Origin of the sequence: Paenibacillus sp. FSL k6-2145, from assembly GCF_037976585.1 — a bacterium.
In the GTDB taxonomy this organism is placed as follows: Bacteria; Bacillota; Bacilli; order Paenibacillales; family Paenibacillaceae; genus Paenibacillus.
This window is the reverse complement of record NZ_CP150267.1, coordinates 4,786,506-4,844,176: the sequence shown is the minus strand read 5'-3', so window position 1 is coordinate 4,844,176 and position 57,671 is coordinate 4,786,506. Positions and strand designations below refer to the sequence as shown.

Genomic DNA, 57,671 nt, shown 5'->3' with positions numbered 1-57,671 from the left:
ATTCATCCTCCTCTTTCTCTTTTGTATCTCATATGAATTCTATCTTGAGATGGATTATACACCTCTATTGTTAATAGGTTAAATATATAATTAATATAATCTTAATAGTTTCTGACTATAGTAGACAAATAAAAAACTGCCCTCAGCAGACGAATTCTGCATCTAGGACAGTTATCAAAATCATGATGCGCCATCACGTTCAACACACCGTTAACCCATAATTAAACCATATACAATGCCTGGTCCGTGTACCCCAATGGTTAAATCATTTTCAATATCGGAAGATCGGCTTGGCCCTGAAATAAAGTGGATGCCTGCTGGAAGGTTTTCTCTTCCCGCTTCGTCAAATCGATCCAGCGTCTCACCCAGTCTGGTGTACAGTCGATCTACTGGAATAATGATGATGAGTACCGTAGGCAACAGACTCACTGAACGACCTTTTTCCGGTGAAGAAAGTACAGTGACCGAGCCTGTGTATGCTGTCGCATAATCTGCCATGACCACACCGATATCCGCCTCAGCTGCCCGAGCCTTCCAGTTCTCATCCGCCTGACTATTCCACACTGAGATCTGCACATCCGGAAGCTGCTCTTCCAATCCGAGATCTTGTAACGCCTGTTCATTCTGGCGAATGATATATTTGGCACTCAGCTCATGAGATTTGGTGGCAATAAATCGGGACACTTCTTCCATGTTTTGAACCCGGGCAATGTGTGCGCCTACACTAACAAAGTTATCTGTAAATGCTTGAATACGCTTCTCTTCATCCCATTCCAGCCCAGTCCAAAAGTCGGGTGCTCCCCGAAAGGGTTGGGTTGGCGCATGTCGTTGCCTTGGTCTTCTCAATTTCGAAGCAATGTCATTCATGAACTGCTCCTGTTTCTCCATGGACTTCTTCTCCAATTGCGCGAGCCATTGCTGATGTTCAGTTACCATGCTTAGTACCCTCCCCTTCTTCTCGTTCACGAATAATCTGCTCCATACGGCTGCGAACGGAAGAATCCATGGCGGGTTGCTCCTGGTTCAGTTCCTGATCCAGCTTGTTCCATTGTTGCCGGAAGGATTTCTTGGCGAGACTTGGGGCAACCCGATAATTGTTCCAACCTTTGAGAGGACCCAACTTGAGAGAAATGCCGTTGTTGCGTACAACTGCCTTCTGCCCGATCTGTCCCAGGCGTATGGCCGCACTGAAACGTTTGGAATTGGATACAACAGCGGCAAATCCCTTCATGCCCATGCTTTCCATTTTGTTACCATGGCCGTCTTCCACTTTACGCCTGCGTAAATAAACGAGCATATCATGCAATGGAATTTTGACCGGACATGCTTCATAACAGGCTCCACACAGACTTGAAGCACCCGCAATATCGTTCCATTCATCAATGTTGCCATTGAGTGCAGGTGTCAGTACCGCGCCAATGGGACCACTGTATGTCCCACCGTAGGCATGACCTCCAATATGACGATATACCGGGCAAGCATTCAGACAAGCACCACAGCGAATACAATTCAGCAACTCCTGGAATTCAGGATCACCGAGCTGAAGAGATCGACCGTTATCCACGATAATAATGTGCATTTCATCGGGTCCATCTCCATCCGCTGTACGACGCGGACCTGTGATGCCTGACATGTACATCGTCAGTTTCTGACCTGTTGCGGAGCGTGGCAACAAGGTTGCCATGACCTCCAGATCCGTCCACGACGGGATGATCCGCTCCATGCCCATCAGTGTAATCTGCGTTTTCGGAACAGTGGATACCATACGGGCATTGCCTTCATTTTCGAACAAAACCATGGAACCCGTCTCTGCAATCGCAAAATTGCAGCCGGTCATGCCAATATCCGCTTCCAGGAATTTCTCGCGTAACTTTTTACGTACAAATCCAGCGAGCACCGTTGTGTCCGGCTCCAAAATTTCACCTGCTTCCTTGGATAACAACTCTGCAATCTGATAGCGGTTCTTATGGATGGCTGGAATGACAATATGAGAAGGGGCTTCGCCTGCCAACTGAATGATATATTCACCCAGGTCAGTCTCGATGGCTTCAATCCCCGCCGACTCCAACACATGATTTAGATGTACTTCCTCCGACACCATCGATTTGGACTTCACCACCGTAGAAGCCTGCTTGTGCGCCGCAATATCCAGCGCAATCGCCGCTGCTTCCACCGATGTATCTGCAAAATGAATATGAACCCCGTTCGCACGGGCGTTATTCACAAATTCATTCAGATAATAATCCAGATGCGCAATCGTATGCAGACGAATCTGACGGCCACGCTCTCGCCATTCATCCCAGTTTCCATGTTCTTCTGAGGCAGACTTCTTCCCGTTACGCAATCGTTCTGTCGTGAATTTGACCGCTTTACGCAGAAAATCATCATTCAAGGCCAGTCCGGCACGTTCTTTGACCGTAGTATCCATAACTCCCGGTTGGCTCATCCTGTTTGCACCCCCTCATACAGTAGCTCCGCCAAATGCATCACACGCACCGGTTCATTCCGATAACGCAGATTACCTGCGATATTCATCAGACAGGCCATGTCCAGACCAACCAGCACTTCAGCTTGTGTCTCTTTGACATGATCAACTTTCTCCGTCACCATCGCTCCCGAAATATCGGACATTTTAATGGCAAACGTACCCCCGAACCCGCAACAATCCTCAGCGAATGGAAGTGGAACCAATTCCAGACCTTTTACTTGAGAGAGCAGCGCCATCGGCTCATCCTTTACACCAAGCAGACGGCTGCCGTGGCAGGATGGATGATAGGTTACTTTGTGCGGAAAATGTGCGCCCAGATCGGTTATCCCGAGTACCTGAACAAGGAATTGAGTAAACTCATAGGCTTTGGCTTCCAATCGTTTTGCCTTTTCCAGCCACACCGGTTCATCCGCGAACAGTTCCGGATAATGATGAATCATATACGTACACGATCCGGATGGACAGACTACAAAATCACTGTCGTCAAACGCTTCAAGAATCGTCTTGGCCGCTACCCGAGTCTCATCCCAGTACCCGCTATTGTAGGAAGGCTGACCGCAGCAGGTCTGAATCGGCGGAAAATCCAGCCGAACGCCATGAGCGGCGAGCAATCTGACCATGGCTTCCCCCACTCGGGGATAGATGGCATCGCTGAGGCAGGTAATGAATAAGGAGACCTTCATAATTACACGCTCCTATTAACTGATTAGTAGATAAATTGACTAAGAATATTTACACTGGACACTCCGATGACAGAATAACCTTCCGATCGCTGTTATCCCCAGATTTTTTAATTTACTTTTTAAAGGGTAAAATCCGGGGATAAAGGCGCAGTATATGCTTCCGATGCAGCTTTCTTTCAGAAAGCTTTTAGCTTCGCTTCTTCAAGTTATTTCTGTCCTCTCCGTTACGTGTAAATGTTTAGTTCAATTTATATAGATTAAATCTGAAAGATTAAACCGTGATGATACCAATATCGTATCCGCTCAAACGTTCTGTCTGTTCAGCCTCCAATGGCTGATTGGTAATGATCGTATGGACTGCATTTAACCCGGATACTCGGGCAAAAGCACGGACACCAAATTTACTGGCATCTGCAAGTAAGATGACTTGATCGGATATGCCAACCATCTTCTGCTTCAGCCTTGCCTGGAGTTCATTGGATTCACTGATTCCGCCACCTTCGAGATGTACACCTTTGCACGACATGAACATTTTATCCACGTGATACGTTTCCAGAGAACGCTCCGCGAGCGGCCCAACAAAAGACAACGAGCGAGCTGCCAGCTGGCCCCCTGTTGAGATGACTTCAACCTTGTCACGGCTGCTGAGTTCAGTGGCGATTTGGATCGAGTTGGTTAAAACCGTCAGCGGGAAATCCGGCATATTCGCTGCCATATAACCTGCCGTTGTGCTCGCATCCAACAGAATACGATCACCCGGATGAATCATCGCCAGAGCCGCTTGTGCAATCCGCTTTTTCTCTTCCGCATGGGTTGTCTCCCTGATCCGGTAAGGGATCTCCGGTTGATCTTCCTTCACACTCACTGCACCACCGTGAGATCGGCGCAGTCGTCCTGCCTGTTCCAGCCGATCCAGGTCCCGCCGGATGGTTTCCTCTGTCACCCGGCAGCGCTCACTAAGCTCGGATACACGCATACTGCCCTTTTCATTCACCATCTCCACAATCCGGTCATACCGCTCGGCTGCCAGCATGTTACACCTCACTCCCCGCTTGTGAATTAGATGAAGCCGTCACACGCAGAAATCTGCCGTAAGCATCTTCCCAGATTGACCTGTCATGCGGCTCATACGCAGTTACCGGAAATGAATCACCAATGGCCTTACGCGCTTCCCAGATATCTTTAAAAGCTCCGCTCGCCATCCATTGCACAGCCATATTCCCGATGGCACTTCCCTCTGCCGGACCTGCCCATACCGGCTTGCCAATGGAATTTGCAGTCCACTGACATAGCAGGCGGTTCTGGATACCTCCACCGACCATATGCAATCCGTTGAACGTCTGTCCCGATAATTGTTCCGTCCATTCCAGGACTCTCCTATACTTCAATGCCAGGCTCTCCAGAATTGCCCGGGCAATAGCCCCCTGATCCTCTGGTACCACTTGCCCTGTATAACGGCAATACTGACGTATTCGGGTCGTCATATCTCCTGCTGGCATGAACAGTTCATCATCCGGATCAAACAAACTGGCAAATGGAGGTGCCTGTTCCGCCTTTGCTAATAACGCATCATAGCTAATTCCCTGCCCTTGGCGGTCCCACTCCCGCATACTTTCCTGCAAAATCCATAAGCCCATAATGTTCTTCAGCAGACGGAATGTTCCACCCGCCCCGCCTTCATTCGTGAAGTTCAAGGCCAGACTCTCGGTACTAATCGCAGGATGATCTATCTCCGTACCCATCAGGGACCAGGTTCCACAGCTCAGATAAGCAAAAGAACGTTCCGTTGCAGGAACAGCCACAACGGCTGAACCCGTATCATGCTCCGCAACAGCGATCACGGGAATCGGGGACAATCCCAGATCGTTACAGATACTGCTTCGCAATTGTCCAACACGGGTACCTGGCAGCACGGCTTCACCAAACAGTTTCTCCGAAATACGAATATGCGCCAGCAACTCACTATCCCACTGCCCCGCTGATGGATTGTATAATTGTGTTGTGGTTGCATTGGTGAACTCATTCACCGCTTCCCCTGTCAGAAAATAACGTAGCAAATCCGGAATCATGAGAAAACGCTCTGCTTCATGAAGTAATGGGGAACCGCTACGTTGAAGCGTTGCCAATTGATACAAGGTATTAAAGCTAAGAAACTGAATCCCTGTACGTTCGAAGATTCGCTGAGAGCTCAGCTCTTGACGTACCTGATCCATCATGCCGTTAAACTGTGTATCACGGTAATGATACGGGTTACCAAGCAACTCACCATTACTGCCAAGCAAACCAAAATCAACGCCCCAGGAATCGATCCCCAAGCTCTCCGGCTTTTCTCCCTGCTGTTTCACAAGTGTAAGCCCTTGCAACAATTCATGATGCAATCGCAGAATATCCCAGTGCATCCGCTCGCCAACCTTCACCGGTTCATTCTTGAACCGATGAATTTCGCTTGTTTCGATCCCACGATCATTTAGATGTCCCAGTAACGCTCTCCCGCTCCCAGCGCCCAAATCATAAGCCAGCACACTCACCGCGCTTCACCAACCTTTCGAACCCATCCTATTTTCCAAACGGCATCTCTTGAATTCAGTCCGTCCGTAACCCTGTACTTTATTCTGTATTTATTGTTTGTTTGTTTTTGTTTAATACTGTTTTACTTTATTTTACGAGTATATCACCATTGTAAGCGTTTGAATACCCTTCGGTTTTTCTTTCTTTTGGGCATAGCAAAAACGACTCTCTCCCAGCTGGGAGGAGCCGCAGTTCTTTTTTTACGTATAAAATTGACCTTTGCTTTCCCCCGACTGGGGCTGTACATCTCTCTCAAAATGCTTGAAGCGTGTCCCCTGATACGTCAGCATCCCTCGATCATTTTCCACCATCATGCCATAATGGTTTCCGCCAACAATCAGTTCAGTGCGCTCCCCATTGTCGAATTCAAATGTAACATAATACCGGGTAGTCGCACTGCTATTGCCGCTTCCACCTGAGACTTCCGTTCGTTTGGCCACCACCGTTGAGTGCAGGGTTAATAAGGACGCTGCGTTATTCGATGACCACGTGCGTACCCCTGAAATAATTACAAAAACAATAACTCCCGCAATGATGAGAAATATGCCGCCAATGAAAATCGAAGCAAATGCATTCATTGTAGCAAACTCATTGAATCCCGAAAAAAAACCACCCTGATTACCTTCAAAACCTGGTACTCCATTCATGTCGTCAAACACACCAAAGCCGTCTACGCTTAATCGGCCCATCGATGAGGACACGCTCGTTAACGCCATTCATCATCGTTCCTTTCCCCTTGCAAAAATAAGATGCACCGCCCCCACGCAAGGAAGGCGGTGCATGCAGACAACCCGTTCTGCCTTGTCCGTATACTATATGAACCAGATCAGGAATACAGACGTTCAAGTTCGTCGACCAGACTGCCGACATAAGCAACCGCAGAGCGAATCGGCTCAGGTCCGGACATATCCACACCCGCAAGCTTCATTAACTCCTGTGGTGTGAGACTTCCACCAGCTTTGAGTGCATCAAGCCAGCGATCTACCGCAGGCTGTCCTTCTTCCCGAATCTGCTGTGCTGCCGCTGTGGAAGCCGTCAAGCCTGCCGCATAGGTATATGGATAAAGTCCCATATAATAATGAGGTTGTCTCATCCATGTGAGCTTGGCCCCTTCATCAATTACCAGATCAGGTCCCCAGAATTCGGAAAGGATGTCTCCTTTGAGCTGACTTAACGTCTTCGCCGTAATGGGCTCATCTTTGGTTGCGCGTGCATAGACCCTGCGCTGTAATTCACCTTCCAGCAGATGTGTAACAAAGTTATGGTAATACGTGTTCAACAGTTGCAAAATGACCCAGCGACGCATTCTCGGATTATCGGAACGTTTCAATAGATGATCTGCCAGCAGCATTTCATTCATGGTCGATGGTGCCTCAATGAAATAAAGAGATGGCCGTGTATTCGTGAGCCGTTGGTAACGTCCCGCAAGCATGAAGTGGCCTGCATGCCCCACTTCATGGGCAAGTGTAAATGCTCCACGCATATTGTTTGCCCATGAAATTAAGATATAGGAGTGTGAACCATATATAGAGGAGCAAAATGCCCCTGTGGATTTGCCTGCATTATCTGCGTAATCCACCCAGCGATCACTGAATGCGCGCTCTACGATCTCGCCGTACTCCGGCCCAAGCACATCAAGTGCTTCTCGAATGAGTGTGCACGCCTCATCATATGTAATGGCAGGGCTAAATTCAGGATCAAGCGGCGCCTTCAGATCACAAAACATCAGTTTGTCCAGACCCAGCTCACGTTTCTTGAGAGCCGCCAGTCTGCGCATATGAGGTGCGAGTTCCCGCTGGATAATATCCAGAATATTATTGTACATCTCTTTGCTCACTTGCTGTGGGCTGAGAAGCATATCTGTAACATCGTCGTAACCACGCAGCCTGGATAATACAACCTGTTTCTTCACTTCGGTTGCATAACCTTCTGCGAACGTATTTTTGTAATCATTTAATTTCGAGCTGAATGCAGCATAAGCAGAACGGCGCAGCTTGGTATCAGATGACATCTCATAATTATTTTCATAGAATGACCAGGACAGTGGACGATTATTGTCCTCTCCATCAAGAGCATCGTCAAACGTCATGTCTGCCAGTTTACCGCGCAGATAGATACGGTATGGCGAATCCAGCACCTCTCCAAGTGAAGCGAGTACCTTCTCGGTCTCGGGCGTAAGCCGATGTTCTTTTTCTCGAATCAAACGCTCCAAACTGCGCGCATACGGTTCCAATCCCGGAAGTTCTTCAAGGTAACGTTCAACGGTTCCCTCCGGCAGATCAACGATCTCCGAATTGACAAAAGACAAGGACGACGACAGATTTGATAGGATATCTCCTGCTTTAGCTGAATTCTCAATATTGACCGGATTGGTGCTGTCCTCTGACTGCTTCAAGCGGGCATAAGAAGCCGTCTTGCCGATCCGCTCCTGCAAAGCTTCACGCGCATCCAGACAAGCCAGCAATTGTTCAGCGCCTTCGCCAAGACGTCCTTTGAACGTTGCGATCTGGGCAGCAGCCTGAGGAAGTGATCGAAGCTCCTGCTCCCACTCTACATCGTTTACAAACAAGTCTCTCAGATCCCAAGTGGTTTCTGGGTTTACCTCAGCACGTGTACGTATTTTTTCCATCTGTATATGTCATCCTCCTTGCATTTCCAATATCTCTCATCGTATCATATTCCGCTCATATATACATGACATCTCCTAAAATGAGACCTATGGTCCAGATGACAAATTAGTTTATCCGTATCACTCCAATGACAGAATAGCCTTCTGATCGCCGTTATCCCCAGATTTTTTTGATCCCTTTTCCAAAGGGAAAATCCGGGGATAAATGCGAACGCTTCGCTTCTTCAAGCTGTTTCTGTCCTCTCCGTTTCGTATAAACTTTTGCTCATGTGACCATGGTTTGAAAGCAACTAAAAAACCGCTGGTTTATGGAAGAATCCATTTACCTAGCGGTCATTCTGAATATAAATTATTTAGCTTTCTTTCCAGATTACATTTTCACCGTAATTTTTACCCCAGTTATACATCGCGTGCAGGACGGGCATCAGGCTTTGACCGTGATCTGTCAACGTATACTCCACCCGAGGAGGTACCTCTGCATACACCTTGCGCTCAATCAACTTGTCTTCCTCCAGCTCACGTAACTGGTTGGTCAGCATCTTCTGGGTAATATGAGGGATTAGGCGTTTCAGCTCACTGAAACGTTTGGTACCTTCCAGACCCAAATGCCACAAAATAATCAGTTTCCATTTGCCACCGATCACCGCAAGGGTCAATTCCTTCTCACAGTTGATTTCTTTCAGATTAATCCGTTCCTTGACTTCGGCTGCCATGGCTCCGAGCCCCCTCATCTTCAATCTTATATCGCGTATATTACACATATCACGGGGACACTTCACACGAGGTAAGCTTTCCGCTCCATGCATGATGTAATAAGTACATTCATTCGATACAGCTATCTATTAATTCTACTACAGCCTGGTCGGGATGCAAAGTTTAACTGTAAATCACGGATAAAACCTAACAGATGAATGACTATGTATCGCAGAAAAGACCAGAACCCTTCATAATCAAAGGATTCCGGTCTTTCATCTATTCACTATTCCAGGTTCGCGTGGCGGCCAAACATATCCGCTCCGGTCATCCCCTTCATTTCCATCATCGTAAGGATGAGAGCATCCATACCGATTAACAGTCCTTGTTCAAACAACGAGCCCATCGGCTGAATGGTTACTGCCGCTCCGGAAGTTGCTGTGTCCTCTTTGGCTGAAGCCGGGAGACGCACTACCGTAGTCGCCAATTTCCCAATCGTGGACTCTGGCTTAATCGTAATGAGACCTACAGGTGCACCAGCTTGACTAGCCTTTTGAGCCATGGCTACCAGACTGCCTGTCTCTCCTGAGCCAGAGCACAGCAAGAGGAAATCCTTCGAGCTGATCCCAGGTGTTACGGTCTCGCCCACCACATATACACGAAGCCCCATCTGCATCAGTCTCATGGCAAAAGCCTTTCCCATAAGTCCTGACCGGCCTGCTCCTGCTACAAAAATCTGTTCCGCAGCCAAAATGTGTTCAGCCATCGCTTGCATCTCTGCATCATCGATCTGGCTTAACGTACGTTCCAGCTCCTTCAAGATGTCAGCTGCGTACTGTGTTTTGCTCATCTGCTTACCCTTGTTTAACAAGACGTTGCATTTCAGCTGCAACTGCCGCTTTGTCTGCTTGTCCTGTGATACCGCCGCCTACAATAACCAGATCCGGTTGTGCTTTGATTACTTCTGGCAATGTTTCCAGCTTGATTCCACCAGCAACAGCAGTTTTAGCATTTTTCACAGCAGCTTTGATCGTTTGCAGATCTTCGAACGGGCTTTGTCCTTCAGCTTGCAGGTCATAACCTGTGTGTACACAGATGTAATCTACGCCAAGCGCATCAATCTCACGAGCACGTTGTTCAAGGTTAGGCACGTTGATCATGTCCACAAGAACTTGTTTGTTTTGTTTTTTCGCTTCTGCTACTGCACCTTTGATCGTACTGTCATTGGTTGCCCCAAGCACAGTGATCAGATCCGCACCAGCTTCAGCTGCTTTCATGATTTCATAACCACCAGCGTCCATGATTTTAAGGTCTGCAAGAACTTGCAGATTAGGGAATGCTTCTTTCATCGCTTTTACCGCGTGCAAACCTTCATTAATAACGATTGGAGTACCAATCTCAACGATATCAATATATTGTTCAACCTCTTTAACCAGTGCGATACCTTCAGGGATGTTTACCAAGTCAAGTGCCAATTGCAATTTCATCATTTATTTCTCCTTTGTTGTTCAAGTATGATTCGTTCCTGTAAAAATAATAATCAGATATTTAGCCTGCACCAATTTGTCTGTTCAGATGCATGCAGTGTTTGTTTTGGCTACTCACTCATTGTAGACCCTGACTATCCATTCAGGAAGTACGCACTTTGAAGTGGGGTAGTTACTTGGGCGATACTATTGATAATTGTTGGTTGTTAGGTGAATCAAATATAGAATTAATCCTCTATTCCAATCCGCCCGCTTACAGCCGAGCAGCAGCCTAATCATCCAATTAGATATTCAATATAAAAAGACCCCGCCACATGGCAGGGTCGTTATCGTTATCATTTTCAATCCAGCCAGGGCTGGTTTAGAAATTTATCATTTTACACGAATCATTTTCATAACTCACTAAAAGGTATTATGAAATTGATTTACAGATATACAGGTTTCACGCATACCGGCTTGGATACACCTGTGCTGTGACCTGTGTATTTCAAACGTCCGCTCTCCTGATCTACCGTGAATGTCACGAGGTTGTTTGTATCGCGGTTAGCTGCGATCAGCAATTTGCCGTTAGGTGTCAGAGCAAAGTGACGCGGGTGCTCACCTTCAGCAGATACATGCTCAACCAGTGTCAGGTGACCTTTGTCTGCATCTACTGCAAATACAACGATGCTGTCATGTCCACGGTTAGAACCATATACATAACGTCCATCATTGGAAACAGTGATTTCAGCTGTTGTATTCTCTTTGCCATCATATCCATCAGGCAGTGTAGATACTGTAGACAATTCAGTCAACGTGCCCGCTGCTGCATCATATTTGAACGAAGTAATGGAAGAATCCACTTCATTGATGACATATGCGAATTGACCATTCGGGTGGAACGCCAAGTGACGTGGGCCAGCTCCCGGATGTGTTTTGGTTTCACTGTGCAGCACAAGTTCATTTTTGTCTGCATCAATGGAATAGATCGCGATGTTATCTGCGCCCAGATCCTGTACCATCATGTATTTACCATCCGGGCTGAAGAATGCGGAGTGAACATGTGGCTTGTCCTGACGCTCAGGATGCGCACCTTGTCCTTCATGTTTTTTCTCGTCCAGAAGCGCTCCAACTTCACCGTTATCCGTCAAGGCTTGCAGACCTACCAGACCACCGTGGTAGCTGGAGAGAATCAAGTATTTGCCGGAAGGATCACGCTGGATATGACATGGTGGTGCTGAAATGGAGTCATTCCGGTTCAGCAACGTTAATTTTCCTGTAGAAGGATCAATGCTCAGAGCTACAGCTTCAGACATTTTGTTGCCTTCAGCTGACGCTGTTTCACCAATCGCATACAGTTTGTTTCCTTCAGCATCCACGTTGACAAACGTTGGGTTTTTCACGCCCGCGATGCCGTCAAGCTTGGACAAGCTGCCTGTATCCTCATTCAATTCATATGCATAAATGCCCTCATTTTCCGCTTCGGCGTAAGAGCCAGCAAGTACGAGCAAGCGTTTTGATTCACTCATTACAGTTTCCTCCTCTATGTGTATGTAATCTTGTTGCACCTCTTCTATAATAAATCTGCCATATCAAAATAGCAATCCGCTGTCGCTGCACATCAGGGAAATCCTTAGTTAAGCAAGGCGATTACTACACATGATCATACTGAAATCCATTCATATGAGGTGCATCTTCTGCTATGATAAGATAGGTTTTTCATCCAGAAGGGACTGAATTGCATTGCTTCACTCATTTTTACTCACCTTATACCATGTGTTCCTGCCGATATCACTTCCCGTGATTGGAGGTATTCTGTTAAAACGCTTCAAAAATTGGGATACCCGGTCGCTCTCGACCTTTTCTCTTTATATTTTGAGCCCTGCACTCATCTTCAATACATTGCTGCATGCAGAGATTACCTGGACGGACGTCACCAGCACGTTCTGGTTCTCTATTATTAATCTGATTGCTCTGTGGGCACTCGCCGAGCTGTTAAGCCGGGTTTTCCGTCTGGGTGCAAGCGAAAAAGCGGGCCTAACCCTCGTCTCCACGTTTACGAACTGCGTGAATTACGGGCTCCCGCTTGTACTGCTTGCCTTTGGTCAGCTTGGACTGGACAAGGCTTCCGTCTACGTCATTGGACAGATGATCATTGTTAATACGGTAGGTATCTTTTTTGCCGCACGATCCGAATTCACGGTGAAAGATGCGATTCTGTCCGTTTTCCGCATGCCATCCATCTATGCTGCTGGCATCGCCATTGCGCTGCGTGCGTCCAATCTGAGCCTGCCTGAAGCGCTGGATGGAGGGATTTCCATGCTGGCTGCGGGCTACTCTCCTGTCGTTCTCGCCATTCTGGGAGCACAGATGCTCAGACCAAAAGGTGCAACGGCACCTTGGCTGCCCAATGTACGCCGAGCTTTCTGGACCGGGCTTGTAGTCCGTCTCGCAGCTGCGCCGATCCTGTCCTGGCTGATACTGACCGCGCTTCAGGTCGAAGGTACGTTGTTCAGTGTGCTGCTGATCCTCGCATCGATGCCGACCGCAGTGAACGCCGTTATTTTGGCTGAACAGTTCAATGCTTCTCCGCAGTTTGTATCCCGCTGCATTCTGTGGACCACAGCTGCATCCATGTTGATGCTGCCCATTATGATTGTGATGGCTTCCTGATTAATACCGGAGGTGATACCGAAGCGCTATCCGCTTGTCGGCGTTTCTCCAGCCGGCGTTCATAACGCCGGTTGAGCGCTCTGACGTAGAAGAATTTTACGACAAAGTACGAAATCACACCCAGAATGACACCAAATACGGACATGCCTGCCAGAATATCCAATCCACCAAGCAACAATTCACTCACGGCCGACCAGTTTCCGCGAAACAGCTCCATGAATGCACTCTCATGTACCAGTCCCTGTCCCATGCTGTGAGCAGGCAATATCCATGAGCCAATTTGTTTGGCGAGTGGCATCAGAATAATAGGTAAAAACGTAAGTTTCCCGATCACATTACCAACAATCGCTGCTGGCACCGAACCCCCAGACAGTCGCACAATCGGATAAAATACGAGATATATCAGGGAAGCGGTCGAGATCACGATCAGTTCCAGTCCGAACCCTATAGCAAATCCGGTAGATACTTTATGGGCACCTCCGGGAGCACGTAACAATTTGAGAAAATTCAGCTTCATAGCACGTGTTAAACGTACCCAGCGGTTAGTCTTGCGCTTCTGTGTGTTCATACCGAATTACTCCTTATTTTACACAAATGACAACTTGAATTGTCTATTCTTCAGTATATCACACCGCGTTAGCTCCTGTAGTAACAATGACCGGCTGTGTCTCCATCTGGACATTACCTGCCACCGCTCGGGAGATCATACAGGAGGATTCAGCCTTATGCGCCAGGCGCTCAGCCTTGGTCAGATCCGCCTCTGAAGCATCTTGGCTGAGTACAATCCGGGGTCTATGTACGATCCGTTCGTACGTAAATACGTTATTTGTAACATCTACCGTTGCTTCCGATTCAAGCGTCAATTCATCTGGCGTAATATCCGAACGCTCCAGCATCGCTGCCAGCGTGATCAGGTAACAAGTGGAGGCTGCACCCAGCAGCATCTCGTCCGGGTTAGTTCCCGTACCGGGTCCGCCCATCTCCTGCGGAATCGATATGACCGTTTTTAACCCACCTGCATCGATTGTTCCCTCACTGTTACGCCCACCATTCCATACCGCTTTCAGATAAAAAGGATGTTTCATGACATTCATTCCTTTCTTATTTACACACGTATACACGTAATATTCTGCTCCATCAATGCGCTAACATGCTCTTCATCTACGCCCTGATCTGTAATCACTTTGCCCACACTGCTCATCTCAGCAACTCTGGTAAACGCCTGTATGTTAAATTTGCTGGAATCTGCAAGTAAAATGACCTCATCCGCAATATGAATCATTTTCTGCTTCACCAAGGCCTGTAATTCATTGGATTCACTGATGCCTTTGGTCAAATGTACTCCTTTGCAAGACAGAAACACTTTGTCCACATGATAAGCATCCAGCGAACGTTCCGCCAGCGGTCCTACAAAAGACAGTGACTTTGAAGCCAATTGCCCACCTGTGGCAATTACACGAATCTGCTCTTTGTTACTCAGCTCAGCGGCGACCTTAATCGAGTTGGTTAATACCGTCAGTGGAATGTTCGGCAATCCTGCCGCCATATACCACGCGGTTGTACTTGCATCCAGGGCGATTCGGTCACCAGATTCCACCATTTTCACCGCTTCGCTTGCAATTCTGCGCTTCTCTTCGGCATGGGCTACAGCCCGTTCCGGATACGGAATCTCCGACTGTAACTCTTCCTTGTATTTTACGCTGACCGCCCCGCCATGGGACCTTCTGAGCCTGCCCGCCTGTTCGAGCTTGTCCAGATCACGACGAATCGTCTCTTCCGTCACCCCGCAGCGCTCACTAAGTTCGGTCACACGCATGCTGCCTTGCGTATCCACCCATTCCACTATTTTCTCATACCGTTCAGCTACGAGCATATTCCTTCACTCCAAACCGTTGATTATCCAGTTGATCCTGTTCATCCATCATACCACAGAGCGATGACAAGAAGAATCTGGACCATGTGCAAAAAGAGGGAGCTTTCGCCCCCTCCATTCCAGTTCTGAAGTGTATGTTATTTATCTTCTGCCATAGGGAACCAGCCTGGCGTGTGGATGATTGCATTCCACAATCCGTCAGGGATAACCAGACGTTCCTGATCCGATTTGGTCAGAATTGTCTCGATATCTTCTTCGCGTCCGCTCTCGATTTTCTCAACCCAATCCGGTTCAATAATCAACTCACGTCCAATGGCAAGTAGTGGTACTCCCGTTTGAAGCGCCTCAGCAGCCTGATCAGCCGTATGAATTGAACCTACGCCAATTACAGGCAATTTGCCGTTCACACGATCCAGGATGAATTCCATTCTAGAACGCGTATCTGCTTCGCCACGTCTTGGCTTGGACCAGAATTCGTTCAGGGAAACGTGCAGGTAATCCAGATTTTTATCTTTCAATGCATCCACCAGTGCATACGTGTCTTCCATTGTGAGTCCCGGTGTTTCCGGTTCTTCCGGGGAGAAACGGTAACCAATGATGAACGGCAGTTTGGTATGTTCGGCAACCACTTTCTGAATCTCATCCACTACAGCAAGCGGGAATGTCAGACGTTTCTCTACGCTTCCGCCCCAACGATCTTCACGTCGGTTGGAATGCGGGGAGAAGAATTGCTGGATCAGATAACCATTAGCACCGTGAATCTCAACACCATCAAATCCGGCTTCGATTGCACGACGTGTCGCTTCACCAAAGTCTTTGATAATGGAAGTAATCTCGGCATCCGTCAACTCTCTTGGTTCAGGTGATCCTGGACGCTCACTCGCAACCGCACTAGGAGCAACCACTTGACCCGCGGGTACAGCTTGTTCAGGTGTCAGACGGCCCGCATGGAAAATTTGCAATACGGCAACGGAGCCTTGTTGTTTCATGGTGTCAGCCAGTTTCTTTAGACCAGGAATGAAGCGGTCATCATATACGCCAAACTGAGCCGGGAAACCAATGCCATACTCTGTTACATGCCCTACAGCCGTAATCGACATGCCAGCACCACCTGTGCGACGTGCATAATAAGCAAGTTCAGCGTCAGATATCGTACCATCAGCATTCGAGGACATATGAGTCATGGGAGCGAGCACGATACGGTTTTTCAGTGTAATACCAGTCGGTAGTGAAACTTGTTCAAACATCTGGTTAAACTTTGGATTCATTCGTGGTTCCCTCCTGATTATAAATATCTCTTTTAATAGATATATGAATATATGCGTTCACTTACTGTAATGATTATAGTTACGTTTCACCGCAATTGCAACTTTTCATTTTCTGAAAGGAAAAAAAGAGCAGAGTGTCTCCAGACTCTCAGCCCTCTTCATCTTCTTCACATCATCCAAAGGATATTCAGAAACTCCGAACGTAAGCCAGCTTCTGATCCATCTCTTCCACGCATTCGTAACAATCGTGTTCATCGTTGGCGACCATTGGGGTGACTGGATACAGATTCATCTCTGTACTGTTATACGATTTTAATAGAGGTAGCAACTGAGTCACCCGTGTATTAGCCGGATCCAGCCAGGTGTTGATCTCTTCCTCAGAGAGGATCGCTGGCATTTTACTGCCAAACTCGCGTGTAACCATATTCGCTCCTGTCATAAGCATCGTGCAGGTACGAAGCGGCTCTTTCCGTGTATCTCTCCACACCTCGTATAACCCAGCAATACCGAAGAGACCACGATCCGGCATGACAACACGAACTGCATAACTTTTTTTGCCCTCTTGCCGCCAGTAATATAATCCATTGCAGGGAATGACGCAGCGCTTGGTCTCTACCAGTTTGTAATAGGAAGGATTCTCATGCACCGTCATAAGATTTGCGTTAACGGCATCACGACCCCAGAATGGAATGAACCCCCACCGGAACTCATCCAATACACGCTCACCATCCTGATGCAAAATAATCGGCGTATGCTGGGTTGGGCTGATATTGTATCGGTTTTTGTAATAATACATCACTCGCTGAATTTTGAAATGATCTCTGACTTCGTCCAAATCGGCTGCCAATGAAAAACGGTTGCACATGCTCAAGCACTACCTTTCCCTGTGAGAAGTTGTACGTATTGTTTGTTATTTCAGGGAAATTATGCATGCATATCGAACAGAAAATGACTTATTTTGACACCATTAGGGTCTGATCTAGATATATTTCATGTTTTTCACGACAAAAACAACGACCTCGGACTCATTTCAACTCAAATATTACTTGTTACTATAATAGAGAATAAAATACATTTATTGGAGGTTTTAAGTATGAAAAGGAAGTTTTTGATGAGCATCATGTTGTTCTCAGCGATTGCGATGTTTGGCAGTACCATCTATGCGGCAACCTTTCTGACCTACGGTTATCCCAGCACCACCATTCCCATTCGTACGTATAATTACGCCTCCGCATGGCAGACTCCCATGGACGCTTCCCTTACCAACTGGAACAATGCAGGTGCCAAAGTTAAATTCACCAAAACAAGTAACTCCCCAAACACCATCACCGCAGGAAACTTCAATAATACAGCATATGGTGTCAACTACGCCTCCGTATCCGGCAGTCAAGTCGTAAGCTTCCGCATCGAACTCAATGCATCCACAATCACCCCTGACGCGACCAACTTATCCAACTTCATTCAAAGCGTATTTGTCCACGAACTCGGTCACTCCATCTGGCTCGGTGACAACCCAACAACAAGCAGTCCTTCCATTATGTCTTACTCCCGCAACCGCAATTCCATGACCCAACCCCAAACTTTTGATATCAATAACGTAAGATCCAAGTACTAATCCGCTACGAACTTATCCCAAAAATCCAAGGAGGATCCCTATCCATGAACAAAAATCGAGTATTAACGCTGCTTCTCTCTTCCATTTTCATTTTATCTGCTGTTGGATGTTCTTCTGTCACACCTACCGCGTCCCCATCCGATGCACCCATGACCATTATTGCTTCTGAAGATTACCCGAGTTATGCCAGCATTGGCGACCTATCCGAGAGAGCAAATACAATTGTGAAAGGCAGTGTTATTGAGACTCGTGTGGAAGCTTTAAACGATATTGTACAAGTTACTGATGCTGCTAATGAAAACGAGTTAAACCCCGCGTCCAATCCGGGCGGAGAGCCATCTTCTTTTGACAAAATCTATACGATCCATACGATTCAGGTCGCTGAATCCTATAAAGGCGGTTACACTGCCGGGGAAAAACTTGAAGTGAAGCAACTTGGCGGACAACTAGGCAACACCGAGATTATTAATGATGACAACCTCAAGCTGATTCCTACCAAAGACTATGTACTCTTCCTGGAAACGTATGAAGACACCCCTGCCAGCCTGCTCAACTCCGTTCAGAGTCTCTACGTGATCAAACCTGCCGCCAAGTCGAACCAGCCGGGTCAGCAACAATCACAGTCAGAAGTCATTGTGAGTGCAAACCCCGAGAATGACCTTACACTCCAGCTGGAGGATCTGCAAGAAATTCAGAACGAACAAAAGAGCGAATAAACTCTTATACGGTAATCACACTGCTACTTCATCTCTCTACAGGCAGCTAATACCCTTCTACTGTTCAGTCCTACATAGAAATATGAAAACCGTGCTGCTCAGCAAACTGGGTAGCACGGTTTTTTTGGAGTATCTTACTTAGACGGTGTATTAAGTCCAATAATCCATTCAGCCAGATCCTGTGTCTGTTTCAACAAGGCGATAGGGTCACGGAACCAGGATTGTTCTTCCGTCCAAATGTACACATTTCCATTTTTGATTGCAGGTAATGAACCCCAGATCGGATCTGCCTGAAGGTCTTTCAACTGAGACTTGCTGGTCAGCACAATGTAATCTCCGGCATATTTGGAGAGCAGTTCTATAGAGAATTCATGATAGGCGCCCTGCATCAACTCGGATGGAATGTTCTTTGGTGCTTGCAATCCAAGCAATTCGTAGATGTTACGCCCTCCCCGGCCTGACTGATTGCCAAATATGAAGACTTGGCGATCATATTCCTGCATAACAGAGAATGTAGCATCAGCTGGAACAACGCTCTGCACCTCCTGCTTGATTTTAGCAATCTCCTCATCAAAATCAGCCAGCCACTTCTCTGCTTCCGCTTCTTTGCCAAGGACTTTACCGAAATAGTTCACTTCATCCTTCAGTGTCGGGAATGTGATGGATGCGATCGAAACGGTTGGAGCAATCTTGCTGTATTTCTCATAAGCCGCCTCATCCGGATTCAATGTAATAATGAGATCAGGTTCCAGCTCCATCAATTGTTCAACGGAATCCCCTATCGTTTCAAGACCATCCATGTGACCTTCCAGGTAAGGACTGTTCATTAGAAATTGGCCTCCACCAATCGGTTTGACACCAAGAGCAAGCACCGTTCCCAGATAATCAATGGCAGCAACTCGCTCCGGATGTGCAGGAATTTCTACCTCACCAAAAGTCGTATTTACCATTTGCGTTTCCACGACTGCCGGTTGTTCGGGTTCAGCCGCAACTTCGGATGTTTCAGCCCCCTGCTGGGCTGTTCCACAAGCACTCAATGTGAGTACAAGCGCAAGCGACATGATCGCTGATTTAAAATGGTTAAACATGTTGATTTCCTCATCTCCCGTATATTGATAATGATTATCATCATCAATTAAAGGATAACGTTCATCCCCTCCTGTTACAATGGATTCATTTGTTTCATTTAATGTACTTTTTGAAACTGATTTCGAGTTTTCCTGCTGCTTCAACCGATATTGCCCCGGTGTGATACCGGTCTCTTTTTTGAATATACGATTGAAATAAAACGGGTCCATATAACCCACATACGCGGCAATCTCCTGTAATGAAGCTTCTGTGGACGCAAGCAGACTCCTTGCCTCACCCATTCGTAACCGAATCACATATTCTGTCGGTGTACATCCCGTCTGTTCCTTGAATTTGCGTGATAAATATTGCGGACTGTAACTCAGGGACTGGGCAAGCGAATCAAGTGAGATCGATTCCCGGTAATGATCTTTGATATATCGCAAAACCTGATCGGTAAGCGAAGGCTGTTGAACTTCGTTAAACATGCGACTCCGCTGTAACAAGACAAGCTGTACCAGTTGAAAGAAATACACTTTGACCTGAATTTTGCCCACTCGCTCCTGCCCTGACCAGCATTCATGTATATTCCGCACAAGCTCACGCAACTCAAGTGTATGATCTGGCACTGTCGCCCAGGACTCTTCAAACGGATTACGCTGGTTCAACATCATTCGGTACTCCACAAGCACGTTGGAGGGCAAGGTTGATTTGTACAAAATCAGATGTACCTCCATAGCCCCTGTCGCTTCAAGTGTCAGACGTCTTCCTTTTCCCCCATGGAGCAGCAAGAACTGGTTTGTAGTCCATACCTCTTCATCCAGCCAGACCTGCCCCCTGCCTTGAACATACACAAATGCACTGGTCGGTAACACATAATTGCGTATGAACTCGTGTGTTGCGAGTGATATAAGACGCACATCAAGCACGCGAACCTGTACCTGATCCCACAGCTTGATGTCGTTCTGAATTCCCATATAAACTCCCTCTCCTAAGCGCTCAAACATACACAATACCCTGGCATTGTGACTAAAAACCCACCTATAATTGATAATGATTATCAATTATAACAATGATGGAACCATCTTTGAAGCCTACCTTCGTTTTTGTTAGATGCCGCAGAATAAAAAACGGTCGAAATCCCTCATAGAGAGATCTCAACCGTTCTAAAATTATGGCCTTACTATGTTTTGATAAAGTCAGCTGCCCTTCTCTACTCGATAAATGACAATAAATACCCGTATCGTTCTTCCTCCATCTTGTCTAACGGAATAAACCGGATCGATGCACTGTTAATACAGTAACGTTTGCCGCCGCGATCTTCGGGACCATCATCGAACACATGACCGAGGTGGATGTCACCTGCCCGGCTTCGTACCTCCGTGCGATCCATACCAAAGCTCGTATCCGTTGTATAGGTAACAACCTCAGGTACAATCGGTTTTGTAAAACTCGGCCACCCGCAACCGGAATCATACTTATCCCGGCTGGTGAATAACGGCTCTCCCGTTGCAATATCCACATACAGACCGGGCTCCTCATTATCCCAATATTCGTTACTGAACGCATGCTCCGTATCATTGTTTACCGCAACCGCATACTGTTCGTCTGTTAATCGTTCCTTTAATTGTTCATCTGTTGGACGTGGATATTGAGCGGGATCAATTCCAATCTCCAGGTCATCCAGGACAGTCATATCAATGTGACAATATCCGTTCGGATTTTTTTCCAAATAATCCTGATGGTACTCCTCCGCCAAATAATAATTCTGCAGAGGCATTACTTCCGTTACGATGGGTTGGTCATATTTTTCTTGCTCTGCCTCTACAGCTTGCTCAATGATTTTGGCATCTTCAGGCAACGTATAATATATTCCTGTCCGATACTGAATGCCACGATCATTGCCCTGCTTATTCAAGCTGGTAGGATCAATAACTCGAAAATAAGATTCAAGCAATTTCTTCAAAGATACTTGCTGCGGATCATATTTTACATGAACGGTCTCCGCAAACCCCTGGTCCCCGCGAATAACCTCCTCATAGGTTGGATTCTCTCCTTCACCGTTGGCATAACCGGAAGTCACATCCTGGACCCCCGGAATACGAGCCATATATGCCTCCACACCCCAGAAACAGCCTCCTGCCAAGTACAGGTTACTCAGGTTTTCCTCGGAGACACTCGATGCCTTGACAGGTTGAGTGGATATCGAAGATGAAGCTGAATGGCTCTCAACCCTGTTTCCACAAGCAGACACAACTATCGCTATAACAAGGAGGCACAAGCCGAGCAGCGTCCTTTTCATGACACTTCCTCCCTTCTCACAAAATCTCTTGTAATGATTCCATGATCTGTTCATTGGATGCATGCCCTGGCTGCGATTTCGCTAAAATACCATCAGAGCCAATATAAAAAGAACTAGGATACGCTCTTACACCAAATTCCTTGGCCCATACACCTTTCTCATCCAAAAGAACAGTTATGTTATCATATGGCTGTTCTTCAAACCATTCGGTAAACGCTTGGGAGGATTTCTCTCCTTTGTAGTCTGGCGTCACAATCGTAATGACTTGAAAATCATTGTTTTGACCCGCCAGATTGTTCAGGTCTTCCAAACCCGCAAGACAGATGGAACACCAGGAAGCCCAGTATTTCACATACACTTTCTTGCCTTGAACATCAGAAAGTCCAACCGTGTTTCCTTTCAGATCAAGCAATGAAAATTCAGGAGCCGTCTCTCCCTTGTTCATCATGGTTGACGAACTCATATCGGATGTTGATGCTGGGGCTGATGATGACCCCGTTTGTTTTGATTCAGTTTGCTGTGATCCACATCCGCTCAAGATCAACAGGACTCCAGCAAATACGATTACAGATACCACCCATCTCCGTGCAATCTTCATACCGAATTCCTCCAATGATTATTGAAACCAGGTCACCAAGCTGTTTAGTCGGTCTGTCATTAACAATAGTCCCATGACAATAAGAATACAGCCGGAAGTTATTTTGATAACACCCATGTACCTGTATAAACGACGTATCCGCTTCATAACATATTCCGAAAAAATGGACAGAATCAGGAAAGGAATCGCTAACCCAAGGGTATACAGGAACATGAGAAACCCACCATACAGTGGAGAGCCTTCACCTGCGGCGATACCAAGAATGGCCGCCAACACGGGCCCAATACAAGGCGTCCAGCCGAAACTAAACGTCAGACCCAGCAGGAACGCTCCGACATACCCTCCCCGTCTGGCATGATCGCTTGACAACTTTCTCTCCCGTTCCAGCCAGGATAGTCGAATCAACCCGGTTTGATAAATCCCGAAAAGCACCACGATGGCTCCGCAGATGGCAATAAACACAGGACTTGAGATCATATTCCCAACGATGCCGGAACCAAAACCGAGTAATACAAATACCAGGGACAGCCCAAGAACAAATAAAAATGTCCGCAAAACAAGTGTAGACCGCAACTGAACCGAATTGTTGTCGGACTGCTGCTGATTCGTACCGTTGACCATGCTTCCGGACAGATAAGACACGTATACCGGGATCAGCGGCAGAATACATGGCGCAAAAAACGATAACAATCCTGCACCAAAAACGCCGAAAAGGAATACTAAATCACTGGTCAAGTCATTCACCACCTGAATAAATACTACGTTTGATTAACCAAGGTTAACGACTGACGTAGATCGGAAGCGTGAACCAGAAGCAGCTTCCTTCTCCTTTTGTACTCTGAACCCCGATCTCGCCACCATGGAGTTCCACAATCGATTGAGCGATGGCAAGGCCAAGCCCGGCCCCCCCATTGCTCTTGCTACGTGATTTGTCAATTCGATAAAAACGTTCAAATATACGCGAAGTTTCCTCCGCTTCAATGCCTTCCCCTTCATCCGTAACTGAAATTTGTATAAACTGCCCCTTTTCTTCGGCAGCCAGAATGATTTTTCCATCAACAGGAGAGTATTGAATGGCATTTTGCAGCAAATTGGAAAGGACCCGCTTCATTTGTGCAGGCATCATGACCGCGGCTGGTAATTTATCGGGCAAATCGATTTCAACGTTCAGCGTTTTCTCGGCGAGATGAAACGAAAAACTCTCCAACGTACTGAGCAGCAACTCATCGACGTGACAAGGCTGAGGGTCAAATACCTCCCCTTGCGCTTCCAGGCTGGATAATTCGAACAAATCTTGAATAAGCCCTCCCAAACGCTTCGTCTCAAGTCGTATCGTGTTCAGGTAACGTTGAAAGGTTTCTTTATCCTGAATGACATCATCCTCCAACGCTTCGACGAATGACTGAATGGATGCCAAGGGAGTCCGTAAATCATGGGAGACATTAGCGATCAACTCTCGTCTCGCGGTTTCTGAGTGATGCAGATGATCAAAGCTTTCCTTCAGCTTGGAACTCATTTCATTAAATTGCTGTGCCAAGAGCTTAAATTCCTGCGTACCGATGAGAGGGACTTCCGTATGGAAATCCCCTTCGGCAATTCGTATCGTCTGCTGTGTAATTCGCGCAATTGATTTCTCTAATGGCTTAGTCAGCAGATATTGAAGAATAAACGAAAGTAAGCCTACCCCTGCCGTTATAGCCGATAACCAATACAATTGTTCGATCGTAAGCAGCATTTTGGAATAACTGATGAACAAACAAATTAATAATACGCCAATGCCTGTGAGACTGGACAATACCAAGTACGTGCGAAGTTTCATGAACTGCCACCCGCAAACTTGTAGCCTATACCCCAAACTGTTTTAATATATTTTGGATCAGAAGGATTCTGTTCGATCTTCTCTCGTAATCTCCGAACATGTACAGTCACCGTTGTTGTATCTCCCTCATAACTAAAATCCCAAATCTTGCTTAACATCTGGTTACGGGAGAACACCTGACCCGGGTGACTTGCCAGCAAATACAACATCTCAAACTCCGTAACTGTCAATTCAATGGCCTGCCCGCTGATGTGCACTTCACGCTTGGTAAAATCAATGGTAAGCCCTTCATAATTGATCGTATATTCAGATGTTGTAACAGGTGATGCCTGCGCAATTCGCATTCTCCGCAGGATTGCCTTTACACGTAAGACAAGTTCTCTCGGACTGAATGGTTTGGTCAGATAATCATCCGCCCCCATCGTCAGTCCCATCAGACGATCCTGTTCCTCACCCCGGGCCGTCAGCATTACAATGGGCACATCCTCAGTTTGCCGAATCTCGTTGCAAACTTCCCAGCCATTCTTATGCGGCATCATCAGGTCGAGCACGATCAAGCTTGGCGTTTGGCTGTGCCACAGCTCTATAGCCTCCAGACCATCCTTGGCCGTCACGACGAGATAACCTTCCCGTTCCAGATACCTGCGACAAACGTCGGTAATATTTGTATCATCATCAGCAACCAGTACACATTCATTCAAACAAACCCACCCCATATTCCAGAAAATACATTTGAGCCAATCATATCATATGGTGATGGCGATGCTTAGCCCTTAAATTACTTCATTCCCATGGCTGGCATCATGTACTGTTTAATTACAGACTCAGCCGCATAAGAATTCCCTTCATGGATGACAGGCATCGATTTCAAGTTAACTTGCATACCGTCTACCATGATTTTTTTCGATCCAATCCACAACTTAATCGTTTTCCCCGCAGGCATCATCGTTTCTTCCATCATCATGTCGTCTTTCATCATCTTATCGTCTTTCATCATCATGTCGTCTTTCAACATCATGTCATCTTCCATCATTTTGTCATCTTTCATCTTCATGCTATCTTCCATCATGTTGTCGTCTTTCATCATCTTGTCGTCCATTTTGCCCATATACATCAAAGTTACAGATCTGTCCTTGCTGTCCCACATAATGTTGTAATCATACATTTTCGCCGCCTGTCTCAATTGAACAAGCTCCATGCCATCCTTTTTAATTGTTTTCATATCTGCAGCACTTGCCAATCCAGAAAAGGCCATAGACATCATCAATACCGCTGCTACCATCGCTTTTTTGCTCTTATTTGTTTTCATCATTCTTATCACTCTCCATTCGTTTATTACTTACATGGATTACAATAAGCAAGATTGCTTACGATTCTCTAAGCGAAGTATTACGAAACCATTACGATATATAAATGAGGTCAGGTCTCAATAAAAAAACGGTTGAAATCTCTCTTACGAGAGACTCCAACCGTGTCTTCTAGGTCAAACGAATAAAATCAATCATGGATCGAACCTCGATCGGTCCCGGATTTGATATCACATCATTAGACTGCAATCCCTCTCTGGAAGTGAACTGCACCTTCACCGGAATGCCAGGAATCAAGTCGAAGAAGTTATCCGAGAAGACACCCTCCACATCCGAAGATAGCCATACCTGTTTAGCAAGCACGTCACTTTCCAGTACCAGATGAACGCCGTTCTCATCCGCTCCCCCGCTTACATTGATGTTTGCAGGCTGCAGAGCAAGGTCTTTGGACGGTACAAAATAGTGTTCCTGTACGATATTCGCCGCACCTTCCTGTTTCAGATCCAGGCGCAGCAGCGTGTTAGCTGTATCATGACCTTCAAGCCACTCCGCGTTACGTAATGACAGCACTCGTTCACCTGTATTAGGTGCCAGGGTCACGTCATGTGTTTCATCACGATGCACCGTTCCATCGAACCCGAGCAAACGAATCTGTAACTGCCCTTTCACAGGTTGTAATTGATCCGAGATGATATATATATCTGTTGTATCTTCTTTTGTTCCATCTACCGATACCAACACATCGCTGAAGCTGCGTTTCGCATAATATTGCAATGCTTTCCAGCGACCAAGGTAGTCCATACCTGCCCATGAAGCTACCGGCCAGCAATCATTCATTTGCCAGTAAAGTGTGCCCATGCAGAATGGTTTGCGGCGACGGTGCGCTTCAATGGCTGTCTTCATCGCTTCCGCCTGAAGCACCTGGCTCATATACAGGAACGATGGGAAGTCCTTCGATTCATGCATGTACATATCCATGTACTGTTTGATCAGACGATTGCCTGCCCCATTCTTTTGATGAGCCAGCATGACTTCCGATTCCAGAGCAAGATCCTCTTCTTCCGCGTAAGTGCGTACTGACTTGTACTCCGGGAAAGACTGGAATCCGTATTCACTCATGAAACGACCCACATGCACGTTATAGTTCTCGAATGGTTCTACATTGTGCCACACGCCCCAGTAGTGGATATCCCCTTCAGCTGTGGATGGGTGCGCATGCTGCGTCTCATCCCCTGTCAGTGATACCAGTGGTGAGGAAGGCCAGTAATCCACACCTGGAGCATACGCTTCAACGACTTCTGGCAGCAGATCATGGAAGATGGCTTCGTAATCGGCCCAGATGCTTTCACGCTGCTCGGCAGTAAATTCCTTTTTCCAACCCCAGCCACCATTCTCAACATAGTGAGCCCACGCCGAATCAATCTCGTTGTTCCCACACCAGAGTGCAATACTTGGATGGTTGCGCAGACGTTTCACATTATCAATGGCTTCATGTCTTACACTGTTCAGGAACGCTTCATCTCCTGGATACATGCTGCAAGCAAACATGAAGTCTTGCCATACCAGGATTCCATATTCATCACATAGTTCGTAGAACACATCCTGCTCATAGATTCCGCCACCCCACACGCGCAGCATATTCATATTAGACTCGGCTGCGGATACGATCTCATGACGATAACGTTCATGAGTAATTTCAGTGATGAAGCTATCATTTGGAATGTGATTGGCCCCTTTGGCAAAGACCGCAACACCGTTTAGTTCAAAATAAAAGGATGCTCCTGCTTCATCTTTGTCACGTACCAAGCGAATGGAACGAAGCCCAGTCTTCACTGTAGTTTCAGCCACAGCTCGTTCACCTTGAAGCACTTCGGTAAGGAAGGTGTACATATGCGGATCACCAAGCCCACGGCTCCACCACAGTTTCGGTTCATCAATGGAGACTTGAATCTCCACAGTTTGAGTTCCTGGTTGTAGCGATACGGATCTTTCCCATCTCTGTCCATCTGCGCCGATACGAATAATCGTATCTACCGCTTGGGATGTCTCGACTTCCACAACAGCAGTTAATGAAGCTGAGGTAGCGCTTACTTCATTTTGCTGGATATACACATCATTGATTCGTACCTGTGTCCAACCTTCAAGACGTGCTTCACGCCAGATCCCACTGGTTACAAAACGCGGACCCCAGTCCCAACCATAGTGATACGGGGCTTTACGTGCAAAAATACTTACTCTTTTATCGCCAAGTCCGCCAACATCGGACTGATCATTCGATGCAGGTAATGCATATCCGAGCTTCTCCAGCTTCGGCAGATCTTCCTGAATCGGAGACCGAAAACGTATTCGGAGAATGTTGCCGTTCCCCTTCAATACAGACTTCACATCTGCCTTCCATACTCGGAACATATTATCTGCTGATAACACATGCACATCATTCACATACACATCCGCATATGTATCCAGACCATCAAACACCAGTTCCAGATGTTCCTGCGAGAACAACCCTTCGGCAACGTCAAATTCCGTCTGATATTCCCAATCTATCTTATCAATCCATTGTACTTCCTTCTCGTTTGTTCCATAAAAAGGATCTGGAATCTTGCCCAGCTTCAGCAAATCTGTATGCACACAGCCGGGCACCTGAGCCGGCATCCACTCTTGATCTTCGCAAGCCTTGAACGTCCAATTCTGAAAAACATGTGATTGTATTGTGCTCATGACAGCCTCCATTGTTGTTAGAGTTGGTAAACATTATTTTGTTAGGTTTTGTTATTATAAAAACAAATAACTTACAAAACAAAATTAACACGATATGCTTCTTATAGTCAATCTGTTTTGTAATTTAATTTGTTAAATGGTTTCTGCATAACAAAAAGACATGAAGCTCTAACCTCTCCATGTCTTTCACCTGATTTCATTTACCCGTATGATCATTGTTAAAAAGACCCGTAAATTCATATCCCATTACTGTATACTGGCGTTATATTCATCACGAATAATTAATTCCGAATAGATCAGCTTGCGTTCATATGGTTCATCCAGGTGTTTGATCCGCCACAACAGCTGATCTACTGCTCGCGTTCCCAGATTCTCTTTGTTAATATGTACCGAAGCAAGAATGGGTTCATCCGTCTGGGTATTGTCAAATCCGGTTACGGCACAGCGTTCAGGCACCTTAATGCCTCGACTTTGGAGTGCCTGAATGACAATGACAGCTGTATGGTCATTTGCGCACACGATAACTTCAGGGATATCCTCCAGCTTCATTTCAGCAACGGATCTCCGAATCTGATCATACTCTGGTCCCAGCAAGCCTTCTTGCTGTTCCCCCTCCAACTGCTTCTCTTCCAGCACCGTACGATATCCAAGCCAGCGTTCTCTAAAACTTGCTGCATCGGGCAGTTGCCCGGCAAACTGGAACCTTCTATACCCTTTTCCAATGAGCATGAGAACCAGTTCTTTCATACATTTCATATTGTCCGTAAAAACCGAGTCTGCGTATATGGCAGGGTCTTCATGATCCACCATGACAAGCGGAATACGCAGCCTGTAAATCTCCAGCAATACCGATGTCGAGATGGTGCCCACGGTAATGACTCCGCTGATTGCGTCGGGATTAAGAACCGAGAACATCCGATCTGAAGAGGGTTCTGTTAACGTTAAAATATCCATTCCCTTCTCATTCAACCTCTCAGAAATGCCGTCAAACACAGGCCCCCAGTATAAGGAAGCTCGATTCTGAGAACGAATGTTGGGAAACAAAATTAATATCGTACCTTGTCGCTCCGCTTCTGGCTTCATCTCCGCTGATATCTGTGTCTCCCCCGGATAACGCTTAGGCTCAGTTCTGAAATACCCAAGCTGCCCCGCCGTTCTGACAATCATCTCGCGTGTATGCTCACTCACACCAGGCTTGCCTGTCAGCGCACGGGAGACTGCGAATTTGGACACCCCCGCAGCATCCGCAATTTGCTGCATCGTTACTCTTTTGGCCATCCTACTCACCCGTTTTTCCTAATTTTCCATTCAGTGTAGCATAAAAAACAAAAATCAACAAAACAAGGTTATGTTATTTTGTTTTTGTTAGGTAGTTGATTATCTGTTTCACAAGCTATTCGACATAACCAAAAAAGGCCCTCTCCCCACCTTCCATAGAAGATGACGAAAGGACCCTTTGTCCGCCAATTATACACCTGGTGCTCCCTGATCCCCAAGTTCCGACTGTAAAACCGGGCGTTTTCTGCGCCAGAAGATAGGCTGTGGAAGTTTGATCTCTGTGATCAGAACACCGACCAACATCAAAGCTGCTCCTGCATATCCTTGCAACGTTAGCGATTCCCCTTGAAAGGTAAATGCAAATGCTGTTGCAAACAGTGGTTCGAGTGAAAAAATCAGACTTGTTCTTGTAGGAGAGGCATGACGCTGCGCGAGTGTCTGCAGAATATACCCCAAGCCGCTACACAAAACACCTAAGCCGAGAATGGCTGCCCAGGATTCAGCCGTAGCGGGCATACGTGGCGTTTCCAGTATAAATGTAGCTGCAATTCCCCACATCGCTGCAACACCTAATTGAACTGTCCCCAATGTTAATGGATCATGCTTCGGTGTGAACTTGCCAGCAATCATTATATAGATGGCATACACAAGTGCTGCTAGTATGCAGAGAATATCCCCCGTGTGCAGACTAAGCTGATGCTGAAGCGTCAGCAAGCCAAGCCCGGTAACTGCAACCAGGATACTGAGCGTCAATCGTTTGTCCGGCATACGACGATGCTGGATGGTCGTCAGGATCGGTACAAAAATAACTGCCAAACTTATCAAGAATCCCGCTTGGGATGTCGTTGTTCGTTGCACACCATAGGTGATGAATACAAATGCAGCGAATAAAGCTGTCCCCATAATAGCTCCTGCCAAAAGTGTTCTGCGATCCATGTTAAACAACCGCCGATGAAAAAGAAGTCCTGCCGCAATAAAGGCAATTCCAAAACGAAATGCGACCAGATTCAATTCTTGCATGGACTCCAGGCCCGATTTCATAAACAGGTAGGATGATCCCCATATAACCGTTGCGAGCAGCATCTGTATGTCCGCTCTTCTTGTTGCCTGACCTTGATTAACATGTACACCATTCATCTTGCTTCAACCTTCATTCTATGTATTCTGAGCTGTGTGATCGTGCGTCAAACTAACTCGCCTTGGCAAGTATAAACGATCTCTTTGCATTATTAAAATGAATATTTATAATATATTATATGAAATAAACTCATACATTAAATGAGGGAAGGAACGGAACCGTTCATGTCACTGATCAAATACGAAATATTGAATACCGTTGTGGAATATGGCAGTCTCACCAAAGCAGCAGAAGCATTAAGCATCACCCAATCCGCCGTCAGCCATGCCATCGCCAGTCTGGAGACAGAATGTGGTTTTTCACTGCTCCATCGCGGCCGCTCCGGGGTGCGGGTTACCGCTGAAGGCGAACGTATTCTAGGATACACACGTGAGATTCTGCGCTGGACGGAACTGATGAACCAGGAAATCTCCCTCATTCGCGGCGCGGAGATTGGTACGGTGCGTATTGGCACCTTCGCCAGTGTCTCCACACAATGGTTGCCAGGCATCCTGAAACAATTTCGCCTGCGTCATCCAGGAATTGAGATCAAGCTGTGGGAGGGCGATTATGCTGAGATTGAGGGCTGGCTGGCTGGAGGTGCCATCGATCTCGGATTTCTGTCCCTCGGCGATTCATCACCTTTTGAGACGATCCCATTGCAAAAAGACAGGATGATGTGCATCCTGCCTCTAGACCATCCTCTTGCCTCAGAGGAATCTGTTTCGTTTGATATTCTGCTGGAGCAACCCTTTATTCTGCCCAAATGGGGCGGAGACAACGAGATTGAACGGCTGATCCGGCAGCATGCAGCCAAGCTCAATGTCGTCTATGAAGTCGCAGAAGATCAAGCCATCATGGCGATGGTCCGTAATGGTCTGGGTATCAGCTTGTTGCCGGAAATGGTACTTCAAAATCATACGGATTCGCTCGCGCTCGTACCACTCACTGGAGATCCTTATCGCACGATTGGCATGGCCTGCCCGTCTTTGGTTAATCTATCGCCAGCTACGCGGCGTTTCATTGAAGAGGTGCAACAGTGGCTCAGCCAGGCTATGTAAGTAAATTCGGAGAATCACTACCTTTGTCGGTATGATCCATTCCTCCTATCCGTTACTCACAAATTGGATAACACCAAGAGTCAGCAGCAGTACAAATATAACCGCAATTGTGATACCCAAACCGATCAGGAAGCGCTTGCCAAGTGAGCGTTTGTTCTGCTGGTTGCGTCCCAGGCTATCCAGCTTCTGCTCAATTTGATCTAACCTTTCATTTACCTGTCTCAGATCTTGATTGGAGTTCATTATCCATCTCCCCTTTTCTGCATAATCGGTCTATTCCCACACCCGATCGAGCTGATCTGCGTAGTAACGGATTGCTCTGTTATAGTCATTGATTCTCTTGTCACTTGATGTGTCCGCAAGTTGTACGAGCAGTCTTTGCATCGCTTCTGCATGTTCACCCAGATTATAGAGCACCATGGCATAGAAAACTTCAAATTCCCGGTACGCCGGGAATTCTTTCATCCCTTTTTCAAACCAAACTTTCGCCTGCTCGTACTGTCCAAGCGTTCTGTATGTACTGCCTAATCCGAGTATTGCACCTGCTCTGTCCTCCCCAGAAAGTCCAAGACTCAGTGCCTTCTCATAATACGGAACAGCTTCCCGCTCCAATCCAAGCGAATCATGTGCCCAAGCCAGCTGATACCAAACATTCGCATTCTCGGGTTCCTGGACTGTAATCTCTTGCAAAAGTTCAATCGCTTCCTGCACCTTGCCTTCTTGTCTCCATTCTACGGCCTGTTCCAAATCACTCATGATGTCACTTCCCATCTTGCATTATAATTTCCACATATATGATTCAATTGTTTTATTATACCAAAAAAGCACACTGGAGAATATGTTGTAACAACTCAAGGTTGTCCAAACGCTATTCCATCGTGTGCTTTTTCATTCGATGCAGCTTGTTATAAAAAATGGACTAAAGCATATTTCCACTGGACACTTCGATGACAGAACAACCTTCCGATCGCTGTTATCCCCGAATTTTTCGAATCATTTTAACAAAGGTGAAAATCCGGGGATAAGCGTATGCTTTCGATGCAGCTTTCTTTCAGAAAGCTTTTAGGCGAACGCTTTCGCTTCTTCAGGTTTTTTCTGCCCTCTCCGTTTTGTGTAAATGTTTAGTTCAATTTATATAGCATAAGCTGAAATCTCTCTGAAAACGATCTGTTCATCGTCTAATTATGACCATACCGTATTCGCTACCATCACAATAAATACAAGCATAAGGTAATTCACCGAGATCAGAAAGTTTACTTTTGCCCATTTCTCATCATCCTGTGTCTTCAGTCCGCTAAGTGTATGCACGAACCAGATCAGTCCACCGACCAGAGATACAATCAGAAATACCAGACCAACGTAGTCGTAATAATACAACAGAAATACAGCAGGAAGCAGCAGAAAAACATAAGGAATCATCTGAAACTTGGTGCGTTTCACCCCTTTAACCACTGGCAACAACGGGAAGCCAGCAGCACGATACTCCTCTACCCGGCGAATACCCAATGACCAGAAGTGTGGTGGTTGCCACAAGAATAATAGTGCAAACAGCAACCAGGCACCTGCATCAATCTCATTGGTTACAGCCGTATAACCGATGACAGGCGGCATCGCTCCTGCAATTCCACCGAGCGACGTGCTCCACGTTGAACTGCGTTTCAACCACATCGTGTAAATCACGATGTAAGCGAACCATCCAAGCAGTGCCATCCAGCCTGATAACGGATTCACCAGGAGATACAGTACTGCTAGTCCCACAATACCAAGGATAATGCCATAGCCAAGTACAAACCCTGGCTTCAGATGGTTAATGTAATCCATCCTTTTTTTGGTGCGCTCCATCTTTTGGTCCAATTCACGATCCCAATAATTGTTGATTACACAAGCTGAAGCAATAACCAAGGTTGATCCAATCACGACCATGAGAAGAGATAACCAGTTGATATCCCATTTTGAAGCTACCCAGAATCCTACCGCCACCGCAAACACATTTAACCTTAGAAGTCCGGGCTTAGTTAATGCAATCATGTCTTTAAGCATGAGGCTCCTCCTGAACTATGTAAAAACGCCATTCCAATAATGATACATGTACCTACCATTAATTACAATCGCTTTCATGAATTTGTCATAACCAAAAAGCATCCCTCACCGTTCCAATGAACAGGAGGAATGCTTGAATGATGAATTTAATCTTATTTTTATGGGATGTATTGTTGTACAATTTTAGTAACTTTTCCGTCCTGCACCGTCAGATGATACGGGAATACGGACAGATCAAGAATACGGGTATTCTCATACAACGATTCGAACTTGGATAATGTTACAGGTTCATTCCACTGAATGTCTGCGCCCTGCATCGTACCATCCCGATCATACAACTGCATCAATACTTCAGCATTGGCACTAACCTCAACTTGTTCCTGCTCTTTGCTATCGTTGACAATATAGTAACCATCTGGAGCACCGTCTATACCTGCTTCCGGATTGCGCTGTGCAAAAATCGCATCGGCTTCTTCACCCTGATACCAGCCAATCTTGTCCACTGTCATAAACAATTTGCCATCTTCTATGTGCATACCTTCAACATAGGCTGTAAACATCTCGGAGTTTGCAACTTGAGCTTCTTTCGCAGAAGGTTGTTGAGCGTCCGTACTACCTTGAGCATTCGCAGGGGTAAGTAAATATGTAGTCAGCACAATCATACCAAGTAAAGCAACAACTGCACCGATCATTCGTAGTTTCCATTGTTTTGTCGCGTTCTTCATAGGTAACATCTCTCCTTAATATGAACGTTACTATTCCTTAACCGGAAGTCTTGCTTCTCAAACGCTCATGTGAACTATCGATTCCAACGTTCTTTCTTTTCCTATCATACTTGTTAGGGAGATTATAAAAGTATCAGCCAGATTAAAAATAGTTACAATGTGCGTCATCACTTCTGTCTGTAGTCTCCGTAAACGGCAATAACCCCTGAAGGCATCGCCATTCAGGGGTTATTAACTTACTAATCTTAATGATTGGGTGTGGAGCTTTGTGCCAAACGAACGAGCATATGAGCCAGCATGTGACGTTCATCTTCCTTGCCGACATTCCACAGCTCCTGAAGCAATTTTTCTTCACGGTTACGGGGTTCTTCGTTAGCAGCCAGATGGTCAGCAACTTTCTCAGCAATTTTGGCCATCTGCTCCTCACTTAGTCCGATTGATTCACCCATCGCAATTCGCTTACCCAGGTATTCTTTGAACGCATCAAAGTTCTGTAGAATCTGTTCTCTTTCTTCCGGCGCAATCTTCTCGATTGCATTGTCCACCTTGTCAGTTGAAACTTGGCCATCTTTATGGATTACATGATTTTCTTCATTCATTTGAATAACCTCCTGCATAATAGTTGTTTATTGGTTTTGAGATTTAATCTTTGATACTCATTGGTTATCTATAATATAAACGTATTGCAGAAGTTTAATCAGTTCGTTCAATTCTGTATATATCTTTTATATATGAGCAAGTACGCGTTTCAAAAGAACTACAGCGGTTAATCGTTTACATATACGTAACGGTGTTTGGATATGTTAATGAACACCTTATACAATATCGAACCAGGAGGGATTTCCCATGCGTGATAAAACCAAACATGAAAAGACAAACGATGAACTTGAACCAGGAGTGAATACTGTTATCCATCCAGACAAAAATAATCCCGGACCAACCGATATGATCGAAGGCGTGGTTGGCGATATCGTGGACAACATTCGCAAAGATTTCTCCCATGAATCGAAGGACAAGACGTCCTCTTCCAAGTCAAAGGATTCATCAGACAAATAAGCGTAATCTTTTTCTTCCTAACAAAAGATAGCTCAAAAAGTCCTCCTGCCATATGTATGGCTTGGGAGGACTTTTTGGTAATGAACAATTAAATAATCAACCTCATATTTGAAGGTGAAATTCAACGTGAATCCTTTGTCATCTGCTGTAACGCCTTATGAATCCAGATCGCGGCAATGGAACCTTCACCCATCGCAACGGTTGCTTGTTCTGCGTGCAGTCCTAAATCCCCGGCTATCCATACATTATTTGCTGCCTGCAAGCTGCGCGGATCAGCTTCTACATGTTTATTATCTGCGATTACAGCTCCAAGCTGCTCCGCGAGTTCATAGTGTACACGATTGCCTCCAAATGCGATAAATCCACGCTCCGACTCAAAAATCTGTCCATCTTCGGTCAGAACACCGGTGATATGACCATCCTCAATCTGTTGCACTTCCTGGACAGCCGCTTCCAGATAACGAACTCCCGCCTCTTTCATGCTGCGATGCAGCTCTGCAGATATGGGAGCCTGCTCATGATTGATATATAACAGATCATTCGTACGCTGAATTAAAATCATCGCCATATTGGCACCTGCTTCACCAGATCCCAATAGTACCGTACGTTGATCCTGAATCTCATAACCATCGCAATCAGGGCAGACATACACTGTTCGGCCCAGCGTAGGGGTTAGTCCCGGAATGTCCGGAACTCTATCCGTGAGCCCCGTTGCCAATAACACGGTTTTGCTCCTATATTCAGATCCGGAAGTACCGAACAATTGGATCTTCTCTCCATGACGTCCTGCTTTAACAATACGGTCTTTCTCAAAAGATACACCGGTCCGCTCTGCCTGCATCCTGCCTCGTTCTCTAAGCTCTTCACCGGATACCCCATTGGGGAAACCGAGGATATTATGATAAGTCCGGCACAACGTCGATCTGCCTTCTCCCGCGTCGATTACCAACACCTGATGAGCTGAATAACGTCCAAGCTGAATGGCTGCCTGAAGCCCTGCGAGCCCTCCACCAACAATTATGCAATCAACCTCTCGCATGCTCCTTCTCCTCCTGAACTATATATATTGAACTAACAAGTATTTACACCGGTCACTCCGATGACAGAACAACCTTACGATCGCTGTTATCCCCAGATTTTTTTTATATCTTTTACAAAGGTTAAATCCGGTGATAAAGGCGTACGCTTCGCTTCTTCAGCTTCGTTCTGTCCTCTCCGTTTTGTGTAAATGTTTAGTTCAATATATCTATATTTTGTCCTTATATACATTAAACCGTTCAGCCAAGCTTAAACGATTCCTCATATTGCTTATCTTATACCAAAACAAAGAGACCCAAACCATCCGGCAGCATCCCGGTTCGCTTGAGTCTATCAGATTCATGAATATTTAGAAGTTATACGATTCAAATCGCGAAGCATTTGAAATGGCGTTCCATACATCGGCTGTTTCGCCGCCCATATACCAGTAAGCCAGTCCGGCAATCTGCCGTTGCTCACTCATTAACACTTTGGCCGATAAAGAACGACTATCCTCTGCCCATATATATCTTGGCATACCGTTACTGTTGTACCCAATAATATATTGAACCAACCTTGCATCCCATCGTCTTACAGATCCCGTGGCATGGGCACGCGTTCCCTGGTCTGACAGTGTTATGTCCCAAGAACTCGTTGCTGGATTCACTGAAGACCAGTCTCGTGTATATAGCGGAAGGGCCAAAATGGTTTTGGCACGTACCACCTCGGAGAGCATGGTATCCAGTGCCTTTTCCACCCATGGAAGAGACGCCACTGATCCTACTTTCGGATCACCGTTCCAGTGTTCCTCGTATCCCATCAGCACCATATAATCCGACACAGCGCCCAGTTTGGCATAATCAAATGCATCGGTCCAATCTGTACCCAGGTCTGGTGATACATCCACAGACACAACTGCACCCAGTGCGTGCAACGTAGCCGTCAAGGAGGTCACAAATGCCGTCAGCCCTTCACGATCCGCAGGATCAACATTCTCGAAATCCACATTAATGCCGTCCAGTTTATAGGTTTTGACATAGGCGGCTACCTGTGAGATCACTGCTGCTCGGTTGGCTGAGCTGGATAACATCTGATGCGTAAGTGCCGAATCGGAACGATTCCCAAGCAATGGCCATAACTGCCTGTCTGTGGCGGATGCCCAGGAGATCAATGCCGGGTCCGCGTGATCCGTGACTTTCATACTGCTGTTCAGGAAAAACCAGCGTGGGACAAGCGTATTCACTTCAGACTGTTCCACTTGCTTCTTGAATTCAGCGGCAGTGGAGTTATATTGCCAACCCAACTGAACGCCGAGTTCATCTCCACGTTGTAACTGTTCAGACCATGTTTTCTTTTGTAAAATGGCATCAAGCATTACGGCTGCTTCTTCTCGCGTTACCTGGTCATGCGGTCGGAACACGCCTCCACTTCCCCGCATCAGTCCAAGCTGGTATACCGTCTGCACATAGGGACGTGCCCAGTCCGAGATATCCGCTGCGTCGAAATACGTTGAAGATAAGAGTGCGGTCTCTACGGGTTGTTGTTTCAACATTCGCACAAGAAGGGCAGCCGCTTCTTCGCGCGTAATGGAAGCATTAGGCTGGAACGTTCCCTGACCCTTACCCTCCAGAATAAAAAGATTCGTCATGGCAGCAACGTTGCCGTAATACCAAGCATTCATGCTTATATCCTGATAGGGATTTATATTATTTTTAACGGGCTTCAAACCTAGCAATCTCACCGCAAACGTCGCAAATTCTGCACGAGTAACGGCCTTCTTCGGTTCAAAGGTAGTCTCTGACGTACCTGCAGCAATGCCTTTGTCCACCAGATGTGTAATGGCATCCTTCGCATAACTCGTACGCGTATCCTGAAATTGTTGCTGTACGGTTGCAGCTTGAATGGTATTGCTGTATCCAGCCACCGATCCAAGTGCTAACATTCCGCATAAAGCAATTTTCCATATCCGTTGGTTCGTTATGTCTTTTAATCTATTGTTCACATTAAAAAGCCTCGCTTCATTGGATTACGATCAACTATCATCGTATCAAATTGAAGCGAGGCCGTATGTGGTTAAATGTTGGGAAATGCGAAGCTTACTTGTGTACTTTTACGCGCTCTTCAATTGGTTGGAATTCTTTCTCACCTGGTGCTGCCGTTGGTTTACCAAATGGCATCTGAGCGATCAATCTCCAGTTCTCAGGAATGTTCCATTCTTGCTTCACTTTCTCGTCAATCAACGGGTTGTAGTGCTGCAAAGATGCACCCAGACCTTCTTGTTCCAGAGCAGTCCAGATGACCAGTTGCAACATGCCGTTGGATTGGTTAGCCCAGATTGGGAAGTTATCTGCATAAGCTGCAAAGTTTTGTTGAAGCTGTGCGATCGCATTGTTATCTTCGAAGAAGAGAACCGTACCATATCCGCTGCGGAATCCAGTCATTTTCTCTGCTGTGGATTTGAAAGCTTCTTCATTGCCTACCACTTCACGCAAAATTTCTTCTGTGTGATTCCACAATTTATCATGTTGTTCACCGAGCAATACAACGGCACGGGATGTTTGTGAGTTAAAGGAAGTTGGTGTATATTTCACCGCTTCTTCTACGATTTCCTGGATTTTAGCATCCGAAATTGTAGATTCCTTGCTGATTCCATAATAAGATCTTCTGTTTTTCAACGCATCAAAAAAAGTTGTCATTCTTATTCGCCTCCCAAATTTTTTTTCAATTGCCAACATAGTAACTATAATATAGTAACATACATTAGTCAACAAACTAATTTATTTTCACTAAATATACATTCACCGAAAACATTTCAACAAGTTTGCCCACAACAGCAATTGGAATTATCCTTCGCCCGTCTTTTTGCGATAATCCGCCCGGTATTTCTCTTCCGTAGACGAGTTACTTTTTGTCTGATCTTTATTCTTCTCTTCCTGAGCTTCCATATTCAGATCTTCCATTGGAATTGGATCTACAGTCTGTTCTTCTTCATGTCGGTCAAGCAGACTTTCGTGCTCTGTCTTATATTGTTCAGGATTGTCATGGGATTGTTCCTGATGGGTATCGCTGTTATTTTGATCCGGTGTGCGCTGTTTCATTCATATTCGCCTCCTCTGGGTTCATTACCTTTCTTTACCTGTTCTGCGTGTCCTCTAAACACAGTGGTATGCATTCCTCAAACGAAAATCAACAAAAAAAGCCGACCAGACAAGCTGGTCAGCTCACAGAGGGCTTCTAGGATTGGCGATGCAATTGGGTACGGTACAGATCAGGCGAACATCCCACACTTTGTTTGAACATCCGACTAAAATGCGAAAGGCGTTTGAAACCGGACAATCGACTTGCTTCTGTCACAGTAATCTCTGGTTGGAACTGAAACAAAAGCTTCGCCTGATTGATGCGACGGTCATACAGGTATTTGAATATCGTCAAACCTGTCATTTCCTTAAACATGCCTGCCAGATATGGCTTGGATAGATGTAATTCCAGTGCCAAATCATCCAGACCAATGTCCTTCATATAATGGGTATCCACATAACGAATAATATGCTGGACATGCCGCTCCCTCTCCGATGAGGGAAGTTGTTCTTCGACATCGCCTTGGCAGATCTCTGCTACAAAATACAACAGATCACACAGTCTGACATTCATTCGCTCCTGCCTGAAATTGCTCTGACTTTGAGACAGACGATGAAGATCATGCAATAGAGCTTCGAATTCAGAACGGCTATCACCCATCAGATTGACCCGGCAATTTCTTAGTTCTTCAAATGGCCTCAAGACCTCAACCATACGGTCCGGATGCAGGCTGCTGCGAATGGCAGACGGATCAAAATGCAGTGTGCTTCGCTCATAAGCACTGCCTGGTTTCGGATGTGGTCGATGAAGAGTCAAGCCATGCATCAACACCAGATCACCCGGCTCCAGGTTATATACCCGGTCTCCTATGATATAGGTACATTCTCCATCATGAAAATAATAAATCTCATAATGTGGATGGGAATGGAATCCATCTGACTTGCCCGGGTCAAACGTGCTGGTGGAACGGTAACTATACTCCAGTGAAGCATTAAATTGCATCATGCTCGGCACATTCATGCACCTCCTGTTCGGAAGAGGGGAACGATTTGTGTCATGCCCCTGTAGGATATATGAAAGTGAAATTATAAAAGCTGTTTAATACTCTCTTGAATCTCGTCGATGGAGTCGATAGGTTCGAAGCGTCTGACCACACGACCCTCTGCATCAATCAGGAATTTAGTGAAATTCCACTTGATTGCATCTCCATGTAACCATTCCGGTGCCTTCTCAGCCACCATTAATTTCAATAATTTGGCCTGTATATCTGTTTCATCAAAGCCAGCAAAAGGCCCTGATCTTTTCAAAAAGTCGTAGAGCGGGTGCGCCGCTTCTCCATTCACATCCAGTTTGGAGAACATCGGAAATTTCACACCATAGTTAATCTGGCAAAACGATTCCGCTTCCGAACTGCTTCCGGGCTCTTGCTCTGCAAACTGGTTACACGGGAAACCAATAATCTGAAGCCCTTGATCCTTGTACTGGTCATACAGCTTCTGCATATCATCAAACTGGTGCGTATATTTACATTTACTTGCCGTGTTTACGATGAGCACAGGTTTTCCTTCATATTGATAGAGTGGGAAACGCTCTCCACTGGTTCTGGTTACGGTAAAGTCGTAGATGGTTGGCATAAGTCTAGTGCACCTCGCGATAGTTATGTAGTCATACAGCATCATATGATTTTATATTATATACGAAGTTTGAACTATTGTATTGGAGAAGATATTGATCGTTCAGATTAGACTCAGAGATATTTGAAAATATATCTATTACTCAACTGCTCTAATACTCATAACATATTTGGTTCTGGGGGGATACTTTATTTCCAGTGTTTTATCTCGATTTTCCCATGCGATATCTCAAACAATAAATATGATTATACTCAGTTTCAACAACATCCTCTTCCTTCATTTAAATGTGTCCCATGAATCCCGATAAAATCACTGCAAAGCTACATATATATCAATCTCATTGTTGGGACTTTCCGGTTGATAACGCTCATCCCAAATTTCAAAATCATAATCTTTGGGTTCATGTCCCGTCTCACCAAACCACTGTCCATATATATAATCATATGTATCACCAATCTCTGACTCAACCCCTCGATGCGTGCACGTCACATACTGACTGTCAGGGACCTCATGACTTATCATCTCTGAAGGAACATTCTCCGAACTAATTACTTCATATCCTATTAGATGTGTGAACTTATCAACCTTTGCATTGAAATCCACGTTCATCGGATAAATCTGCATCAACATGACGTTGTCATTTTTTCGATGTTGAAATTCATCTTTTCTCTCAACAAGCTTATGATAGTGGCTCTTGCCCAGACCCGATTCGAACTCTTCTATAGTCGCTTCGATTGAATATCCTACAACGCAAAAAGCGGGCAATGTGATCACTTTCATTTCCATGAGAATCTCCTCCAATGATAAACTCAGATCATGGATTAATTCTCCCTTTTAACAGAAAACCCTTCTGCCGCGAAAATCTCTTCGTTCAGCAAAAGGGTTATATTATGGGATTGTAAGATCGCAGCTTCAACCCTTCACGGCACTTCCGGCCACGCCCTGGATAATATAATGCTGTCCCACCAGAAAAACGATGATCATCGGAATAATACCTGCCGTGGCAGCGGCCATCATGCCGTTGTAATCCACATTGTTCTCCAGAATAAAGTTCTGCAGTCCTAGTGGCACGGTGTACAGGTCTTTGTCGATCAGGAACACTAGCGCATTTTCATAGTCATTCCAATGCCATGAGAAATCGATGATCGCCAGGGTAGCCAGCGCTGGCTTCGCCAAAGGCAGAATCAGTCTGAAGAATATGCGCAGATGACCGGCACCATCGATGAACGCGGCTTCCGAGATCTCTGAAGGCACTGATAGGAAGAATTGCCGCAGCATAAACACCCCAAAGATCGTGAACATTCCAGGCAGGATCAATGCCCAATGCGTATTATATATGCCAACCCATTCAAACATCAGGAACTTCGGTACAAAGAGTACCTGCGGAGGCACCATCATCATCGAGAGATAGATCAGGAACAGTGTCTCCCGACCTTTGAATTGAATCCGTGCGAAGCCATAGGCTGCAAAAGCCGAGAGAAATACAGCTCCGACCGTGCTAATTAGCGATATTTTCAACGAGTTCAGATAATATGTCGCAAAGGTATCCGCCCCACTCCAGACCTTAATATGATGCTCCCAGTTTAGGCTGGAGGGTATCCACTGGATGGGATAGGTGAATACGTCCGCAGGAGATTTGAACGACGTGCTGATCATCCAGATGAACGGCATAATCATCAGCAGGGCAAACCCGGACATCAGAAGTGTCAATATGATTTTTCGAATCTGCGTCAAGGACTCCATGCGGACTTTCACTTTAGGTGAATGTGGGGCTGTGGGCTTCGCATTCGCGGCAATTTGTTTCTCCATAACAATCCCTCCTCTCCTAGTAGTGAACCCAACGTTTCTGACCAAGCCACTGCAATACAGTGAAGATCATGATGATGGCAAAGAGCGCCCAGCTAATGGCAGCAGCGTATCCCATCTCGTAATATCGGAAGGCATTCTGGTAGATAAACAGCGACAGCACGGTTGTACTGTTTCCCGGCCCACCCTGAGTTATGGCCTGGATAATGCCAAAGTTTTTGATCGTCATAATCAGTCCTGTAATCAGCAGCAAAAAGGTCGTTGGGCTCACGAGTGGCCAAATCACGTGGCGAATGGTCTGCCAGGGACGGGCTCCATCAATCCTTGCAGCTTCAACTAATTCCTCCGGGATTTCCTGCAAAGCGGCCAGATATATAATCATGTTGTATCCCAGCATGAACCAGATCCAGATGATATCAATCGCATACATGGACCATTCGGTTGTTGATAACCAGCCGGGTGGGTTCGTAATACCGATTCCGCGCAAGAAACCATTAATTGGCCCCGATGTTGGCTGAAACAGCAGCATCCAGACAAAGGCGATGGCAACGCCGCTGGTGATATAGGGCATGAAATAGAGGGCACGCAGTGTTTTTTGCCAGTACACCGACTTATTCAGCGCCACAGCCACGATAAATGCCAAACCCATCGATACTGGAACCGCTAACAAAAATACAAATGTATTTCGCAGGGCCACCCCAAACAGATCATCATTCAACATCCGGCGGATATTGTCCAGCCCGACGAAATTCGTCTCCGGGCTCATGAATTTGTAATCAGTGAACATGAGATAGAACGAATAGACAGCCGGTATAATAAAAAACAACAGCACGCCAATCATATTGGGCCCAATAAACAGATACCCGAGCCTGCTCTGCCGTTTCATCCAGGATTTATGCATATGCTCCCCCACTCCTTAACATCTGTTCTGGAATTAAGCATAACAAGATGTCCTCTAACATTTAAGGAACATAACCCTGTACCTGATATCACAGATATATGTATTTCGGCAGTGCCTTTAGGGAGGAAAACAACATGGAATTGTTCTATTTCCTTTAGCCCGGAAAGCCCTAGCTAATGCCATACATCTAATGCTCTATTGTTCTATTGCTTATATAGAAAAAACCGTCCCATTGGGGACGGCCTTTGGACTCATTGCTTTTGCATTCTATTGATTCTGCTTCAGCCAGTCATTATGGCGTTTGACCATGTTCTGTACCGTAACTTCGGCAGTCTGGTTACCAAGGAAGAACTTTTCATACTCCTGTGCACGCAGATCGACCACTTCCTGCGCAATGCTGCGGACAAACGTAGGTGTCTCGTCACCATACAACACAAATTCCAGTGACTCTTTATCATAAGAATCGGCATAATCGCCCAGCAGGTGATCAATAGCAGTCTGTTGATCAACCGCATTTGAGGAAGGCAAACGTCCACCCGCAGCCATTGGCATCATTCCCCCATCGGCGTACCATTTCAGGAACTCCCATGCGGCTTCTTTGTTTTTCGACTTGGAATTGATCGCGATAAAGTCACCAAGTCCTCCACTCTTCACCATATCTGCTTCTTGTGCAGCCAGTCTCGGTACAGGTGCAAAGGCGATTTTCCAATCCCGCGGGAACTCGGTCATATTGTTTGATGTGCGAATCAGCCATTCGCCGATATTAATCATGGCAGACTCACCGCCAAGGAACATGTTTTCCACCGGCATTTTGGAAGTCAGCTGCTCTCCGAGCGGAGGGGTAGTTGCATCCTCCTTCATCATTCCGTTCAACGTCTCCAGCCATTTAGTGACAAGCGGATCATCGAGGTTAGAAGTACCGTCTGCCTTAACATAGCCGTTCTTCACCAGAACGGAATCGAGCGGGTCTACATAGGAAGCGGTATGCTGCACCAATCCGTACTTGAAGCCAGCCGTCTTCAGTTTGAGTGCATACTCACGGGCTTCATCCCATGTCCAGGCTTTCGGTACACTCAGTCCGGCCTGATCAAGCGCTTTCATATTTAAAGCGAAGAAGGCAGCGTTTTTCTTGGTTGGCATCCCGTAATATTTGCCGTCCACTTTCCAGGAAGCCGCATCTTCACCCATTTTCTCATCAATGTTGTAATCAGTGAACTCACCTAGATCCAGCGCCGTCCCGCCCTTGATGCGTTTATCGAGGTTTGTGAGAGTGTAATTGACATATAGGTCAACGTTCTGCCCGGTGGACAGCGCCGTATCCAGCTTTAGGTTGCCATCATCATCATTCACAAACCGCACATATTCCACCTGAATATCAGGATGCTCCGCATTCCAGGTATCCACCACTTCCTGTGGACCATTCTCGGGCGGCACCGCGCCCCACATGGTGAGTTTCACTTTTCCCCCTGCCGCTCCACCTCCGTTGTCTCCACCGTTCGTCTCATTTTTACCTACACAGCCGGCAAGCAAGCCCAGCATCAGCGCACCTACGATTAACCCCGTTAATCCTTTTTTGATTCTCATCTGGTCACATGACCTCCCTGAATTGAAGTGTACCTTCCGTTACATCGTAGCAGGGACCTTCCTGGGTTCATAAGATACATATCCATGATTCGGATTGAACAAAAATACGGATTTACTTGTGCTTGCCTGAGCACTCGGTACACATATTCCTTCTACTCATCCTGTGAGTCACGAACGATGGCGATACTGGCTGGGCGTGCAACCGGTCCAACGCTTGAATATTTTGATGAAATAATTATCACTTCCGAACCCTACCCGGTAACCAATCTCTTGTACGGGAAGGTCCGTCTCGCGCAAATATTCAGCCGCTTTCTCCATCCGTACCCCATGCAAGTAGTGAATCAGGGTATGGCCGGTTTTCTTTTTAAACAAAGCGCTCACATAATTCTCGCCCATCATCACATATCGTGACATGGATTTGACGGTAATGTCCTGGTCGTAATGCTGTCCGATGTACTCAATTATTTTGCTAATCTCCGGATGCTTCACAACCGGCTCACGAACAGGTGTAAATGGAAGATCCGTATCAGACGGGGTCGCAGAAGAGACCGTAAGAGAATTAGGCAAAGCAGGCGTTGATGTGAGAACCGGTGTGGAAGGCGGCACTTCATGTTGATCTGTCTCTGTCCGGGCTTCAGCCGAAGCTCCCAGTTCCGCACTTACTTTACGCAGAGTATCACGCAGTGAATTTACACTCATCGACAGCTTCAGAATATAATTGGAAGCCCCGTATTCCATTGCACGGCGTACATATTCGAACTCCCCCATACAGGTGAGCATGACAAACTTGGTTTTTAACCCGGCCTGACGGGTCTGTTTGAGTAATTCCAGACCATCCATACCTGGCATGACAATATCGGTCAGCACCAGATCGGGTGTATCCTTTATAATCATCGCCAGCGCTTCGGTCCCATTACCGGATTCTCCGATGACCGTGAAGCCCAGCTCTTCCCAGGAAATAATCTCTCGCACCGACTCTCGTACAAATACCTCATCCTCCACAAGCAATACCTTCCACATGCCAGATTCCCCTCTCCAGTCGTCTAGTCTGACCGCTTCTGTACGTAAGGCGTCGACAATAAAAAAGGAATGCTGAACCTCACTAATGTCCCCGGCTTGGTATCAATCACTTCAAGTTCACTTTGGCCTTTGAACAATAATCGCAATCGTTCCTTAAGGTTAGACAGGCCGATCCCCGGGCGCGTGCGGGTCATCTGCAAACGCCGGGATTCCTCCATTCCAATTCCGTTGTCTGCCACCTCCAGCATCAGCATTCCTGTGTCTTGCCTGTAAATTCCAATACGGATCTGACCAAGTTGCTCCAGTGGCCCGACACCGTGATGAATGGCATTCTCCACCAGTGGCTGCAAGCTCAGTTTGGGCACCAACGCATATTCCAGTTTATCGTCAAATTCACAAGTCACCTCAAAACTATCCCGATAACGAATCCGCTGGATATGAAGGTAGGCTTGAACCAACTCGATCTCATCCTTCAGGTATACCAATTCGACCTGTGAATTCAGGCTGACCTCCAGTAATTTGCCCAAGGAAACACACATCTCGGAGATCTCCTCATTACCGCTGCGGATCGCACTCCATTTCATTGTATTCAATGTATTCAGGAGAAAGTGCGGATTCATCTGGGCCAGAAGCATATGAAAATGTACCGCTTCCTTCTGGCGTTCCTCCGCTTTGAGTCTGTTGATCATCTGATTGGCATCATCCAGCATCGTATTAAACGTGCGTGTCAGTTCCAGTACTTCCCCACGGCTGCGGCCTTCGGGAATACGAATCTTGAGGTTTTTGCGGACAACCTCCTTCATCTTATTCTGTAAGTGCGACAGAGGGCGCGTGAACGTTGCCGAGATCATAAAAGCCATCACTACAAATGCTCCTGTAAACCCAAAAAAGGTCAGAAAGTAACGCTGTTTAAGCTCGGATATCTCTGTAAACAGAATGGAAAGTGGAATACGATTCACCATATACCAGTCCAATGATTCGATGTACACGTAGTTAATCAGCGTATCCGAGGCTGGATCAGTCAGATAAGCCTGTGCCGGATGAAGAGCTATTTCACGTGTAACTTCCGGGGAAAGTGCCGCTGTTTTGGATGAACTGGCTATGGTCTCTCCACTACCTGTAATAAGGTAATATTCCTGGTTACTCTGTGAATCCTTCAGCATGGTTTGGAACCAGTAGGAATAATCGATGCTAATTCGTGCCAGCCCGTATCGCTTGCCGCCGCTATCTTTCATGTAAGCGTACAGTGACAACAGATACGGGCTGGAAGATAACTCTCTAAGCACAGGGTTGGTATCCCGTGCATCCCAGCGATAGAAGAGTTCTTCCGGTTGAGACGGTTGTGATTTCGCACCGCCTTTTGGAGTGGTTATTTCCCCCAGCCGCTCACGAAATTGTTCCAGATAAGGGCCATAAGTCAGTGCTTGTTTCGGCAAATACGAAGTGTAAACGCTATCATAAAAATCCAGCAAGGTAAAGTACACCGAAGGATTATATAGAAAAAAACTGTTGTTGATCATCTTGAACTTTTCTTCTACCAGCGACTTGTTCTCAAGCGGCGTACGACTGTCCGGGGAGGTTAGCACATTTCTTACCGCGGAATCCTGTTCCAGAAAAATAAGCGTTTTGAAGGCAATGCTCATCTGGTCCTCCAGAGAGCGGTACATCTGGACTAGCTGCTCATGGCTCTGCTCACTGATTTTCTGCTCGACCAGCGATTCAATCTGCTGATAATTGTAGACATTCAATGCACTGAACGGCAAAAGAATCAATACCACAAACGCGCCGAACAGGCGGTATCTGAGCCGCTGTGGCAACCAACTTTTCCAATTTGGCTTCTTCATTCCTTAGTGCTCGCTCCCCTACAATTAATGACCCCATTATAGCACCTGCCTGCCATTCACAGCCGGAGTCGAATGATTTGCATGGATTTGTGATATTCGTTGCCTGCACTCAAGAGAAATGCACAGATATGTTCTATTGGTGTAAGAAATGAATGAATGGATGACTGGCTGGATGGATGGCTAGAAGGATGGTACCCTTTTTTCATACTTGATGTCGTCTCCGATACTCCGAGGGACTGATTCCTATGGTGGACGAAAATACACGGCTCAGATAAAATCCGTTCTCGTATCCACATCTCTCGGCGATCTGCGTAAGGGTCAGACGGCTATCTGCCAGCAAGGCTTTTGCTTTTTTGAGACGAATCGCTTTCAGATAATCAGATGGTGTTTCTTGAAAGGCTTCCCGGAACCTTCGGGTGAGCTGAACTGGACTCAAAGCCAAATGTTCGGCCAACATTCGGAGACTGACCGCCTCTCCTGCCCACTCCTCCAACAATACCGCCGCTTCAGCCATGAGGGCATCCTCCGTGAACTTCGTTTCCATTAGCCTGCTCTGTCTGCGCTCCCATTGATATAACCGCCACAAATCCAACATCAGATGGGTTTTCCATCCTGTTGTAACTTCATCGTTGTCCTCACTCGCCAGACGCAGGTAGGCATATGTTGAAGCCAGACGCTTTGTATCATTAATGAGAGATTTTCCGATTGGGGGCAGAAGACTCTCACCCTCTGCGGAGTTACAACGGAACAGTATATAGTGAAACGTCAGCGGGGTTACCGCCTCTCTGCGAAAAGGAACGTGTGGTGGACACAACACCAGGTCAGCAAAACCCGCCTCTCCGCTCTGCCCGTCAATCTCGTAACGAAATACGCCCTCTTCAACAGCAAAGACCACCCAAGCGTCGTAGATATCTTCTGCTAGAGCAAATTCAGCTTTCTTCTTCCAGTAGATGTGATTAAGGAGGTCCATGACACACCTGCCTTTGTTATGAAATAAAGTATATGCTCGATGATAATATAGTGTATTTGAAAAGTAAATATATAGAACTAATATGAAATTATAGATATGAAATAGGAAATCTGAGCTTAGGCTCATCCATATTCAATGAGAGAGGTGTTCATATGAAGCACGAACTCGTTAAACCGGATATCACCGTCATCGGGGGCGGGCTTGCTGGCGTATGCGCTGCCATATCTGCTGCCCGGCTGGGCCAACAGGTCGCTCTGGTGCAGAATCGTCCTGTACTTGGCGGGAATTCCAGCAGCGAAGTACGCGTATGGGTCTGCGGCGCTACCGCCCATGGGATTAATCGCTATGCCCGCGAGACGGGTATCATGGGGGAACTGTTTGTAGAGAATCAGTATCGTAATCCAGAGGGCAATCCTTATCTTTGGGACTTGATCATTCTGGAAGCCGTTCGAGCTGAATCCAACATCAGCCTGTACCTGAACACGGATGTACATGAAGTCGAGGCCACTGGGGATGGAGATGAACGCATGATCACCTCCGTTACCGGGTGGATGATGGGTTCTGAGCGCAAAATCCGATTCGAAAGTCAGATCTATCTGGACTGTACGGGTGATGGATTGGTTGGCTTTCTGGCTGGAGCCAAGTTTGCACTCGGCCGGGAAGCTCGCAGCGAATATGGCGAAGAATGGGCACCGGAGGTGGCTGATCAAATCACGCTGGGCAGTACACTTCTCTTTTATACCAAGGATGCTGGTGCGCCTGTCCGTTATATCCCGCCTTCTTTTGCCAAGGATATTACACAGACCAGCATTCCGATTCGCCGGGTCATTCGCAGCGGGGATTCCGGTTGTCATTATTGGTGGATTGAATGGGGCGGTGAACATGACACCGTTCATGACAATGAGCTGATCCGTGATGAGCTGTGGTCCGTAATCTACGGGATCTGGGACTATATCAAGAATTCCGGCAAGTTTGATGCAGATCATATGACGCTGGAGTGGATCGGTTCGCTGCCTGGCAAAAGGGAGTACCGCCGCTTCACGGGTGACTATGTGCTCACCCAGAACGATATTATCAGCCAGCGGGAATTCCCGGATGCCGTTGCCTTTGGCGGATGGTCCATTGACCTGCATCCCCCACAGGGCATGTATGCCGAAGCGAGCGGCTCGAAGCATATGCATGCCGATGGCGTATATCACGTGCCGTTCCGCTCGCTGTATTCCGCAAATGTGCAGAATATGCTCATGGCCGGGCGCGACATCAGTGCATCACATGTCGCCTTCGGCACGACCCGCGTCATGGCAACATGCGCGGTCATCGGCGAAGCCGCTGGTACGGGCGCGGCGCTCTGCGCGGCCATGGAGGTGTCGCCGCGCGAGCTGCACGCGAGGCATCTGGCGTTGCTGCAGCAGACATTGCTGCGGCAGGACGCTTCCATCATCGGGGTGCGCAGCCACGATGAGCTGGATCTGGCCTGGCGTGCCAAGGCTACAGCCTCCAGCACGCTGACGGGCATCGCCCTTGAGCAGCCTGGCGAGACGTACCCGCTGGGTACGGATGTTGCCCTGCTGCTGCCTGTGCATCCACTGCTCAGCGGCCTGGAGCTGCTGCTGGATGCATCCAGCGATACCGAGCTGACGGTAGAGCTGTGGGATACGGGACGTAAGGAGAACTACGTCCCGCATTCGTTACAAGTTACGGTGACTGTTAACGTTACAACAGGAACTGCGCAGTGGGTGAAGCTTCCGCTCGAATGGCGACCGGAAGAACCGCAGAATGCTTTTATGATCATCCGCTCCAATAAAGCCGTCTCACTCTACCATTCGATAGAAGCACACAGCGGGGTGCTGATCTTCTTCAAAACAGAAGAAAACCACGTGTCCAAAAATCTGGAGGATCATGCCACGGATCAGCCTGTCGTATTATGGTCCATGCAGGGGTTGGCGCGTCAACCGTTCTGCTGTCGTACCCTCTCTGAGACCACGGCCTATTCAGCGGACAACACGATCAACGGTTACCATCGCCCCTTCGGTGGGCCCCAACAGTGGATGTCGCAGCCGATGGAGTCTGGGAAGCCAGAATGGGTACAACTGACATGGGAAGAGCCACAAACCTTGGCTGAATTGCACTTGACGTTTAATGATGATGTGAACGAGGATCTGGTTAACCTCCATCACCATCACACCACATTCCGTGTGATGCCTGAACTTGTGCGTGATTATCGGGTGGAGATATTGAGTCCGTCTCGGGAATGGATCGAGATTGTAAGTGCAACGGAAAACCGCAAAAGAAAAGTCATTCATACCCTGGATACACCTGTGTATTCACAGGCGCTTAGAGTGAACATGGATGCCACCAATGGCAGCAAGTACGCGGAGTTGATCGAGATTCGGGCCTATGGGGAGCCAACGTTGACAGGCAAGAGCTGAACGCAAAACACATTGGAATACCCCCCTGGGATTTCTCATGAATTCTAGGGGGTACTCCAATGCCTTTAAAGAGTCCATTTCAACTAGCCACTCTTTCACTGGAAAAACCAATGATAATCAAACTGATATACATAAAAATAGGGTTATTTCAGCTTTCATGATATTAACCATGATACGAGCATTTTTATATTGTCGTTCTGCATTCTCTGCATTTAAATTTTGATAATTATACGTATGTGGATATTTTTCAAGTTTTGATAACCCAAGCCATAATATAAGCCCGTCCCTCACTAATCTCTTTTATGGTAACGGATTGATAGCTTGCAGAGTTATTGATTAGGATAGGTTTCTTTTAAGAACTGGACAGACTGCACGATTAACGCTTTCAAAACATCCACTTGAATGTCTGCTACTTTGTTAATGTACACACAAGCTTTGCCCGTCGTATGTTTTCCAAAGTCCTTTAACAGGTCCGCTCTTTTGTTATCACCTGTGGCAAAATATAAACTGATCTTTGCTTTTCGGGGTGAAAAACCCACCAGTGGTGCATCGCCTTCGTGACCTGAATCATACTTGTAATGGTATGTACCGAATCCAATAATACTCGGCCCCCACATTTTTGCTTCATAACCTGTTGTCTCCGTGAAGATATCCAATAATTGATAGGCATCCTCCCTTTTTTTCGGATGTTCGATCTGTTCAATAAATGCAATGACACTTTGGTCTGTTACGGTTGTTTTTGGTTTGTACATTGTGGAATTCACTCCCTAATTTAAGTCCAGTCATCAAAATGCTTTTCAAGAAAGGTTAGCTCTTTTTCATAGTGTGCGAGATGACCTTCTTCTATCATTTTTATAAAAGCAACTTCCCCGGCAGCCGCTCGGTCAGACAGTGTTTTACACATAAAACGAATGCGGGATACGACCCACTCCTTCAAATCTGCTGGAACACTCAGACCGTAAGTAGTCATGAATAATGCAATCCGTTTCTTTCGAATAGATCCATGCATCTCGCTAGCGTATGGCATAACACCTGTTCCATCCATCTCTGGTGAAAATTCTGCTAGTGGAATGGAGGTATACAAGGCATAGGCGATATCCCACATTCGCGGACCCGGGCCCGCCATATCAAAATCAATAATGCCATGAGGACGGCCATCCTTGTACACCACATTATACGGCGCAAAATCGTTATGACATACAACTTCATCTTCAGTTAGGCCTGGATATCTGTTCGTTGATACTGATGTTGTTGTAAATCCAACGGTCGCATCATGGTAACTTCTCAACAGTTTCGCGACTTCAATCAGAGATTCGTCTGACCACATATACTCTTCTAGATCAGGATAATCATTGCCTGGAACGATGCCTTCGAGGTAAGAGAGCGTTTCTCTCCCCTGTTCATCTATTCCCAGAAATCGAGGGGCATGATCATAACCAACTTTTTCGAGATGTAAAAGCAATTCAATCACATATGGATTTGGTTTCGCATGCCGGCGAACCGTCTCACCTATTCTGACGACCATATTCACATTACCTCCCGATAACACTTCCTCCTGTTCGGCCACTTTCATCCCTCCTCAAGCTAAACTTCCTTGCTATGCCCATGATTACGATTTTTCTTATAACTCCCCGGGAATCCCGCGACCAATAGTATGAATCCAACAAAGAACATGAAGTATACGAGTAAACCTGTTGGATGCTCGTTCGTCTGAGTAAACTGTGGCACGTTAGTCCCTCCTGAAGCATATCCTGCTTCTACTATAGCGACAGATACTCGTATTGAGATTCGCTCCATTGTCGAAATAAACACACTGCCAAGCATGAGAATTACACCCAAAATCTTGTTGATATTGTTCATATCACGCCTCCTACATTAACTGCACACAATACTGCATACGCTTTATCTACTTATGTGACTTTCGATTCTCTATTCCATATTCCTGCATTTATGTCCAAATATGTACCATTTTCAATCTCATCATAGCAAATAGCGCCGTCATCTCTGACGCCGCTGTTTATGCTCTCTGAATAAGTTACGTAGCTACCACTTGGTGCAGATCCATACTATTTTCGAAAAAGGCTGACTGTCCAACATAATACAGATCATACATCTGTTCATTCATATTGATCCGTTGATATACATCTGGATACACATCATTGGCTAACTTCACATAAGGCAGTTTTTGTACGGCTTTTCTGGATCTTATATTTTGCTTGCGTATCTTCATAAATACCGTTTCAATCCCATGTTCCAGAAATAGTTCAACAAAGAAGGCTGATTTGGCTCTTTGGCTATACCCATTTCCAAAAAACGGTGAACCAATCCATGTGGCTAAAAAACCGGTTTGATACTCGATATGATATAGATCAATGGTTCCAATAGGCAGACCTGTTTCATTCAGAATCGTTCGGGAAATCACCGTTTTTTGTTCTTCTTCAGCCATCAATTGTTTGGTCAGGAATAGATATTCCTCATACGATTGGCATGCATAACGAACGTAAGGAGAAACTGCGGGGTCCATCATTAAGCTGTACAGCGAATGGCATTCCTGCAAATCACGTTTTTTTAACATTCTGTCTACCACCTAGTCCTTTTAGTTCGCTATATCAAGCAAATTAAGTATATAAAAGCTAGTGTGGGATTTAATGAATTCTGTATGTGGCTTATGTAAAATGCATTGGTAAATGTTGTTCAACTTTATCTCAGGGTAGCACAAAAAACGGCATGTCCCTTTTGAAGGAACACACCGTTTGCACGGATGCTGATAGACAGTAAATTATTGCATACCTTGCATGATTGCATTAATGATATTTTGCTGCGTCACGGTATTGTTCGAACGGTTAAACAATGCGAATCCATGTTGACCGTTATGCCCGTTATCCCAATAAACAGGAACCATTTTGTATTTTTTAGCTTTTGCGGTAACTGCTTTTGCGTATGCAGCACGATATACATTGTTGCTGGAATCGTAGGACGTTTTATCAATGGAACCGAACTCACCAATCACTACAGGATAGCCCTGAGTCACAAATTTGTCGTACATGGACTTGAACTGCGATTCAAGATAATCCTCTTGTCCCCAAGTAGACTTCTTGGCAGGATTCGTAGAAGTTGCACCCCACTGTGTGATATTACCGTTTTCCTCACCTGCAAAATCCCACGGAGAGTAATAGTGTGCCGAGATCATGATTCTCTTTTGCGAACTAGGAATAGCCGAGGATCTGTAATTATCTGTCGGAAGAGCAAAGCCATAATTACCAACAGTGTAGTCAATATTGGTATTCCAGCCTGGAATCAGCAACCATCTGGCATTGTTGTTACCTCCAGTCTGACGAACCGTATCCACGAAGATTTGATTGTATGCGTTCAGATTGGCGTAATACGCCGAGTTTGGATTGCCATAGTTACCATCGAATACTTCGTTCATGGATTCGAAAATAAGGCGATCATTGTAGTTGCTAAACTTGGTGGCAATCTGCTGCCACACCTTTTTATATTTTTCCTTAATGGCAGCCTGATTGCCACCATTTACGAGCAGCCATCCACCCTGTACGGAATTATACCCATCACCATGAATATTGATGATCACATACAGACCTTCATTGTACGCATAGTCCACGACTTGCTGAATTCGATTCAGCCATGCCGCATTGATAGTGTAATTGGGAGCGCTTCCAATGTTGTTCAAATAGGAAACGGGAATACGAATGGATTTGAAACCTGCCGCTTTTACCTTTTTGATTAACTCTGGAGTTACCGTAGGATTGCCCCAAGCTGTCTCATTCGGTGTACCGTTCAACGCTGCTTCCAGCTGATTGCCGAGATTCCATCCTGCACCCATCTCAGATACTATTTGCGAAGCGTCAGCTGCTGATGCTTTAGCGCTCCATCCGGTAAAGGCTACCGCAGCCACTAATACCAGTGCCAAGCTGCTGATGCCAAACTTCTTCCATTTTTTGAACATACCATACCTCCGCTTATTCTATTATTTTTAACAAGCAGTGCAGTTAATCTATCCATACAGATTGAATGATTCGAGAATACGTGCCTCCTCTCCCTATCGATCAAACAAATGAATTTCCCGTCTGACACCAACATAATAACACATTTATGGAAAATAAAGCGATATCTTTGTTGTTTTTTATGACTATTTACTACAAAATAATCCATCTATCCGATTAAGTGGATTGCTTGAATTTGTTCTCTATCAAAATCAATCACCATGATGTGATCATGCAGAATATGATCTCCGCAAGATATTGTTGCGCCGTAGTCGGTTATACCGTTAAATGTGATATCCACACGATAGACTTCAATCTCATTAAACCAATTCTGTTGTACTTTTTCCTGAAGTTCATTCTCATAATATTCTCGAAAGACAGTCTCACAAGTTGAAAACCACTTAATATAGTCTTCTATTTTATGAACAACTGAATCTAACGGTGTATTTGTGGACACATATATTCGGACGTCATTTAAATCCTCATCCTGTATGCAATGTTTAAATATTTGCACTGTATTTTGCAGAGTGTAACACCGGTAACTCTCATCACTCTCTTCTTCAAGCTCAATGAATTCACTTAACAATATGATCTTGCTCCTTTCAATGGTTATTAAAATAGCTCATTTAACCACTTTACGAATTTTTCTTTCTCCTCAAACTGTGGGTAATGCGCCGACTCGTTGAATACAATGAAGTCTTTGATCGGTGCATCCAATACATCAAAATAATCACGTGCTGCATTCGCAGTAGTCATATAATCATATTTACCCGTTACAAAATAGGTAGGAATCTCCAGATGATCAACAATATCAGGCAAATTTTGATCAAATGCTTCCTTCAGTAAGATGTCTTGTGAACTGAACATCCCTGTATAAAAGCGAATCATATCCAGCCCATTATACTCGGGATTTAAAAGGAATCCTGAAATATAATCTCTATTCTCGTTGATGAGTCTGGCTGCACCACCGTACTTTTGCAACAAAATTCTAGGCGTAAGTTCCTTTCCTTGCTCGATCGAGCTGCGAATTAGCTCCAGTTTTTTAACATCATCTTCATTGCCGGCTTGTTTCGCTTGCTCGTACGTGTACTCCAAACTTTCCAGTTCGCTCTGAAGTGTATTAGCCATCTGTCCAATGCCTATATAAGCGTGAAACTGAGCGGGTTCTTTAGCCGCAGCTTTCATCCCGATGTATGTACCAAATGAATGACCAATTAATATAACCTTCTCTTGATTTAACTCCTTTGATACATAATCCCTTAACGCTAACAAATCATCTACTAATAAATCTGTTGTCAGATTCGAGTAATCCTCAAAAAAGTGATAGGACTTCCCACTCCCACGTTGATCGTAATGCACCACCGTGAAGTGTTGCTCAAGCTCTTTCTGATACTTTCTTACGTAAGGGATCTCCGAGCATCCCGGCCCGCCATGCACAAAAATCAAGATAGGGTTAGTCCGATTAACACCTCTAATCATGACTTCGTGTCCTGCACCGTTAATTTCGACCTGCTCTAACATGCTGATGCTATTTTCACCTTTAATTTTGGGTGTCCATGTGGGAAATATCAGAGCTACTATAATCATTAACATAATACTGAAGATGCTGTACTTGAGTGT

The 57,671-nt window shown here is 46.0% G+C and carries 57 protein-coding genes (1 of these 57 only partly in view); 6 read left to right on the top strand and 51 right to left on the bottom strand.

The window, feature by feature from the left end:
* Positions 1–210: 210 nt before the first annotated feature.
* From NZ043_RS21740 to NZ043_RS21690, 11 genes are all read right to left on the bottom strand, one after another.
* Positions 211–936 carry an LUD domain-containing protein gene (locus tag NZ043_RS21740; RefSeq protein WP_133384452.1) on the bottom strand — a complete coding sequence of 242 codons (726 nt, stop codon included), beginning with the start codon at positions 934–936 and terminating at the stop codon, positions 211–213.
* Positions 926–2,446, bottom strand: a complete 1,521-nt coding sequence (locus NZ043_RS21735) for a LutB/LldF family L-lactate oxidation iron-sulfur protein (protein ID WP_133384451.1) — start codon at positions 2,444–2,446, stop codon at positions 926–928. The genes NZ043_RS21740 and NZ043_RS21735 overlap by 11 nt, the downstream gene beginning before the upstream one ends.
* Complete coding sequence (locus tag NZ043_RS21730; protein ID WP_133384450.1) at positions 2,443–3,171, bottom strand: (Fe-S)-binding protein; 729 nt, start codon at positions 3,169–3,171, stop codon at positions 2,443–2,445. The genes NZ043_RS21735 and NZ043_RS21730 overlap by 4 nt, the downstream gene beginning before the upstream one ends.
* A gap of 271 nt (positions 3,172–3,442) precedes the next feature.
* On the bottom strand, positions 3,443–4,204 hold the full coding sequence (locus tag NZ043_RS21725; protein WP_339309207.1) for a DeoR/GlpR family DNA-binding transcription regulator: 762 nt from the start codon (positions 4,202–4,204) through the stop codon (positions 3,443–3,445).
* A gap of 1 nt (position 4,205) precedes the next feature.
* Positions 4,206–5,699 carry a rhamnulokinase family protein gene (locus NZ043_RS21720; RefSeq protein ID WP_339309206.1) on the bottom strand — a complete coding sequence of 498 codons (1,494 nt, stop codon included), beginning with the start codon at positions 5,697–5,699 and terminating at the stop codon, positions 4,206–4,208.
* Between the two features lie 240 nt (positions 5,700–5,939).
* On the bottom strand, positions 5,940–6,455 hold the full coding sequence (locus NZ043_RS21715; protein ID WP_339309205.1) for a DUF2500 domain-containing protein: 516 nt from the start codon (positions 6,453–6,455) through the stop codon (positions 5,940–5,942).
* 110 nt (positions 6,456–6,565) lie between these two features.
* Complete coding sequence (pepF, locus tag NZ043_RS21710; RefSeq protein ID WP_339309204.1) at positions 6,566–8,368, bottom strand: oligoendopeptidase F; 1,803 nt, start codon at positions 8,366–8,368, stop codon at positions 6,566–6,568.
* A gap of 353 nt (positions 8,369–8,721) precedes the next feature.
* A complete protein-coding gene (locus NZ043_RS21705) occupies positions 8,722–9,081 on the bottom strand; it encodes a helix-turn-helix domain-containing protein (protein WP_062833989.1) in 360 nt (119 codons plus the stop codon).
* A gap of 266 nt (positions 9,082–9,347) precedes the next feature.
* A complete protein-coding gene (gene hxlB / locus NZ043_RS21700; RefSeq protein WP_047842632.1) occupies positions 9,348–9,911 on the bottom strand; it encodes a 6-phospho-3-hexuloisomerase in 564 nt (187 codons plus the stop codon).
* Between the two features lie 4 nt (positions 9,912–9,915).
* Complete coding sequence (gene hxlA, locus NZ043_RS21695) at positions 9,916–10,548, bottom strand: 3-hexulose-6-phosphate synthase (protein WP_036670570.1); 633 nt, start codon at positions 10,546–10,548, stop codon at positions 9,916–9,918.
* Between the two features lie 425 nt (positions 10,549–10,973).
* Entirely contained in the window at positions 10,974–12,056 is a 1,083-nt protein-coding gene (locus NZ043_RS21690; RefSeq protein ID WP_036670568.1) for a lactonase family protein, read from the bottom strand.
* A 214-nt stretch (positions 12,057–12,270) separates the two neighbouring features.
* Between NZ043_RS21690 and NZ043_RS21685 the strand changes: the two genes are divergently transcribed.
* Positions 12,271–13,200, top strand: a complete 930-nt coding sequence (locus NZ043_RS21685; protein WP_133384446.1) for an AEC family transporter — start codon at positions 12,271–12,273, stop codon at positions 13,198–13,200.
* Here the strand turns inward: NZ043_RS21685 and NZ043_RS21680 are convergent.
* The 5 genes from NZ043_RS21680 to NZ043_RS21660 form a co-directional block, all read right to left on the bottom strand.
* The gene (locus tag NZ043_RS21680) at positions 13,178–13,768 is read right to left on the bottom strand and encodes a DUF2062 domain-containing protein (RefSeq protein WP_091031495.1); all 591 of its coding nucleotides are present in this window, start codon (positions 13,766–13,768) and stop codon (positions 13,178–13,180) included. The two genes, NZ043_RS21685 and NZ043_RS21680, sit on opposite strands and share 23 nt — an antisense overlap.
* A gap of 58 nt (positions 13,769–13,826) precedes the next feature.
* Positions 13,827–14,285 (bottom strand): OsmC family protein, encoded by a 459-nt coding sequence (locus NZ043_RS21675; protein ID WP_339309203.1) that lies wholly within the window; start codon positions 14,283–14,285, stop codon positions 13,827–13,829.
* 20 nt (positions 14,286–14,305) lie between these two features.
* Positions 14,306–15,073, bottom strand: coding sequence for a DeoR/GlpR family DNA-binding transcription regulator (locus NZ043_RS21670; RefSeq protein WP_249910972.1), 768 nt, complete (start codon positions 15,071–15,073; stop codon positions 14,306–14,308).
* A 137-nt stretch (positions 15,074–15,210) separates the two neighbouring features.
* Positions 15,211–16,341 (bottom strand): NADH-dependent flavin oxidoreductase, encoded by a 1,131-nt coding sequence (locus NZ043_RS21665; protein WP_133384443.1) that lies wholly within the window; start codon positions 16,339–16,341, stop codon positions 15,211–15,213.
* Positions 16,342–16,528: 187 nt separating this feature from the next.
* The gene (locus tag NZ043_RS21660) at positions 16,529–17,206 is read right to left on the bottom strand and encodes an SOS response-associated peptidase (RefSeq protein ID WP_091016984.1); all 678 of its coding nucleotides are present in this window, start codon (positions 17,204–17,206) and stop codon (positions 16,529–16,531) included.
* A gap of 228 nt (positions 17,207–17,434) precedes the next feature.
* Here NZ043_RS21660 and NZ043_RS21655 point away from each other — a divergent pair, with 228 nt between their 5' ends.
* Both NZ043_RS21655 and NZ043_RS21650 read left to right on the top strand, forming a co-directional pair.
* Positions 17,435–17,956, top strand: a complete 522-nt coding sequence (locus NZ043_RS21655; protein WP_124114211.1) for a hypothetical protein — start codon at positions 17,435–17,437, stop codon at positions 17,954–17,956.
* Between the two features lie 44 nt (positions 17,957–18,000).
* Positions 18,001–18,672, top strand: a complete 672-nt coding sequence (locus NZ043_RS21650) for a hypothetical protein (RefSeq protein WP_339309202.1) — start codon at positions 18,001–18,003, stop codon at positions 18,670–18,672.
* 134 nt (positions 18,673–18,806) lie between these two features.
* Here the strand turns inward: NZ043_RS21650 and NZ043_RS21645 are convergent, their stop codons facing one another.
* The 10 genes from NZ043_RS21645 to NZ043_RS21600 form a co-directional block, all read right to left on the bottom strand.
* The gene (locus NZ043_RS21645; RefSeq protein ID WP_339309201.1) at positions 18,807–20,717 is read right to left on the bottom strand and encodes an AraC family transcriptional regulator; all 1,911 of its coding nucleotides are present in this window, start codon (positions 20,715–20,717) and stop codon (positions 18,807–18,809) included.
* A 236-nt stretch (positions 20,718–20,953) separates the two neighbouring features.
* On the bottom strand, positions 20,954–22,042 hold the full coding sequence (msrB, locus tag NZ043_RS21640) for a peptide-methionine (R)-S-oxide reductase MsrB (RefSeq protein WP_249910975.1): 1,089 nt from the start codon (positions 22,040–22,042) through the stop codon (positions 20,954–20,956).
* 16 nt (positions 22,043–22,058) lie between these two features.
* On the bottom strand, positions 22,059–22,640 hold the full coding sequence (locus NZ043_RS21635; protein WP_339309200.1) for a redoxin family protein: 582 nt from the start codon (positions 22,638–22,640) through the stop codon (positions 22,059–22,061).
* 18 nt (positions 22,641–22,658) lie between these two features.
* Entirely contained in the window at positions 22,659–23,384 is a 726-nt protein-coding gene (locus NZ043_RS21630; RefSeq protein ID WP_240768115.1) for a cytochrome c biogenesis protein CcdA, read from the bottom strand.
* Between the two features lie 34 nt (positions 23,385–23,418).
* On the bottom strand, positions 23,419–24,459 hold the full coding sequence (locus tag NZ043_RS21625; RefSeq protein WP_339309199.1) for an ATP-binding protein: 1,041 nt from the start codon (positions 24,457–24,459) through the stop codon (positions 23,419–23,421).
* A complete protein-coding gene (locus NZ043_RS21620) occupies positions 24,456–25,160 on the bottom strand; it encodes a response regulator transcription factor (RefSeq protein WP_017688950.1) in 705 nt (234 codons plus the stop codon). The genes NZ043_RS21625 and NZ043_RS21620 overlap by 4 nt, the downstream gene beginning before the upstream one ends.
* Before the next feature lie 77 nt (positions 25,161–25,237).
* A complete protein-coding gene (locus NZ043_RS21615; protein WP_339309198.1) occupies positions 25,238–25,771 on the bottom strand; it encodes a hypothetical protein in 534 nt (177 codons plus the stop codon).
* Between the two features lie 166 nt (positions 25,772–25,937).
* Positions 25,938–28,487, bottom strand: a complete 2,550-nt coding sequence (locus NZ043_RS21610) for a glycoside hydrolase family 2 protein (RefSeq protein ID WP_339309197.1) — start codon at positions 28,485–28,487, stop codon at positions 25,938–25,940.
* A 246-nt stretch (positions 28,488–28,733) separates the two neighbouring features.
* The gene (locus NZ043_RS21605) at positions 28,734–29,765 is read right to left on the bottom strand and encodes a LacI family DNA-binding transcriptional regulator (RefSeq protein WP_339309196.1); all 1,032 of its coding nucleotides are present in this window, start codon (positions 29,763–29,765) and stop codon (positions 28,734–28,736) included.
* 189 nt (positions 29,766–29,954) lie between these two features.
* On the bottom strand, positions 29,955–30,902 hold the full coding sequence (locus NZ043_RS21600) for a DMT family transporter (protein WP_339309195.1): 948 nt from the start codon (positions 30,900–30,902) through the stop codon (positions 29,955–29,957).
* A 165-nt stretch (positions 30,903–31,067) separates the two neighbouring features.
* Here NZ043_RS21600 and NZ043_RS21595 point away from each other — a divergent pair, with 165 nt between their 5' ends.
* The gene (locus tag NZ043_RS21595; protein WP_339309194.1) at positions 31,068–31,943 is read left to right on the top strand and encodes a LysR substrate-binding domain-containing protein; all 876 of its coding nucleotides are present in this window, start codon (positions 31,068–31,070) and stop codon (positions 31,941–31,943) included.
* Positions 31,944–31,988: 45 nt separating this feature from the next.
* Here NZ043_RS21595 and NZ043_RS21590 read toward each other — a convergent pair whose 3' ends face one another.
* The 5 genes from NZ043_RS21590 to NZ043_RS21570 form a co-directional block, all read right to left on the bottom strand.
* Positions 31,989–32,186 (bottom strand): hypothetical protein, encoded by a 198-nt coding sequence (locus NZ043_RS21590; RefSeq protein ID WP_133384431.1) that lies wholly within the window; start codon positions 32,184–32,186, stop codon positions 31,989–31,991.
* A 30-nt stretch (positions 32,187–32,216) separates the two neighbouring features.
* Positions 32,217–32,699: a tetratricopeptide repeat protein gene (locus tag NZ043_RS21585; RefSeq protein ID WP_339309193.1), complete on the bottom strand. Its 483-nt coding sequence runs from the start codon at positions 32,697–32,699 to the stop codon at positions 32,217–32,219.
* A gap of 426 nt (positions 32,700–33,125) precedes the next feature.
* Positions 33,126–33,983 carry a heme o synthase gene (cyoE, locus tag NZ043_RS21580; RefSeq protein ID WP_091031533.1) on the bottom strand — a complete coding sequence of 286 codons (858 nt, stop codon included), beginning with the start codon at positions 33,981–33,983 and terminating at the stop codon, positions 33,126–33,128.
* A 158-nt stretch (positions 33,984–34,141) separates the two neighbouring features.
* Positions 34,142–34,708, bottom strand: coding sequence for a hypothetical protein (locus NZ043_RS21575; protein WP_091031535.1), 567 nt, complete (start codon positions 34,706–34,708; stop codon positions 34,142–34,144).
* 245 nt (positions 34,709–34,953) lie between these two features.
* The gene (locus tag NZ043_RS21570) at positions 34,954–35,307 is read right to left on the bottom strand and encodes a DUF3243 domain-containing protein (protein WP_091031537.1); all 354 of its coding nucleotides are present in this window, start codon (positions 35,305–35,307) and stop codon (positions 34,954–34,956) included.
* A gap of 247 nt (positions 35,308–35,554) precedes the next feature.
* On the opposite strand from NZ043_RS21570, the gene NZ043_RS21565 reads away from it, so the two are divergent.
* Positions 35,555–35,764 carry a hypothetical protein gene (locus NZ043_RS21565; protein ID WP_091031540.1) on the top strand — a complete coding sequence of 70 codons (210 nt, stop codon included), beginning with the start codon at positions 35,555–35,557 and terminating at the stop codon, positions 35,762–35,764.
* Positions 35,765–35,885: 121 nt separating this feature from the next.
* Here the strand turns inward: NZ043_RS21565 and NZ043_RS21560 are convergent, their stop codons facing one another.
* The 13 genes from NZ043_RS21560 to NZ043_RS21500 all read right to left on the bottom strand — a co-directional run bounded on the left by NZ043_RS21560 (position 35,886) and on the right by NZ043_RS21500 (position 49,618).
* A complete protein-coding gene (locus NZ043_RS21560; protein WP_339309192.1) occupies positions 35,886–36,803 on the bottom strand; it encodes an NAD(P)/FAD-dependent oxidoreductase in 918 nt (305 codons plus the stop codon).
* A gap of 348 nt (positions 36,804–37,151) precedes the next feature.
* Positions 37,152–38,783: an S-layer homology domain-containing protein gene (locus tag NZ043_RS21555; protein WP_339309191.1), complete on the bottom strand. Its 1,632-nt coding sequence runs from the start codon at positions 38,781–38,783 to the stop codon at positions 37,152–37,154.
* Between the two features lie 94 nt (positions 38,784–38,877).
* Positions 38,878–39,477, bottom strand: coding sequence for a nitroreductase family protein (locus NZ043_RS21550; RefSeq protein WP_036670536.1), 600 nt, complete (start codon positions 39,475–39,477; stop codon positions 38,878–38,880).
* Between the two features lie 147 nt (positions 39,478–39,624).
* Positions 39,625–39,879 carry a hypothetical protein gene (locus NZ043_RS21545; RefSeq protein ID WP_133384427.1) on the bottom strand — a complete coding sequence of 85 codons (255 nt, stop codon included), beginning with the start codon at positions 39,877–39,879 and terminating at the stop codon, positions 39,625–39,627.
* A 136-nt stretch (positions 39,880–40,015) separates the two neighbouring features.
* Positions 40,016–40,879, bottom strand: coding sequence for an AraC family transcriptional regulator (locus NZ043_RS21540; protein WP_240767982.1), 864 nt, complete (start codon positions 40,877–40,879; stop codon positions 40,016–40,018).
* Between the two features lie 65 nt (positions 40,880–40,944).
* Positions 40,945–41,493 carry a glutathione peroxidase gene (locus NZ043_RS21535; protein ID WP_076216217.1) on the bottom strand — a complete coding sequence of 183 codons (549 nt, stop codon included), beginning with the start codon at positions 41,491–41,493 and terminating at the stop codon, positions 40,945–40,947.
* A gap of 309 nt (positions 41,494–41,802) precedes the next feature.
* Complete coding sequence (locus NZ043_RS21530; RefSeq protein ID WP_091031548.1) at positions 41,803–42,279, bottom strand: GyrI-like domain-containing protein; 477 nt, start codon at positions 42,277–42,279, stop codon at positions 41,803–41,805.
* A 126-nt stretch (positions 42,280–42,405) separates the two neighbouring features.
* Positions 42,406–43,236, bottom strand: coding sequence for a carbohydrate ABC transporter permease (locus NZ043_RS21525; protein WP_076249967.1), 831 nt, complete (start codon positions 43,234–43,236; stop codon positions 42,406–42,408).
* Between the two features lie 82 nt (positions 43,237–43,318).
* A complete protein-coding gene (locus NZ043_RS21520) occupies positions 43,319–44,200 on the bottom strand; it encodes a sugar ABC transporter permease (RefSeq protein ID WP_091031550.1) in 882 nt (293 codons plus the stop codon).
* Positions 44,201–44,467: 267 nt separating this feature from the next.
* Entirely contained in the window at positions 44,468–45,784 is a 1,317-nt protein-coding gene (locus tag NZ043_RS21515) for an ABC transporter substrate-binding protein (protein ID WP_339309190.1), read from the bottom strand.
* Positions 45,785–45,952: 168 nt separating this feature from the next.
* The gene (locus NZ043_RS21510) at positions 45,953–46,804 is read right to left on the bottom strand and encodes a helix-turn-helix domain-containing protein (protein WP_289392156.1); all 852 of its coding nucleotides are present in this window, start codon (positions 46,802–46,804) and stop codon (positions 45,953–45,955) included.
* 23 nt (positions 46,805–46,827) lie between these two features.
* Positions 46,828–48,648: a histidine kinase gene (locus NZ043_RS21505; RefSeq protein WP_339309189.1), complete on the bottom strand. Its 1,821-nt coding sequence runs from the start codon at positions 48,646–48,648 to the stop codon at positions 46,828–46,830.
* A gap of 202 nt (positions 48,649–48,850) precedes the next feature.
* Positions 48,851–49,618: a helix-turn-helix transcriptional regulator gene (locus NZ043_RS21500; RefSeq protein WP_339309188.1), complete on the bottom strand. Its 768-nt coding sequence runs from the start codon at positions 49,616–49,618 to the stop codon at positions 48,851–48,853.
* A 152-nt stretch (positions 49,619–49,770) separates the two neighbouring features.
* Here NZ043_RS21500 and NZ043_RS21495 point away from each other — a divergent pair, with 152 nt between their 5' ends.
* On the top strand, positions 49,771–52,047 hold the full coding sequence (locus NZ043_RS21495) for an FAD-dependent oxidoreductase (protein WP_339309187.1): 2,277 nt from the start codon (positions 49,771–49,773) through the stop codon (positions 52,045–52,047).
* Between the two features lie 329 nt (positions 52,048–52,376).
* Here the strand turns inward: NZ043_RS21495 and NZ043_RS21490 are convergent, their stop codons facing one another.
* From NZ043_RS21490 to NZ043_RS21460, 7 genes are all read right to left on the bottom strand, one after another.
* Positions 52,377–52,799, bottom strand: coding sequence for a DUF1801 domain-containing protein (locus tag NZ043_RS21490; RefSeq protein ID WP_133384418.1), 423 nt, complete (start codon positions 52,797–52,799; stop codon positions 52,377–52,379).
* A 20-nt stretch (positions 52,800–52,819) separates the two neighbouring features.
* Entirely contained in the window at positions 52,820–53,620 is an 801-nt protein-coding gene (locus tag NZ043_RS21485) for a phosphotransferase (RefSeq protein ID WP_339309186.1), read from the bottom strand.
* A gap of 11 nt (positions 53,621–53,631) precedes the next feature.
* A complete protein-coding gene (locus NZ043_RS21480; protein WP_133384416.1) occupies positions 53,632–53,907 on the bottom strand; it encodes a hypothetical protein in 276 nt (91 codons plus the stop codon).
* A gap of 175 nt (positions 53,908–54,082) precedes the next feature.
* Positions 54,083–54,622 carry a GNAT family protein gene (locus tag NZ043_RS21475; RefSeq protein WP_133384415.1) on the bottom strand — a complete coding sequence of 180 codons (540 nt, stop codon included), beginning with the start codon at positions 54,620–54,622 and terminating at the stop codon, positions 54,083–54,085.
* Between the two features lie 204 nt (positions 54,623–54,826).
* The gene (locus NZ043_RS21470) at positions 54,827–56,014 is read right to left on the bottom strand and encodes a glycoside hydrolase family 5 protein (protein ID WP_091031586.1); all 1,188 of its coding nucleotides are present in this window, start codon (positions 56,012–56,014) and stop codon (positions 54,827–54,829) included.
* Between the two features lie 206 nt (positions 56,015–56,220).
* Positions 56,221–56,637: a hypothetical protein gene (locus NZ043_RS21465; protein ID WP_133384414.1), complete on the bottom strand. Its 417-nt coding sequence runs from the start codon at positions 56,635–56,637 to the stop codon at positions 56,221–56,223.
* A 26-nt stretch (positions 56,638–56,663) separates the two neighbouring features.
* On the bottom strand, positions 56,664–57,671 hold the 3' portion of the coding sequence (locus tag NZ043_RS21460) for an alpha/beta hydrolase (protein WP_133384413.1). 21 nt of this gene lie beyond the right edge of the window; the window shows 1,008 of its 1,029 coding nt (coding positions 22–1,029); the start codon falls outside the window, past its right edge; the stop codon is at positions 56,664–56,666.

Excerpts from the sequence above, each read along its gene's own strand:
- NZ043_RS21575 (WP_091031535.1), bottom strand. The coding sequence starts at position 34,708 with ATGAAGAACGCGACAAAACAATGGAAACTACGAATGATCGGTGCAGTT.
- NZ043_RS21565 (WP_091031540.1), top strand. The coding sequence starts at position 35,555 with ATGCGTGATAAAACCAAACATGAAAAGACAAACGATGAACTTGAACCA.
- NZ043_RS21515 (WP_339309190.1), bottom strand. The coding sequence starts at position 45,784 with ATGAGAATCAAAAAAGGATTAACGGGGTTAATCGTAGGTGCGCTGATG.
- NZ043_RS21530 (WP_091031548.1), bottom strand. The coding sequence starts at position 42,279 with ATGGAAATGAAAGTGATCACATTGCCCGCTTTTTGCGTTGTAGGATAT.
- NZ043_RS21490 (WP_133384418.1), bottom strand. The coding sequence starts at position 52,799 with ATGTACAAACCAAAAACAACCGTAACAGACCAAAGTGTCATTGCATTT.
- msrB (WP_249910975.1), bottom strand. The coding sequence starts at position 22,042 with ATGAAAAGGACGCTGCTCGGCTTGTGCCTCCTTGTTATAGCGATAGTT.
- pepF (WP_339309204.1), bottom strand. The coding sequence starts at position 8,368 with ATGGAAAAAATACGTACACGTGCTGAGGTAAACCCAGAAACCACTTGG.
- NZ043_RS21725 (WP_339309207.1), bottom strand. The coding sequence starts at position 4,204 with ATGCTGGCAGCCGAGCGGTATGACCGGATTGTGGAGATGGTGAATGAA.
- NZ043_RS21535 (WP_076216217.1), bottom strand. The coding sequence starts at position 41,493 with ATGCCAACCATCTACGACTTTACCGTAACCAGAACCAGTGGAGAGCGT.
- NZ043_RS21625 (WP_339309199.1), bottom strand. The coding sequence starts at position 24,459 with ATGAAACTTCGCACGTACTTGGTATTGTCCAGTCTCACAGGCATTGGC.
- NZ043_RS21470 (WP_091031586.1), bottom strand. The coding sequence starts at position 56,014 with ATGTTCAAAAAATGGAAGAAGTTTGGCATCAGCAGCTTGGCACTGGTA.
- NZ043_RS21735 (WP_133384451.1), bottom strand. The coding sequence starts at position 2,446 with ATGAGCCAACCGGGAGTTATGGATACTACGGTCAAAGAACGTGCCGGA.
- NZ043_RS21585 (WP_339309193.1), bottom strand. The coding sequence starts at position 32,699 with ATGAGTGATTTGGAACAGGCCGTAGAATGGAGACAAGAAGGCAAGGTG.
- NZ043_RS21495 (WP_339309187.1), top strand. The coding sequence starts at position 49,771 with ATGAAGCACGAACTCGTTAAACCGGATATCACCGTCATCGGGGGCGGG.
- NZ043_RS21740 (WP_133384452.1), bottom strand. The coding sequence starts at position 936 with ATGGTAACTGAACATCAGCAATGGCTCGCGCAATTGGAGAAGAAGTCC.
- NZ043_RS21545 (WP_133384427.1), bottom strand. The coding sequence starts at position 39,879 with ATGAAACAGCGCACACCGGATCAAAATAACAGCGATACCCATCAGGAA.
- NZ043_RS21665 (WP_133384443.1), bottom strand. The coding sequence starts at position 16,341 with ATGAATCCAAAGTTTAACCAGATGTTTGAACAAGTTTCACTACCGACT.
- hxlB (WP_047842632.1), bottom strand. The coding sequence starts at position 9,911 with ATGAGCAAAACACAGTACGCAGCTGACATCTTGAAGGAGCTGGAACGT.
- NZ043_RS21500 (WP_339309188.1), bottom strand. The coding sequence starts at position 49,618 with ATGGACCTCCTTAATCACATCTACTGGAAGAAGAAAGCTGAATTTGCT.
- NZ043_RS21670 (WP_249910972.1), bottom strand. The coding sequence starts at position 15,073 with ATGCTCGTAGCTGAACGGTATGAGAAAATAGTGGAATGGGTGGATACG.
- NZ043_RS21540 (WP_240767982.1), bottom strand. The coding sequence starts at position 40,879 with ATGAATGTGCCGAGCATGATGCAATTTAATGCTTCACTGGAGTATAGT.
- NZ043_RS21730 (WP_133384450.1), bottom strand. The coding sequence starts at position 3,171 with ATGAAGGTCTCCTTATTCATTACCTGCCTCAGCGATGCCATCTATCCC.
- NZ043_RS21635 (WP_339309200.1), bottom strand. The coding sequence starts at position 22,640 with ATGAAGATTGCACGGAGATGGGTGGTATCTGTAATCGTATTTGCTGGA.
- NZ043_RS21570 (WP_091031537.1), bottom strand. The coding sequence starts at position 35,307 with ATGAATGAAGAAAATCATGTAATCCATAAAGATGGCCAAGTTTCAACT.
- NZ043_RS21605 (WP_339309196.1), bottom strand. The coding sequence starts at position 29,765 with ATGGCCAAAAGAGTAACGATGCAGCAAATTGCGGATGCTGCGGGGGTG.
- NZ043_RS21510 (WP_289392156.1), bottom strand. The coding sequence starts at position 46,804 with ATGTGGAAGGTATTGCTTGTGGAGGATGAGGTATTTGTACGAGAGTCG.
- NZ043_RS21525 (WP_076249967.1), bottom strand. The coding sequence starts at position 43,236 with ATGGAGTCCTTGACGCAGATTCGAAAAATCATATTGACACTTCTGATG.
- NZ043_RS21645 (WP_339309201.1), bottom strand. The coding sequence starts at position 20,717 with ATGGGAATTCAGAACGACATCAAGCTGTGGGATCAGGTACAGGTTCGC.
- NZ043_RS21655 (WP_124114211.1), top strand. The coding sequence starts at position 17,435 with ATGAAAAGGAAGTTTTTGATGAGCATCATGTTGTTCTCAGCGATTGCG.
- NZ043_RS21560 (WP_339309192.1), bottom strand. The coding sequence starts at position 36,803 with ATGCGAGAGGTTGATTGCATAATTGTTGGTGGAGGGCTCGCAGGGCTT.
- NZ043_RS21520 (WP_091031550.1), bottom strand. The coding sequence starts at position 44,200 with ATGCATAAATCCTGGATGAAACGGCAGAGCAGGCTCGGGTATCTGTTT.
- NZ043_RS21650 (WP_339309202.1), top strand. The coding sequence starts at position 18,001 with ATGAACAAAAATCGAGTATTAACGCTGCTTCTCTCTTCCATTTTCATT.
- NZ043_RS21675 (WP_339309203.1), bottom strand. The coding sequence starts at position 14,285 with ATGAAACATCCTTTTTATCTGAAAGCGGTATGGAATGGTGGGCGTAAC.
- NZ043_RS21690 (WP_036670568.1), bottom strand. The coding sequence starts at position 12,056 with ATGAGTGAATCAAAACGCTTGCTCGTACTTGCTGGCTCTTACGCCGAA.
- NZ043_RS21480 (WP_133384416.1), bottom strand. The coding sequence starts at position 53,907 with ATGAACAATATCAACAAGATTTTGGGTGTAATTCTCATGCTTGGCAGT.
- NZ043_RS21505 (WP_339309189.1), bottom strand. The coding sequence starts at position 48,648 with ATGAAGAAGCCAAATTGGAAAAGTTGGTTGCCACAGCGGCTCAGATAC.
- NZ043_RS21590 (WP_133384431.1), bottom strand. The coding sequence starts at position 32,186 with ATGAACTCCAATCAAGATCTGAGACAGGTAAATGAAAGGTTAGATCAA.
- NZ043_RS21610 (WP_339309197.1), bottom strand. The coding sequence starts at position 28,487 with ATGAGCACAATACAATCACATGTTTTTCAGAATTGGACGTTCAAGGCT.
- NZ043_RS21475 (WP_133384415.1), bottom strand. The coding sequence starts at position 54,622 with ATGTTAAAAAAACGTGATTTGCAGGAATGCCATTCGCTGTACAGCTTA.
- NZ043_RS21550 (WP_036670536.1), bottom strand. The coding sequence starts at position 39,477 with ATGACAACTTTTTTTGATGCGTTGAAAAACAGAAGATCTTATTATGGA.
- hxlA (WP_036670570.1), bottom strand. The coding sequence starts at position 10,548 with ATGAAATTGCAATTGGCACTTGACTTGGTAAACATCCCTGAAGGTATC.
- NZ043_RS21660 (WP_091016984.1), bottom strand. The coding sequence starts at position 17,206 with ATGTGCAACCGTTTTTCATTGGCAGCCGATTTGGACGAAGTCAGAGAT.
- NZ043_RS21600 (WP_339309195.1), bottom strand. The coding sequence starts at position 30,902 with ATGAATGGTGTACATGTTAATCAAGGTCAGGCAACAAGAAGAGCGGAC.
- NZ043_RS21615 (WP_339309198.1), bottom strand. The coding sequence starts at position 25,771 with ATGATGAAAACAAATAAGAGCAAAAAAGCGATGGTAGCAGCGGTATTG.
- NZ043_RS21485 (WP_339309186.1), bottom strand. The coding sequence starts at position 53,620 with ATGAAAGTGGCCGAACAGGAGGAAGTGTTATCGGGAGGTAATGTGAAT.
- NZ043_RS21705 (WP_062833989.1), bottom strand. The coding sequence starts at position 9,081 with ATGGCAGCCGAAGTCAAGGAACGGATTAATCTGAAAGAAATCAACTGT.
- NZ043_RS21595 (WP_339309194.1), top strand. The coding sequence starts at position 31,068 with ATGTCACTGATCAAATACGAAATATTGAATACCGTTGTGGAATATGGC.
- NZ043_RS21680 (WP_091031495.1), bottom strand. The coding sequence starts at position 13,768 with ATGAACACACAGAAGCGCAAGACTAACCGCTGGGTACGTTTAACACGT.
- cyoE (WP_091031533.1), bottom strand. The coding sequence starts at position 33,983 with ATGCTTAAAGACATGATTGCATTAACTAAGCCCGGACTTCTAAGGTTA.
- NZ043_RS21715 (WP_339309205.1), bottom strand. The coding sequence starts at position 6,455 with ATGGCGTTAACGAGCGTGTCCTCATCGATGGGCCGATTAAGCGTAGAC.